This window comes from Allobosea sp. TAB14, assembly GCF_052113865.1.
In the GTDB taxonomy this organism is placed as follows: domain Bacteria; phylum Pseudomonadota; class Alphaproteobacteria; order Rhizobiales; family Beijerinckiaceae; genus Allobosea; species Allobosea spartocytisi.
Genome location: NZ_JBFRDQ010000006.1, coordinates 1 through 53,883, shown reverse-complemented (window position 1 = coordinate 53,883; position 53,883 = coordinate 1). Strand labels below are relative to the sequence as shown.

Genomic DNA, 53,883 nt, shown 5'->3' with positions numbered 1-53,883 from the left:
GCATTGGGGACGATGCTGGGCGCTCTCGCCCTCCTCCATCAGGAAGACGGGTAAATCTTACTGTGCCTATGGTTAATTTTGCGTTTCACGGATGGGTCAAGGCGTGACGAGCGTGGCACGATTTGCTGCGGCGACGGCGCTTGCCTCCAGCCTCGCCTTCCTGCTGGCCGGCCCGGGCTTCGCCCAGGGCAAGCCCTCGGCAGGCGGCAAGCCGGCGGCGGGAGCCGCAGCGCCTGCCAAGCCGCAGGACCGCATGGTCGTCGATGCGCGTGAACTCGTCTACGACAACGACAAGAAGACCGTCGCTGCCGTTGGCGACGTGCAGATCCTTTATCAGGGCCGCACGATCGAAGCCGACAAGGTCATCTACGACCAGGCGAACAAGCGCGTCACGGCGATCGGCAATGCGCGCATCACCGAATCGAACGGTAGCGTCATCACCGGCGACCGCTTCAACCTGACCGACGATTTCCGTGACGGCTTCATCGATTCGCTCAGGGTGGTGAACCCCGACAAGACCCGCTTCTCGGCGCCCCGCGCCGAGCGGACGGACGGCGAGACCTTCGTCTTCGACAAGGGCATCTACACGGCCTGCGAGCCCTGCAAGGACAACCCGGAGCGGCCGCCGCTCTGGCAGGTCCGTGCGGCGCGCATCATCCACAAGAAGTCCGAGCAGACCATCTATTACGAGGATGCCCGCGTCGAATTCGCCGGCATCCCGATGGCCTATATCCCCTACATGTCGGGGCCGGATTCGACGGTGAAGCGCAAGACCGGCTTCCTGGCGCCAAAATTCATCAATACCGGGGCTCTCGGCTTCGGCGTCGGGCTGCCCTATTTCCTCAATCTCGCGCCGAATTACGACCTCACGCTGACGCCGACCTTCCTCACGCGCCAGGGCGTGCTGGGACAGGTCGAGTGGCGCCACCGGCTGCTGAACGGCTCCTACACGATCCGCGCCTCCGGCATCTTCCAACAGGACAAGGGAGCCTTCGTCGCAGGCCCGCTCGGTCCCGGCGACGACAGCTTCCGCGGCTCGGTCGAGACGACCGGCAAGTTCTACATCAACCCGCGCTGGACCGTCGGCTGGAACGCCGCCATGTCGACGGATCGCTGGTTCTACAAGAACTACCGCATCCTGAACGAGAGCTTCAGCAACACCACCTATCTGCAGGAATCGATCTCGACGGCCTATCTGAACGGCCAGAGCCCGACCGCCTGGTTCGACCTGCGCGGCTACTATTTCCAGCCGCTCAACTATCAGGACTGGCAGAAGCAGCAGCCCGTGGTGCTGCCGGTGCTTGACTACGACAAGCGCATCCACAAGCCGTCCTTCCTGGGCGGCGAGCTGGAGTTCAACGTCAACGTCACCAGCCTGACCCGCGATACGGCCGCCTTCACCCAGCTGCCCGCACAGAAGAACTATCTGATCACCACACCGGGCTATTCGCTCTATGACGGGTGCGCGGTCTACGACAAGAACAACTGCCTCGTGCGCGGGCTGGCGGGCAACGTGTCCCGCGCAACCGCGCAGGTTTCGTGGCGGCGCAACATCATCGATCCGATCGGGCAGATCTGGACGCCCTATGCCTCGCTGCGGGCCGACGTCTTCGCGATCAACCCGGATACCAGCGGCATCATCAATTCGCGCGTCTCGACGATCGCCGACAGCTCGGACGAGGTCTTCGGCCGGGTGATGCCGGCGATCGGCCTGATGTACCGCTACCCCTTCGTCGCCAAGACCGACTGGGGCACGCATATCATCGAGCCGGTGGCGCAGATCGTCGCCCGCCCGAACGAGACGAACAGCCTGCGGATCGCCAACGAGGATTCGCAGAGCCTCGTCTTCGACGCCAACAACCTGTTCGAATGGCAGGGCAAGTTCTCCGGCTACGATCGCGTCGAGGGCGGCACGCGCGCCAATGTCGGCGCGCTCTATACCGGCCGCTTCGGCAAGGAAGCCTATTCCAACTTCCTGGTCGGCCAGTCGTTCCAGCTCGGCGGTCGCAATTCCTACGCGACCGGCGACCTGCTCAATACCGGCCTCGATTCCGGCCTCCAGACGGCGAGCTCCGACATCGTCGCCCGGGCGCAGATCTCTCCGATGAAGGGCTTCTTCCTGACCGGTGCCACGCGCCTGAACTCGACGACCTTCGAGGCGCAGCGCATCGATGCGGCGGCGACCTATTCGACCGGCGTCGTCACAGCCTCGGTCGGCTATGCCCGCTACGAGCCGCAGCCTGATCTCGGCATCCCTCGCCGCCGCGAAGGCCTTTCGCTGAACGGCTCCCTGCTCGTCACTCCGAACTGGCGCGTCAGGGCCGGCGTACTGTTCGACCTCGACAAGTACAAATACGACCGCGAGCTCTGGCGGAACGCCTATGCCGCCGCCCTGGCGGCGTCGACGGCCATCCCGGCCTATCCGACAACCGGGCCGTTCCAGACCGCCTCGACCTCGCTCGGCATCAACTACACCGACGAATGCACGGTCTTCGACATCAGCTACTCGCAAAGCTATGCCGACCGGCAGGCCGGCGCGACGAAGGATACGCGCACCGTCATGTTCCGGCTCGAGCTGCGGACTCTGGGCGAGATCAGCTATTCCCAGAACCTCGGCGGAACCTCGACCGGCGACGGCGTGGGCGGCTCGAACTAGAACGCGTGATCCCATCGATATCTGAGAGGCGGATGCACCGATCGGGTTGTTTCGACCTGATCGGATCCGGCTCAAGCAAAGCGACGCGGGCAGCCCTATGGCCCGCGCTTCCGCGACATCGGAGCGTCCCTTGCCGACCCTGCCGCTAGCGCTGACCCAGGGCGACCCCGCCGGCATCGGGCCGGAACTCAGCCTGCGTGCCTGGCAAGAACGCGCAGAGCGGGCGCTGCCGGCCTTCGCCTGCATCGCGAATGCGGAGCAGCTCGCGCGAACCGCCGAGCGGCTGGGATGGCCGATCCCGATCCGGGAATGCTCCTGGGAGGAGGCCCCCGCGGTTTTCCAAGAGGCGCTGCCGGTGATCCCGCTCGCACAGGCGGTCGACGTCCTGCCCGGCAAGCCCGATGCCGTTTCGGCTGCGGCTACGATCACCTCGATCGACCGGGCCGTGGCGGCGGTCCGGGCCGGACAGGCTGGCGCAGTCGTAACCAATCCAATCGCGAAATCAGTGCTTTACGCGGCCGGCTTCAAGCATCCCGGACATACGGAATATCTCGCTCATCTCGCGGCCGAGGGCGGGGTCGAGCCTCTGCCGGTGATGATGCTGTGGTGCGAGGAGCTCGCCGTCATCCCGGTCACGATCCATGTGCCGCTGCAACGGGTGCCGGAGCTGCTGACGACGAAGCTCATCGTCGACACAGCCCGGATCGTCGCGGCGGGTCTGCGTCAACAATTCGGTATCGCCAGCCCCCGGCTCGCCCTCAGCGGATTGAACCCGCATGCCGGCGAGAACGGGACGATGGGACGCGAGGACGAGGACATCGTGAAGCCGGCCATCGCGCAGCTTCAGGCCGAGGGTATCGATGCGCGCGGGCCCTATCCAGCCGATACGATGTTCCATGCGCGGGCGCGGGCGGGCTACGACGCGGCGCTGGCGATGTATCACGACCAGGCGCTGATCCCGATCAAGACCATCGCCTTCGACGAGGGCGTCAACGTCACGCTCGGCCTGCCCTTCATCCGGACCTCTCCCGATCACGGCACGGCCTTCGACATCGCCGGGCGCGGCATTGCGAGGCCTGACAGCCTCTGCGCCGCTCTGCGGCTTGCCGCGCGCATGGCCGGACGGCGGGACGCGGCCCATGAGGTGACGGGCCAGCCATGAGCCAGATCGACGATCTGCCGCCGCTGCGCGAGGTGGTGGAGCGCCACGGGCTGATGGCCCAGAAAGCGCTCGGCCAGAACTTCCTGTTCGATCTCAACCTGACGAGCCGGATCGCCCGCTCCGCCGGCCCGCTCGACGGCGAGACGATCGTCGAGATCGGCCCCGGCCCCGGTGGCCTGACCCGCGCCTTGCTCGCCAACGGGGCGGGCCGGGTCATCGCCATCGAGCGCGACCGGCGCTGCCTGCCGGCGCTGGCCGAGATCGCGGCGCGCTATCCGGGGCGGCTGGAGGTCGTCGATGGCGATGCGCTTGCCGTCGATCTCTCGTCCCATCTGAAGGGCGAACGCGCCCGCATCGTCGCAAACCTGCCCTATAATATCGGCACGCCGCTGCTGGTGGGTTGGCTCAGTCTCGAGCCCTGGCCGTCCTGGTGGAGCTCGCTCACGCTGATGTTCCAGCGCGAGGTCGCCGAGCGCATCGTCGCCTCGCCGGAAGAGCGGGCGGATTACGGCCGGCTCGCCGTGCTGGCGAACTGGCGCTGCCGGACGAAGATCCTGTTCGACGTGCCGCGCGATGCCTTCGTGCCGCCGCCGAAGATCACCTCTTCCGTGGTCCAGCTCCTGCCGCGCGAGGAGCCGGAGCCTTGCGACCGGCGCCTGCTGGAGCGGGTGACGCTCGCCGCGTTCGGCCAGCGCCGCAAGATGCTGCGGCAGAGCCTGAAGGCCGTGCTGCCGGACCCGGCGCCCATCCTCGCGGCGGCCGGCCTCGCCGAGACGGCGCGGGCGGAGGAAGTGCCGGTTTCCGGCTTCGTGCGACTCGCGAACGCGCTCGCCGCAGAGCTTCAGGGCAGCTCTTCGGCCAGAAGCTGATCGACGAAGGCACCGAGCCCCACCGCGCGGCTGCGCTTGAGGCGCTCTGCCGTCAGGATCGCCTTGATCGACTCGTAGGCTGCGTCGAGATCGTCATTGACGATGACGTAGTCGTACTGGCTCCAGCGCGCGATCTCGTCGCGGGCATTGGCCAGCCGCTTGGCGATGACCTCCGGCGCATCCTCGGCCCGGCGCACGAGGCGCGAGCGCAGCTCCGCCATCGACGGCGGCAGGATGAAGATCGTCACCACGTCGGCGCGCGCCTTCTTGACGATCTGCTGCGTGCCTTGCCAATCGATGTCGAAGAGCACGTCGCGCCCGGCCGCCAGCGAAGCCTCGACCTCCTTGCGCGGCGTGCCGTAGCCGTTGCCGTGGACCTCGGCCCATTCCAGCAGGTCGTTATGCTGGCGCATGGCGTCGAAGGCGTTGCGGTCGATGAAGCGGTAATGCACGCCGTCGATCTCGGACGGGCGCCGCGGCCGCGTCGTCACGGAGATCGAGAGGTCGAGATTGTTCTCGCTCTTGAGATTACGGGTGAGCGTCGTCTTGCCGGCGCCCGAGGGCGAGGACAGGATCAGCATGAGGCCGCGGCGGGCCGGGCGATGGCTCTCGGCCGTCATCTCTCACTCCACATTCTGAACCTGCTCGCGCATCTGGTCGACGACCGTGCGCAAGTCGAGGCCGATCCGCGAGAGGCCGGGGTCGTTCGCCTTGGCGCAGAGCGTCGAGGCCTCACGGCCGAATTCCTGGGAGAGGAAATCGAGCTTGCGGCCGATGGGACCACCCTTCGCCAGGAGCTCCCGCAACGCCCCGACATGGGCGTGGAGGCGGTCGATCTCCTCGCGGATATCGGAGCGAACCGCGACGAGCGCAGCCTCCTGATGCAGGCGTTGCGGATCGAGCCCGTTGGCCGCGCCCAGCAGGGCTTCGACCTGGGTGGCAATCCGGGCACGGATGGCCTCCGGGCTGCGGGCAGGATGCCGCTCGGCTTCCGTCGTCAGGCGCGAGATCGTCTCGACCTGGCCGAGCACGATCGCCTCCAGCGCCCGTCCCTCGGCGGAACGGGCCTCCTTCAGCGCCTCGGCAATCGATTCGAGGCCGGCGAGTGCCGGCTTCTCGATGGCGCCGAGCGCATCCTGAGCCTCATCGGCGTATTCGACCACGCCGCGGATGCCGAGCAGCCCGTCGAAGGTCGGCGGATTGATGCCAGCAGCCGGCGGCAGCTTCTCAATGGCCTCCAGCAGGGCCGCGAGCACCGTCTCGTTGACGCGGGGGCGCGGCGGCCCTGCATCGCTGGTCACGGAGAGATTGACGTGGAGCGTGCCGCGCGAGAAGGCGCTCGTCAGGCGCTTGCGGGCCGCCTCGGCCAGCACCTCGAAACCGGGCGGAACCCGCACGCGCAGATCGAGTCCCCGGCCGTTGACGCTGCGGATTTCCCAGGCCCAGGCGTGAACGCCGGCTGTCCCCGCCGCGCGGGCAAAGCCCGTCATGCTCTCGATGCCCATTCAATCCCCGCTTTGCGATCCGCTTGCCGCCACCCTGCCAGGCGCGATGCGGCGGGACCGTAGTGGCGCGACGCAGCCATCGCAAGCACAGCGGCGCGGAAGATGGGGACGGCGAGCCGTGCCGGGAATGTCTCAGGGCATCTTGAGCTGCGGCAACTGCTTGGGCGAGTTGAGATCGAAGGTCTTGTTCAGCAGCGGATCCCGCGGAGTGCCTTCCGAGGCGTCGAAAGCCCGGGCACGGGTGCCCGCCACGCCGCCGGCCGGCAGGGCGACAGGAGCCGAGCCGTCGCCCGCGGCGACTGGCTGGGCGCTCGCCGGCGCCTCGGTGCGGTTGTCGGGGCCCGCAGGCGGCTCGACCTTGTCGACGCTGTCCGCCGGGGGCTTGCCGGTCTGCTGCTGGCGCGTCGTTTCGATCTGGCGCCAGCGGCCGACATTGCGGTTATGCTGGTCGAGCGTCTCGGCGAAGACATGGCCGCCCGTGCCGTCGGCGACGAAGAAGAGCTCCTTCGTGCGCGAATGATTGACCACCGCCTCCATCGCGGCGCGGCCAGGATTGGCGATCGGCCCCGGCGGCAGGCCGGGGATGACATAGGTGTTGTAAGGCGTCGCCTGTGTGATCTCGTTGCGCTGGATCGGGCGGCCGAGCGTGCCCTTGCCGCCGACGAGGCCGTAGACGATCGTCGGGTCGGACTGCAGCCGCATCTTCTGGTTCAGGCGGTTGATGAAGACCCCGGCGACGCGCGGACGCTCATCGGCGCGGCCGGTCTCCTTCTCCACGATCGAAGCCAGTATGACGAGATCCTGCGGTGTCTTGATCGGCAGGTCGGCGGGGCGACGCTCCCAGATCCGGCTGAGGATCACACGCTGATCGCGCGCCATGCGGTCGAGGATGGCCTGCCGCGAAAAGCCGCGCGGGAAACGATAGGTGTCGGGCAGGATCGAGCCTTCCTTCGGCACCTGGGTGATGTCGCCGGTCAGGAGATCGTTCTCGCGCAGGCGCTCGACGATCTGCTCGCTGGTCAGCCCCTCGGGAATGGTGACCGAATGCTCGACCACCTTGCCGCTCGAAATGATGCCGAGGATCTCCTGCGGGCTGACGCGCGCCTTGAACAGGTATTCGCCGGCCTGGAGCTTGTGCCAGTCACCGCCGATGATGGCGGCGATGCGGAAGGTGAGCGGATGCTCGATCAGCCCTTCGCGCTGCAGCAGCTCGGCGATCTCGGTGAGCCCACTCTCCTTCGGGATGATCAGCGCGCGGTCGCTTGCCAGCGGACCCGGCGACTTGCTCTGGTTGGAGACGATGGCGATGCCGGCCCCGACCACGCCGGCGCCGACGAGGGCGAGCGTGAACAAGCCGCTCAGCATGGAGAGGAACGGGCTGCGTCGCCGGTGGCGCACCTTCGGCGGCGGCGCCGGAGGCGCTACGGGCTTGAGGGCCTCGCTCGGGCTTTTAGGGGCGACGCGGGGCGTATCGTTCACAGTTTCAGCGCTCGCAGCACGGGATAGACGACCTCGGCACGATGCGTTCGTCCGCATCGGCCAGATGAAGAACCGGGCATATCGGCTCCGGGGCCGCATTAGAGCCGGTTTCGTCGCCGCTGTGAACGCGGAATCACGCCTTCAGCAGCATCAGCCGCGAACTCTACCCAAGATTATGGCGAAACCGCGCTGTCGGGACGGGGCAAGGCCGCGGGCAGCGCATCGCGGCGCCCGAGAATCTCCGGCCGAAAAGGGCGCCTCTAGGCCGCAAGATGCTCGGGGTGAGCCCGAGCACGGCGCCTCCCGGTCGCGATGGAGCCGGTCGGCGAGAGCTTCAGCCGTCGGCCCGATAGCGCTGCAGCACCAGCGAGGCGTTGGTGCCGCCGAAGCCGAAGGAGTTCGACAAAGCGTACTCGATCTCGCGCTTGCGGGCGACATGCGGCACCAGGTCGATGTCGGTCTCGACCGAGGGATTGTCGAGATTGATCGTCGGCGGCGCGACCTGGTCGCGAATGGCGAGCACGGTGAAGATCGCCTCGATGGCACCCGCCGCACCCAGCAGATGGCCGGTCGCCGATTTCGTCGAGGACATCGACGGGCGCTTCGGCGCGTTCGCCAGCAGCCGCTCGACGGCGCGCAGCTCGATCTCGTCGCCGAGCGGCGTCGAGGTGCCGTGGGCATTGACGTAATCGAGGTCGGACGCCGCGATGCCGGCGCGGTCCAGCGCCATGCTCATGCAGCGATAGGCGCCGTCGCCGTCCTCGGCCGGCGAGGTGATATGGTAGGCGTCACCCGACATGCCGTAACCGATGACCTCGGCATAGATGCGCGCGCCGCGGGCCAGGGCATGCTCCAGCTCCTCGAGCACGACGACGCCGGCCCCCTCGCCCATGACGAAGCCGTCACGGTCCTTGTCGTAGGGGCGCGAGGCCTTTTCGGGCGTGTCGTTGAAGCTGGTGGAGAGCGCCCGGCAGGCGCAGAACCCGGCGATGCCGATGCGGTTGATGGCCGATTCGGCGCCGCCAGCCACCATGACGTCGGCATCTCCGAGCGCGATCATGCGCGCGGCGTCGCCGATCGCATGCGCGCCGGTCGAGCAGGCGGTCACGGCCGAATGGTTCGGCCCCTTCAACCCGTGCTCGATCGAGACATAGCCCGCAGCGAGGTTGATGAGGCGGCCGGGAATGAAGAAGGGAGAAAGGCGGCGCGGGCCACGCTCCTTGAGCAGGAGCGAGGCCTCATAGATGCCGCCGAGGCCGCCGATGCCGGAGCCGATGGCGACGCCGGTGCGGGTCTGGTCCTCGTAGCTTTCCGGTTTCCAGCCCGCATCCGCCAGCGCCTGCGTGGCGGCAGCCATGCCGAAGACGATGAAGTCGTCGACCTTGCGCTGCTCCTTCGGCTCCATCCAGTCGTCGGGATTGAAGGTCCCGTCGCTGCCGTCACCCCGCGGGATGTTGCACGCGATCTGCGCCGGCAGGTCGCTGGCGTCGAAGCTGGTAATGGGGCCGGCGCCGCTGGCGCCGGCAAGGATCCGCGTCCAGGTCGGTTCGACGCCGCAACCGAGCGGCGTCACCATGCCGAGCCCGGTCACGACGACGCGCCGCATCGAAACACTACGAGGAGCCATGAGACTTTCTGTATGAAACGACCCTTGGGTCGATCAGCGCCCGATCAGGCGCCTAATCAGGCACTCTTGGCCGAGAGGAACTTGACCGCGTCGCCGACCGTCACGATCGTCTCGGCAGCATCGTCCGGAATCTCGACGCCGAACTCTTCCTCGAAGGCCATGACCAGCTCGACGGTGTCGAGGCTGTCCGCACCCAAATCCTCGATGAAGTTGGCGCTATCGACGACCTTCTCGGGCTCGACGCCGAGGTGCTCGACCACGATCTTCTTCACGCGCTCGGCGACATCGCTCATGGGTCTCTTCCTTAGAAACTGAAAACGCACCGCAGAGCTGCGACGCGCATATGGATCTTCATTCCGACCCGCCGCGCCATCGTGATGATGCACGCGATCCGGAAAGCTTGAAGCCTGCACAAACGCAACAACCGGGTTTTCGTCAAGTCCCCAGGAGCCGGAAAGGCAGCGCGACGGCGCTAGTTAACACACCCTGTCCACAGTGGCGAGAGCGTCGAACGGCTTCTGGAACGCTTCCAGAATGCGCCACAACCCGTTCAGATCATGGCCATTCCGCCGTTGACGTGAAGCGTCTGTCCGGTCACGTAGCCGGCTTCCGTGCTGGCGAGATAGGCGACCGCCGCCGCCACATCGGCGCCCGCGCCGAGCCGCCCCATCGGCACGTCCGAGAGAATGCCTTCGCGCTGCTTCTCGTTCAGGGCCTGCGTCATCGGTGACTCGATGAAGCCCGGGGCGACCACATTGACGGTGATGTTGCGACTCGCCACCTCCGCCGCCAGCGCCTTGGACATGCCGATGAGACCGGCCTTGGCGGCGGCGTAGTTGCCCTGCCCGGGATTGCCCATCGTGCCGACGACGGAGCCGATCGAGACGATTCGGCCGTAGCGCCTGCGCATCATCGACTTCACCGCCGCGCGCGACAGCCGGAAGGCGGCCGTCAGGTTGATCGCGATGACCGCGTCCCAATCCTCGTCCTTGAGGCGCAGGAACAGGTTGTCCTTCGTGATGCCGGCATTGTTGACGAGAATGTCGAGCCCGCCGAGCTTCTCCTCGGCGCTCGGCAGCAGCGCCTCGACCGAATCCTTGTCCGCGAGGTTGCAGGGCGCGATCACGACCCGCTCGCCGAGCTCGGCCGCCAGGGCCTCCAGCGCTTCGGCCCGGGTGCCGGAGATGGCGATGGTCGCGCCCTGGGCGTGAAGGGTTCTCGCAATGGCTCCGCCGAGGCCACCGGTCGCGCCGGTGACCAGGGCCTTGCGGCCGGTCAGATCAAACATGTCCACTCCCCGTTTCCGGCGTTCTGCCGTCTTAGCGTCCGGATTTCCTCCGGACCTTTCCGATCAGCCCTTGCGAGCCTTATAGGCGGCGATGTCCTCGGCCGTGCCGACCGAGGCCGTGGCGGTCCCGGCGGCGATGCGCTTCACCAGGCCGGCGAGAACCTTGCCGCTGCCCAGCTCGACGAAATCGTCCACGCCAGCCGCCGCCATCGCCTGCACGCATTCGCGCCAGCGCACGGTTCCCGTCACCTGCGCCACCAGCGAGGCGCGAATCGCCTCCGCGTCGCACAGCGGCGCGGCGCCGACATTGGCCATCACCGGCACGACCGGCGCCTGCATCGCAACCTTCGCCAAAGCCTCCTGCATCGCCTCGGCAGCCGGCTGCATCAGCGCGCAATGGAAGGGCGCGGAAACCGGCAGCAGCATGGCGCGCTTGACGCCCCGCTCGGTGGCGAGCGCGATGGCGCGATCGATCGCCGCCTTCGCGCCGGAGAGCACGACCTGCCCGCCGCCATTATCATTGGCCGCCTCGCAGACTTCGCCCTGCGCCGCCGCGGCGGCGATCTCGCGGGCGAGGTCGAGCTCGGCGCCGAGCAGCGCCGCCATGGCACCCTGCCCCGCCGGCACGGCCTTCTGCATGGCATCGCCGCGGATGCGCAGCAGGCGGGCCGCGTCGCTGACCGAGAAGGTCCCGGCCGCAGCCAGCGCGGAATACTCGCCGAGCGAGTGCCCGGCGACGAAGGCGGCATCGCGCCCGAGATCGAGCCCGGCCTCGGCCTCGAGCACCCGGACCACCGCGAGGCTGACCGCCATCAGCGCCGGCTGGGCGTTGGCCGTCAGCGTCAGCTCCTCGGCGGGGCCTTCCCACATCAAGGTAGAGAGCTTCTGCGACAGGGCCGCGTCGACCTCGTCGAACACCGCCTTCGCGACCGGGAAGGCGTCGGCCAGGCTCCTGCCCATGCCGACGGCCTGGGAGCCCTGGCCGGGAAAGATCAACGCTGTCGTCATGTCGGGAACGCCTCGTCCTGCAAAACTTTTGTATTATGACGCGGCTGTCACAACGGTTTCGCCGCCAAGTCAAGCACGGAGCCCAGCTTTTCCGCTCCGTGGGCGGGTTTTACCGTCAGATTCCGGTTGCCATGGCGGCTCGGACACTGTAACGACCGCCTCCTGCTTGTTCGGCCGGAGGCTGAACGGATGGCGCGTGCCTTTTTGAAGGCCGCGCAGACTTCGATGGAGTCGTCATCCTGTGTCTCCGCCTTCGATGAAATCCTGTCGGGCCTTATCCAGGGCTCGGAGGGCTCCGCGCCGGGCGAAGCAGGGTGAAACAGAAAGGCCAAATCTAGATGGCATTGTACGAGCATGTGCTGCTCGCGCGGCAAGACGTCAGCGCGCAGCAGGTCGAAGCTCTTGTCGAGCAGTTCAAGGGCGTGATCGAAGCGAATGGCGGCGCCATCCGCAAGGTCGAGTACTGGGGCGTCAAGTCCCTCGGCTACCGCATCAAGAAGAACCGCAAGGCGCACTACACGCTGCTGAACATCGAGGGCCCCTCCGCCGCCGTGCTGGAGATGGAGCGCCAGATGCGCATCAACGAAGACATCCTGCGCTTCATGACCATCAAGGTCGAAGAGCTGGAGGAAGGTCCGTCGGCCATGCTCCAGAAGCGTGATCGCGACGACCGTCCCGAGCGTGGCGGCGACCGTTTCGAGCGCGGCCCGCGCCGTGACCGTCCGCGTCGTGACGACGAAGTGACCGAAACCGCCGAAGTGGGGGCCTGATCCATGTCGACCGCATCTGCCGGCGCCCGCCGCCCCTTCTTCCGCCGCCGCAAGTCCTGCCCGTTCTCGGGCGAGGGCGCGCCGAAGATCGACTACAAGGACGTCCGTCTGCTCTCGCGCTACATCTCCGAGCGCGGCAAGATCGTGCCGTCCCGCATCACGGCGGTTTCCGCCAAGAAGCAGCGCGAGCTCGCCCAGGCGATCAAGCGCGCCCGCTTCCTCGGCCTGCTGCCCTACGTCATCCGTTGATCCGCTAGGCGGATTTCGGAATTTCCGGAGGCGCCCCGGCGCCTCCGGCTTTCACGTTCAAGATCAACCAGTCGCCCGGCGGTGAGACTCCCCCGGGTTCGTTGAGGCGAGAAGCCTCTCACCCTGCCGGGCCAGAACGGCCAGCGAGCAGCGGGACAGCAGGACGGACCATGATTCCGATTGTCGGCATCGGCGCGGGCCTCGTTGCGGCCCTGCTCTTCTCAGTGGTGATCACCGGATCGCCGCTGTCTGCACTGCTGTACTCGGCCGCTCCTCTCCCGATCTTCATCGCCTCGCTGGGCTGGAACCACCGCTCCGGGCTGTTCGCCACGGCCGCGGGCGCGCTCGCCGTCGCGGTGGCGCTGGCGCCGACGGGCGGCGTCGCCTTCGCCCTGATCATCGGCCTGCCGGCCTGGTGGATCGGCTATCTCGCCTTGCTTGCACGCGGCGATGCGCAGGGCACGACGGAATGGTACCCGCTCGGCAATCTCATGGTCTGGATCGCCGCCACCGCCGCGCTCGCCACGGTCGGCAGCGCGCTGGTGATGACCACCGACTACGAGACCTATCGTTCGGTGATCGCGCGGATGATCGAGAACCTGCTGAACGAGATGGTACGCGGCCGTCTGATCGCCCTGCCGGCCGGCATCGAGGTCGGCGAGCTGGCGCAGAGCCTCGCGCCCGCCGTGCCGCTCGGCATCGGCGCTTCCTTCGTCACCACGATCACGGCCAATCTCTGGCTCGCCGCCCGCGCGGTGAAGGTCTCCGGCCGGCTACCGCGGCCCTGGCCCTTCATTCCGGCCACGACGCTGCCGCGCCCCGCGCTGCTGCTCCTGCTCGCCTCTGCCTTCCTCGCCACGCTCGGCAGTTTCGTCGGCGTCGCGGCGATGGCCCTCACGGGCGCCCTGCTCGCCGCCTTCATGTTCTGCGGCTTGAGCCTGCTCCACGACATCTCGCGCGGCCGCCCCTGGCGGGCGCCGATGCTGATCTCGGTCTATGTCGCGCTCGTCGTGATGCAGGCCCTGCTAACGCCGCTGCTCGCGCTCATCGGGCTCGCCGACACGCTGTTCGGCCTGCGCAAGCGTTCAGCGTCGCCGCCTCCGCCTACCCAATCCTGAAAACCAGACCAGACCTGTAAGGAGAAGACAAATGGAAGTGATCCTGCTCGAACGCGTCGCCAAGCTCGGCCAGATGGGCGACGTCGTGCGCGTCCGCGACGGCTTCGGCCGCAACTACCTGCTCGCCCGCGGCAAGGCGCTGCGCGCCACCGAGGACAACAAGAAGCGCTTCGAGAGCCAGAAGCTCGAGCTCGAGACCCGCAACCTCGAGCTGAAGTCGGAAGCCGATGCCGTCGCCGCCCGCCTGAACGGCCAGAGCGTCACCATCCTGCGCCAGTCCGGCGAGTCCGGCGTGCTCTACGGCTCGGTCTCGACCCGCGACATCGCCGAGGCCCTGACCAAGGACGGCTTCAACGTCGCCCGCAGCCAGGTGACGCTGAACACCCCGATCAAGACGCTCGGCCTGCACACCGTCCCGGTCGTGCTGCACCCGGAAGTCGCCGTCACGGTCACCGTCAACGTCGCCCGCTCGGCCGAAGAGGCTCATCGCCAGGCCGCCGGCGAGGACGTCACCGCCCGCGAGGAGTTCGACCTCGACGATCTCGGCCTCGAGGTCGGCGCGGCGCTGGCCGAGGCCGGCGACGACGATCGCTGAGCCGAACCGCTCGGACGACGAGTCAAGGGCGCCGTGGCAACACGGCGCCTTTTTCGTTCCGTGGCCTGTGCAAAGGAGTGGATCACGCATCACGCTGCTGGCAGGAGATGGCGGGGTGGTAATCTAAGAGTCTTCCGAATCAGCCGCCGCGCGTTTCGTATCCAGCGGCCGAATGTCGGCTTGAAGTATCAATCAGCATCGATTTATCGGGACGGCCATGGCCACCGCTACAGCCCTCGTCGCTCGCCTCGACAACCGCGAGGCGGAATACCGCGTCCAGCCTCACAACATCGAGGCCGAGCAGGCGCTGCTGGGCGCGATCCTGGTCAATAACGACGCCTTCTATCGCGTCTCCGACTTCCTGCTGCCGGACCATTTCTTCGAGCCGATCCACCAGCGCGTCTTCGAGCTGAGCTCCAGCCTGATTCGCTCCGGCAAGCTTGCGACGCCGATCACACTCAAGACCTTCGTCAACGACCTCGATCTCGGCGACATCACGCCGAGCCAGTATCTCGCCCGACTGGCCGCCGAGGCGACGACCGTCATCAACGCCGGGGATTACGGCCGTACGATCTACGAACTCGCCGTGCGCCGCCTGCTCATCGGCGTCGGCGAAGACCTCGTCAACGTCGCCTATGACGCCCCCGTCGAGATGGCGCCGCGCGAGCAGATCGAGGAAGCCGAGCGCAAGCTCTACGAACTCGCCGAAAAGGGCCGCTACGAGGGCGGCTTCCAGAAATTCGACGGGGCGCTGCGTCTCGCCATCGACATGGCGGCGAGCGCCTATCAGCGCGCCGGCGGCCTGTCGGGCATCTCGTCGGGCCTGCGCGATCTCGACCAGCGCATGGGCGGCCTGCAGCCCTCCGACCTCATCGTGCTCGCCGGCCGCCCGGCCATGGGCAAGACCTCGCTGGCGACCAACATCGCCTTCAACATCGCCAAGGCCTGGCGCGGCGAGCGGCAGGCGGACGGGACGATCAAGACGGTCGATGGCGGCGTCGTGGCCTTCTTCTCGCTCGAAATGTCGTCCGACCAGCTCGCGACCCGTATCGTCGCCGAGCAGTCCGGCATTTCCTCCTACAAGATCAGGCAGGGCCGCATCACCGAGGCCGATTTCGCCCGGCTGACCGATGTCGCCGCGCAGATCGAGCGAATCCCGCTCTATATCGACCAGACCGGCGGCATCTCGATCGCGCAGCTCGTCGCTCGCGCCCGGCGGCTCAAGCGGCAGAAGGGGCTGGACGTCCTGTTCATCGACTACCTCCAGCTTCTGTCCGGCTCCTCCAAGAACAGCCAGAACCGCGTGCAGGAGCTGACCGAGATCACGACCAGCCTGAAGGCGCTGGCGAAGGAGCTCTCGGTTCCGATCATCGCGCTGTCCCAGCTCTCGCGCCAAGTCGAGAGCCGCGACGACAAGCGCCCGCAGCTCTCGGACCTGCGCGAATCCGGCTCGATCGAGCAGGACGCCGACGTGGTCATGTTCGTCTATCGCGACGAATACTACCTCAAGGGCAAGGAGCCGCGCCCCGGCACCGAAGAACACAACAAATGGCAGATCGAGATGGAGGCGGCGCATGGCGTCGCCGAGCTGATCATCGGCAAGCAGCGCCATGGCCCGACCGGGACGATCGCCCTCCAGTTCGACGCCGATGTGACGCGCTTCTCCGACCGCGCCGACGACCTTCGCCTCCCGGACCGTGAATGATGTCTGTCGAATCGCCTGAATCCGGCGCCTATGGCGCGACGCTGACCATCGACCTCGATGCGCTGGTCTCGAACTGGCGGCTTCTCGGCAAGCGCGCCGGCACGGAGGCGGGCGCCGTCGTCAAGGCGGACGCCTACGGCATCGGCATCGAGCCGGCCGTGACGGCTCTGAGCCGGGCGGGCTGCCGGAATTTCTTCGTCGCCCATCTCTCCGAAGGCATCCGCGCCCGCAAGGTCGCACCCGGGGCGACGGTCTACATCCTGAACGGCCTGCTGCCCGGAAGCGGCGGGATCTATGCCGAGCATGAATTGTCGCCCGTGCTCGGCTCGCATGAGGAATTGCTGGAATGGGCCTCGTTCCGGCAGACCGGCGCGAAAGTCCGGCCGGCAGCGCTGCATGTCGACACGGCGATGAACCGGCTCGGACTCTGGCCCGGCGAAGGGCTGAACCTCGCCCGCGAGAAATCGGGCACCCTCGCCGCGGCCGATATCGGGCTGGTGATGAGCCATTTCGCCTCTTCCGAGGACGAAGCCGACCCGGCCAATGCCCGCCAGATCGCCGCCTTCGCCGAGATCGCCGCCGTCTTCCCGGAGCTGCCGGCCTCGCTGCTCAACTCGTCCGGACATTTCCTGAAGGACTGCCCGTCCTACCAGCTCACCCGGCCGGGCTACGCGCTCTATGGCGGCAATCCGACGCCGGGCCGGCCGAACCCGATGCAGCCCGTCATCGGGCTCGAAGCAACGATCATCCAGACCCGCGAGGTCGAGGATGGTACCCAGGTCGGCTATAACGGCCGCTGGACCGCCAAGGGCAAGCGCAAGCTGGCCACGATCTGCCTCGGCTATGCCGACGGCTATCCGCGCAACGGCAGCTGGACCGACACGATCACCGGCGGCTCGGCCCTCGTCGCCGGCGTGGCCTGCCCCTTCGTCGGCTCGGTCTCGATGGACCTGATCATCATCGACGTCACCGATGCGCCCGCGGACGCCGCCCAGCGCGGCGCGAGCGTCACGCTGATCGGCGGGCCGCTCGATCTGGAGTCCGTCGGCGCCGGCGCCAAGACGATCGGCTACGAGATCCTGACCAGCCTCGGCCGTCGCTATGAGCGGCGGTATTTGGGCGGCTGATGGCCAAGCGCGGCCCGACCTATCATTGTCAGGCCTGCGGGGCCGTCTATCACCGCTGGCAGGGCAAGTGCGACGCCTGCGGGACATGGTCCTCGCTCGTCGAGGAAGCGCAAGCGGCGCCGGTTCCGGGCGGCGGGCGCCCCTCGTCCGGCGGGAGGGCGCGGGGCCGCGTCTTCGCGCTGGAGACGCTCAAGGGCGAGACGCAGGACGCGCCGCGCATCGTCTCAGGCATAGGCGAACTGGATCGCGTCACGGGCGGGGGCTTCGTGCCGGGCTCGGTGCTGTTGATCGGCGGCGACCCCGGCATCGGCAAATCGACGCTCCTGATGCAGGCCTGCGCCGCGCTCGCGCTGGGCGGACGGCGGGTCGTCTATGTCTCGGGCGAGGAATCGACCGGGCAGGTCAGGTTGCGTGCCGAGCGCATGGGGCTGGCCGAGGCGCCGGTCGATCTGGCGGCGGAAACCAATGTCGAGGATATCATCGCGACGCTCGGCCAGGGTGAGCGCCCTGCCCTCGTCGTGATCGATTCGATCCAGACCATGTGGTCCGGCGAGGTCGAAAGTGCGCCCGGCACGGTGACGCAGGTGCGCGGCTCGGCCCAGGCGCTGATCCGCTACGCCAAGACCAGCGGCGTCTGCCTGATCCTGGTCGGCCATGTCACCAAGGACGGGCAGATCGCCGGCCCGCGCGTGGTCGAGCATATGGTCGATGCCGTTCTGTCGTTCGAAGGAGAAGGAGCGCACTCGTTCCGCATCCTGCGCGGCCAGAAGAACCGCTTCGGCGCTACCGACGAGATCGGCGTCTTCGAGATGACCGGCAAGGGACTGTCGGAGGTCCCCAACCCCTCCGCCCTGTTCCTCGCGGGCAGAGACCAGCCGGCGCCGGGCGCGGCCGTCTTCGCCGGCATCGAGGGCACACGGCCGGTGCTGGTCGAGATCCAGGCGCTGGTGGCGCCGACCGCGCTTGGCACGCCGCGGCGCGCCGTGGTGGGCTGGGAGAACAGCCGGCTCGCCATGGTGCTCGCAGTGCTCGAAACCCATGGCGGCCTCAGACTCGGTCAGCACGACGTCTATCTGAATGTCGCGGGTGGCTTGCGCGTCAACGAGCCGGCGGCGGATGTCGCGGTGGCGGCGGCGCTGGTCTCCTCGTTGACGGGCGCGATCCTGCCGCAGGAGGCGGTCTATTTCGGCGAGATCGCGCTGTCGGGCGCGGTCAGGCCGGTCTCGGTCGCGGCGGCGCGACTCAGGGAGGCGGCGAAGCTCGGATTCGAGGCGGCGCTCATGCCGGCGGGCGGTGCCGACCATGGCGACGGCAATGGCCTGTCGCTGCGCCGTTTCGGCCATGTGACGGAACTCGTTGCCGATATCGCCGCCCGCGCGCCGCGCAAGAGTGTGAAATGACATCGCCGGCAGGGTGACGCAGGGGCGAGGAACGCGTATAGCAAAACCGAAACGGTGGTCCGTCGGCGGGCCGGCCGTCGTGAGTCATCAGCAAAGCGGCCTTCCCAATGCCTGTCACCATTCTCGATCTCGTCGTCATCGGCGTGGTTCTGATCTCGGCTTTGCTGGCCGCGGTCCGCGGCTTTACCCGCGAAGTGCTCGCCATCGTCTCATGGATCGCCGCGGCGGCCGTCGCCTGGGTGTTCCATCCGCAGCTCGTGCCCTTCATCCAGCAATACATTCCGGCAAGCTCGGCGCAGGGCACGATCGCGCTGGTCGCCTCGATCGCGTTGTTGTTCCTCGGCACGCTGATCGTCGTCTCGCTGCTGACGGCGCGCATCTCCGACTTCGTGCTCGACTCGCGCATCGGCGCGCTCGACCGCACCTTGGGCTTCGTCTTCGGCGCGGCGCGCGGGCTGCTGCTGGCGGTGATCGGCTATGTCTTCTTCGCGGCGCTGGTCGGCAACGAGAAGATGCCGGTCTGGGCCAAGGAGGCCAAAGCCAAGCCGATGCTGGAGGAAACCGGACGCTCGCTGATCGCGATGCTGCCGCAGGACGTGAACGCCGACTTCATCAAGAACCTGCTGAAGAAGCCCGGCACCGAGGCTGCGCCCGAAGCGCCCGCAGAGGAGCCCCGCGCTCCGGGCACGCCGGCGCCCGTTGCGCCTGCCCCAACCCGTCCCTAATTAGCGCGTAGAAAGTTCGCCTCTAAACCCCGTGTGGAGCTCGCCATGATCTCGCCGACCGAGACGGAGACCGCCTTCGATCCCAACGCCGACCGGCTGCGGGAGGAATGCGGCGTCTTCGGGATCTACGGCCATGCCGATGCCGCGGCGCTGACGGCGCTGGGCCTGCATGCGCTCCAGCATCGCGGGCAGGAGGCGGCGGGCATCGTCTCCTTCGACGGCAGCCGCTTCCATTCGGAGCGGCGCCTCGGCCTCGTCGGCGATGCCTTCTCGGAAGCGAGCGTCATCGACAAGCTCAAGGGCAAGCAGGCGATCGGCCATGTCCGCTATTCGACGACGGGCGAGACCATCCTGCGCAACGTCCAGCCGCTCTTCGCCGAGCTGCATGGCGGCGGGTTCGCCCTGGCGCATAACGGCAACCTCACCAACGGGCTGACGCTGCGCCGCAACCTCGTGCGCGACGGCGCGATCTACCAGTCGACCTCCGACACCGAGGTGCTGCTGCATCTGGTGGCGCGCAGCCGCAAGCAGAATTTCGTCGACCGTTTCGTCGAGGGCATCCGCCAGATCGAGGGCGCCTATGCCTTCGTCGGCATGACCAACAAGAAGCTGATCGGCGCGCGCGATCCGCTCGGCATCCGCCCGCTGGTGCTGGGCGAGCTCGACGGCTGTCCGATCCTGACCTCCGAGACCTGCGCGCTCGACATCATCGGCGCCAAGTTCATCCGCGAGGTCGAGAACGGCGAGGTGCTCATCGTCTCCGAGAGCGGCATCGAAAGCCACAAGCCCTTCCCGCCGATCGCGGAACGGCCCTGCATCTTCGAATACATCTATTTCGCCCGGCCCGATTCCATCGTGAAGGGCCGCAGCATCTATGAGCGCCGCAAGGCGATGGGCGCCGTGCTGGCGCAGGAATCCCCCGCCAATGCCGATGTGGTCGTGCCGGTGCCGGATTCGGGCGTACCGGCGGCGCTGGGCTATGCCCAGGCCAGCGGCATCCCCTTCGAGCTCGGCATCATCCGCAACCACTATGTCGGCCGCACCTTCATCGAGCCGACGCAGAAGGTCCGCGAACTCGGCGTCAAGCTGAAGCATTCGGCCAACCGCTCGGTGGTCGAAGGCAAGAGCATCGTGCTGGTCGACGATTCGATCGTGCGCGGCACGACCTCCTTCAAGATCGTCAAAATGATGCGCGAGGCCGGCGCCCGCGAGGTGCATTTCCGCATCTCCTCGCCGCCGATCACCCATCCCGACTATTACGGCATCGACACGCCCGACCGCGAGAAGCTGCTCGCTGCGACGCACTCCCTCGAGGAGATGCGGCAGTTCGTCGGCGCCGACTCGCTCGCCTTCATCTCGGTCGACGGGCTCTATCGCGCCATGGGCCATGAGCGGCGCGATCCGCTGAAGCCGCAATTCACCGACCACTGCTTCACCGGCGATTACCCGACCTCGCTGACCGACGTGATCGGCGAGAGCGCCAAGCAGCAGATCTCCCTGCTGGCCGAAGCCGGCTGAACCGGCGGCGTCTGATGTCCAAGCCTTTGCAGGGGCGCATCGCGCTCGTCACCGGCGCCTCGCGCGGCATCGGTCGCGCGGCGGCGCTGGCTTTCGCCGCAGCCGGAGCCCATATCGTGGCGCTCGCCCGCACCACCGGCGCGCTCGAGGAACTGGACGACGAGATCAACGCGCTCGGCGGCAGCGCCACGCTGGTGCCGCTCGACCTCGCCGATGCGGGCGGGCTCGAGAAGCTCGGTCCTGCCCTGCTGGAGCGCTGGGGCAAGCTCGACATCCTGCTCGCCAATGCCGGCGTCCTCGGTTCCCTCTCCCCGCTCGGCCACGTGACCGAGAAGGACTGGGCCAAGGTGCTCGACATCAACGTCACGGCCAACTGGCGATTGATCAGGTCGCTCGATCCGGCGCTGCGCGCTTCCGACGCTGGACGCGTCATCCTGCTCTCCTCGGGCGCGGCGCATAAATGCCTGGCCTATTGGGGGCCGTACTCGATCTCCAAGGCGGCTGTGGAGGCTCTGGGGCGCACCTATGCGGCTGAGACGGCGACGACCCCGGTCAAGGTCATGCTGGTCAATCCCGGCCCGCTGCGCACCAAGATGCGTGCCGAGGCGATGCCGGGCGAAGACCCGGCGACGCTGAAGACGCCGGAGGACCTCGCGCCGCATCTCGTCACGCTGGCCTCGCCGGACTGGGCCGAGAGCGGCAAGATCTTCGACTTCCCGCAAGGCAAGGTTCTGGCGCCGCAAATGCCGGCCTGAGAGCGTCTCACCGCTCCCGACCATCGGAGGCAGAATGCTCGCAGGTTTCGTCTGGCGTCCGCTTTCCCTCCCGGCCCTCGGCGCGGCTATGGTCCTGACCACCGGGCATGCTCTTGCCGATGACGGGGCGGCATCTCCTCGCCCGGCCATTTCGGACTTGCGCCAAACCTGTCGCTCCGGCCTCACGGAAGCGGCCCTCGATCCGCTGGAGAGCATCGCCCGCCATGACCGGGCTCTGGCGGCCTGCAATGCCTTGATCGACAAGGGCGGTCTCGCAGGTGACGCGCTCGCCGCGGCCCTGCTCGATCGCGCTGACCTGCTGGCGCCGGGAACGGGCGCCATCTATACGCGAGCGCTCGCCGATTACGCCCGCGCCATCGCGCTTGCGCCGACGCTCGCGGTCGCCTTCTGGAAGCGCGGAAAGGCCCATCTATTCTACATGCGGGATCTTCCGCGGGCCTTGAGCGATCTCGACACCGCCATCCGTCTCGACCCTGCGCAAGCAGAGTTCCTCGTAACGCGCGCCTCGATCCAGACCTCGCTCGGTGAATCCGACAAGGCGCTCGCCGATCTCGATCGCGCTGTCGCCCTCGCCCCGGGATTGGAAAAGGCGCGCACCGTCCGCGGCCTGACCTATTTCAACAGGGGTGATACGGCTCGTGCCATCGTCGACTTCAGCGAGGCGATCCGCCTCGCGCCCGAATCGGACGCGAATTACCGGTTCCGCGCCGCGGCCCGGCATGCGGCAAAAGACGAGGACGGGGCTCGGGCAGACGAGGCGAAGGCCAAGGAACTGTCGGCGCGCGACACGGGCAGACCGGCCGGCGTCACTCGGCCCTGAGCCAGCGCAGCAGCCCGGCCTGATCGCCGCTCTCGACCGCCGCAGCGACCCGCCTGCCGACGGCGGCGCCGAATTTGTAGCCGTGGCCCGAACAGGCCGAGACGACCGTGACCCGGCCGATCTGCCGCGAGAGGAACTTCTTGTCGGCGGTGAAGGTGTAGGCGGACGCGGTGCTGGTCGCCGGAAGCGGCGTAGGGGTTGGGGATCTGCGGTGCCTGCTCGAACAGCGTCACCGCATGCCCGCGCCGGTTCAACGACCAGGCGGTCGAAAGACCGGCGATGCCGGCGCCCACGACCGCGACACGCATCAGCCCTTGCGTTCCTTGTCGTAAGGATTGTGGCCGCCGCGCGTATGCAGCCGGATCGGCGTGCCCGGCAGCTCGAAGGCCTCGCGCAGATTGTTGACGAGGTAGCGGGTGTAGGACACCGGCAGGTGGTCGAGCTGATTGCCGAACAGAGCGAAGGTCGGCGGCCGGGCCTTGGCCTGCGTCATGTAGCGGATCTTGATGCGGCGCCCGGCCACCGCCGGCGGCGGATGGGCCGAGAGAACACCTTCGAGCCAGCGGTTGATGCGCGCGGTCGAGACGCGGCGGTTCCACACCTCATAGGCCGAGAACACGCCCTGCATCAGCCGGTCGATACCCTCGCCGGCGAGGCCCGAGAGCGGGATGATCGGCACGCCGCGCACCTGCGCCAGCAGATGGTTGGCCTTCTCCTTGAGCTCGGCGAGCAGGCCCTGCTTGTCGGCGACGAGGTCCCATTTGTTGAGGCCGATGACGACGGCCCTGCCCTCGCGCTCGGTCAGGTCGACCAGCGTCAGGTCCTGCTTCTCGAAAGGAATGGTCGCATCGAGCAGCACGACCACGACCTCGGCGAAGCGGATGGCGCGCAGCGAATCCGCGACGGAGAGCTTCTCCAGCTTCTCCTCGATGCGGGCGCGCTTGCGCATGCCGGCCGTGTCGAAGAGCTTGACCTTGCGGCCGCGCCATTCCCAGTCGACCGAGATGGTGTCGCGGGTGATGCCGGCCTCCGGGCCGGTGAGCAGCCGCTCCTCGCCGATCATGCGGTTGACCAGCGTCGACTTGCCGGCGTTGGGCCGGCCGATGATGGTGACGCGCAGCGGCCGGTCCGGATCGATATCCTCTTCGGTCCCCTCGCCGGCGACGTTCTCCCAGGAGGCCTCGCTCTCTTCCCCATCCTCATCGGGCTCGTCGTCGATGAAAGGGGCGAGCGCTTCCAGCAGATCCGAAGTGCCCTCGCCATGCTCGGCCGAGAACGGCACGGGATCGCCGAGCCCGAGCGAATAGGCGTCGATGATGCCGTCCGCGCCCTTTTTGCCCTCTGCCTTGTTGGCCAGCAGGATCACCGGCTTGCCGGAGCGGCGCACCAATTCGGCGAAGGGCTGGTCCATCGGCGTCAGGCCCAGCCGGGCGTCGATCATGAAGACGACGACATCGGCCTGGGCGATCGCCGTCTCGGTCTGGGCGCGCATGCGGCCCAAAAGTGAATCCTTGTCGGCCTCTTCCAGACCGGCGGTGTCGATGACCTTGAAGCGCAGATGGCCGAGCGAGGCGTCGCCCTCGCGGCGGTCGCGCGTCACGCCCGGGCGGTCATCGACCAGCGCGAGCTTCTTGCCGACGAGCCGGTTGAACAGGGTCGACTTGCCGACATTGGGGCGCCCGATGAGGGCAACGATGGCTGTCATTCGCTTCACATCTTCCGTCGTCATCCCAGCCACGCAAAGCGCAGAGCCGAGATCCATTGCCTGAACCTTAGCTGGAAACGCTCAGGCATGGATCCCGGGTCTCCCTGCGGTCGCCGGGATGACGCGCGCGATGATAAGGTTTTTTTCTAGTTCTGCACCGTCACCGGCCCGCCACGGACCAGCGCGAGGTAGAGGTCGGCCCGCTGACGCTCGGCCTGCGGTGTCGCCGGATCGGTGACGATGGCGTCGAACCAGCGCCCGGCATCCTCGAAGAGGTTGTTCTTCAGGGCCGAGACGCCGAGGAATTCGCGCGCGGAATGGCGCCAGATGCCCTGCGGCGTCGCCAGCGGCTCCAGCGCCTGCTTGATCTCGGCATAGGGAACGAGATCGACGCGCAGGATGCCGGCGCGCAGCCGGGCCAGGTCGCGATAGCTCTGGTCGAGCGAGCCGTCATTGGCGAGCGCGTCGAAGGCGGTGGCGCCGGCGGCGGGATCGTTCTTGGCCGTCTCGGCGGCGAGACGGAAGCGGGCGATCTCGCGATAGCCGGCCGGTGCACCCGCGGCGAGCTCCTTCAGGATCGACTCAGCCTGGGTGCTATCGCCGTCGCGCGAGGATTTCAGCGCCGCCTCGAAGCGAGCGCCGACGGCCGCCGCCGCCTGATTCTGCTGGTGCTGCCAGAACTGCCAGCCGGCTACGCCGATGACGGCAAGCACGGCCAGCGCCACTGCGGCCCAGCCGTATTTCTTCCAGAACTGCGCCGCCTTGTCCCGGCGGACTTCCTCATCGATCTCGCGAAAAATATCGGCCATTTGACTGTCAAAATCCCTGTTGGGAGCCCGGTAGCATTTTCACGGCCGGAATGCGAGCCGGTTCAACGACCGTGGCGTCACAGATTGCAGCATCGACATGGACGGCCCGGCCGCCGCCATGGCAGAACACGGCACGAGGCTTGCTGTGACTCGCTGGAAAGCGGGCAGATCGCCGCTGCGGAGGCCGACATGGCTCAGAACATCATTTCGCGTTACGGCATCGCTGCTCTCGCCCTTGCCACCCTTGCCCTTGGCACCGTCACCTTGCCGGCGAGAGCCGCCTCGGAGCCGATCAAGGTCAAGGTCTTCGTCGCGGCGATGTTCGAGATCGGCGAGAATACGGGCGATCGCGCCGGCGAATTCCAGCACTGGTACGAGCGCTACTGGATGAAAAGCCCGCCCCATGCCGTCAAAGGCGCGCTGAAGCCGGTCTATTGCAACGATGACGGCGTCTGCGGGGCCGTGCTCGGCATGGGCAAGGTCAACTCCTCCTCCTCGATGCAGGCGATCCTGCTCGATCCGGCCTATGACTTCTCGCAGGCCTATTTCATCCTGAGCGGCGTCGCCGGCACGCCGCCCTCGCGCGGCACCATCGGCGACGTCTCCTGGGCGAGCTGGCTCGTCGATTACGATCTCGGCCATCGCTGGGCGCCGGAGGAAGGCAAGCCGGGCGAACCGGTCTTCATGCCGCGCAAGGGCTATGAGAGCTATCGCGTCTTCCAGCTCAACCCGGCGCTGGTCGGCTGGGCCGTCAAGCTGAGCCAGGGCACCAACCTGCAGGATTCCGATGCAGCGCGGCAATACCGCATGCGTTATCCGGAGAAGCGGGCGCAGTCTGCGCCGGCCGTGACCACGGGCACGCATATGACCGGCGACACCTTCTTCCACGGCCCCGGCCTGTCGAAGGAGGCCCAGTACATCGCCAAGCTCTACGGCGCCGACGACTATGTCATCACCGAGATGGAGGCGGCAGCGATCACGCTGGTGATCAAGCGCCAATTCGGCACCGACCGTGTCCTGAGCCTGCGCGGCGCGGTCAATTTCGACCAGGGCAACCCGAACGAGACGACGTTGCAGCATCTCGACCCGGCGCCGGGCCAGACCGCCGGCGGCTTCGCCGAAACCGTCGCCAATATCGAGGCGGCGGGCTCGCGCGTCGTCGATCACATCGTGACGGACTGGCCGGAATGGCAGAAGGGCGTGCCGCCGCTGCCGGGGAAGTAAGAGACTGGGAGCGTCATTCTCGGGCGAAGCGAAGCGCAGACCCGAGAATCTCAGGACGAGAAAGCACTGGTTTCAGAGATGCTCGGGTCAAGCCCGAGCATGACGGCTGCGGTCAGCCCGCCCTGAACAGCAGGCTACCGTCGCCATAGCTGTAGAAGCGGTATTGCTCAGCGATCGCATGGGCATAGGCACGTTTCATCACGTCGAGTCCGCAGAAGGCGGAGACGAGCATGAACAGCGTCGAGCGCGGCAGATGGAAATTGGTCATCAGCACGTCGACCGCGCGGAAGCGATAGCCCGGCGTGATGAAGATCGCCGTGTCGCCGGAGAAGGGCCGGATCGCCCCGTCCTCGCCGGTCGCGCTTTCGAGGAGGCGCAGCGAGGTCGTGCCGGCGGCGACGATGCGCCCGCCCCTCGCCTTCACCGCGTTGAGCGCGGCCGCCGTCTCGGCCGAGACCGTGCCCCATTCGGCATGCATGCGGTGTTCGTCGGTGTCCTCGGCCTTGACCGGCAGAAAGGTGCCGGCGCCGACATGCAGCGTCACGAAATGGCGGGAGATGCCGCGCGCCTCCAGGCCTGCGAACAGCTCCGGCGTGAAATGTAAGCCAGCCGTCGGCGCCGCGACGGCGCCCTCGTGGCGGGCGTAGGCCGTCTGGTAATCGCGGGCATCGGCGGGGTCGGCGGGCCGCTTGCCGGCGATATAGGGCGGCAGCGGCAATTCGCCGAGCCGCGCGATCGCCTCGTCGAGATAGGCGCCGGTCAGGCTGAAGCGCAACTCGACCTCGCCGCCCTCGCCCTTCTCCAGGACTTCCGCCTGAAGGCGGCCGAGCTCGCAGGCGTTGCTGGCGCCATCCGCGTCGAACATGACGGTCTCGCCCAATGCCAGCTTCTTGGCCGGACGGGCGAAGGCGCGCCAGCGATCCTCGCTCTCGCGCTTGTGCAGCATGATCTCGACGCGTGCCGAATCCTCGCCGCGATGGCGCCGGCCGCGCAGGCGCGAGGGAATCACGCGGGTATCGTTGAGAACGAGCGCGTCGCCCGGCTGCAGCAGGGACGGCAGGTCACGGATGCCGAGATCGGCGAAGGGCTGGGCTGCGTCAGGACGCACCACGAGCAGACGCGCCGCATCGCGCGGGCTTGCCGGCCTCAGCGCGATACGGTCCTCGGGCAGATCGAAATCGAAGAGGCCGACATCCATCGGTCTACGTCTCTCTTCAAACGCAAAGAGCCCTCATTCCGGGCGTCGAGCGCGGCTGGCGCCGCATCTCCCGGAACGAGGGCTCGGGTTGAGCGAAGCGATCAGGCCGCGTCGGCCATCACCTTCATCGAGACGATGGAGTCGGGATCGCGCACGGGCTCGCCGCGCTTGATCTTGTCGACATTCTCCATCCCTTCGACGACCTGGCCCCAGACCGTGTACTGCTTGTCGAGGAAGCGGGCATCGTCGAAGACGATGAAGAACTGGCTGTTGGCCGAGTTCGGGTTCTGGGAGCGGGCCATCGAGCAGATGCCGCGGACATGCGGCTCGGCGTTGAATTCCTGCTTCAGGTCAGGATAGTCCGAGCCGCCGGTGCCCGTGCCATGGGGGCAGCCGACCTGCGCCATGAAGCCGTCGATGACGCGGTGGAAGACGATGCCGTCATAGAAGCCCTCGCGAGCGAGCGTCTTGATGCGCTCGACATGGCCCGGAGCGAGGTCGGGGCGCAGCTTGATGACCACCTTGCCCTTGGTCGTCTCCATGACGATGGTGTTTTCTGGATCGAGCGACATCAGCTCTGCCTTTCGTTAAGCGGCACGTGGCCGTGGAAGCGTATGATGAAGGGTCGCCCCGCGATACTCGCTCCGAGGCCCTTCGACAACCTCATCGGCGTGCAGGCATGCACGGCGGCAACGGCGGACTCGCTGAAGCGTCTCTGGAACGCGGGATCGCCCCGCCGGGTTTCCCAGGTCACGCGCGGCTGGCCGAACAGCGTGCCGTCACGCCGCAGGCTAAAGCGGAGCGAGACCATCGCGCCGGTCAGGTCGCCCGGCAGCGGCGGCGGCTGCCAGCAGCGGCGCAGGGCCGGCGCGATATCGGTGAGCTTGTCGACGGCCTCGCCCGGCTCGTTCGGCGTCTGGGGCGAGACGTCGCCGATCAGACCGATCTCGCCCGCGCCGCCCCTGAGGCGAGACGGGCCGATCCGGCGCTGATCGATGCCGGGGATGTCGTTGCCGCTGAACGGCCCACCGACGCCCGGAGCGTAGCGCTGGCCGCTCTGCGGCGGCAGGATCGGGTTCTGCGAGCCGGAAGGCGGCGGCAGAACCGGATTCTGCGAGCCCGAGGGCGGTGGCCGGCCGAGATCGAGCGTTTCCTGCGCGGCGGCCGGCGCGAGCGCCGCGCCGAGGAGAAAGGCAGTCAAGACGAGAGGGCGCATGGCCTGCTCCTTTGCACGAGCCTGCCCCATCCGCCGGAGACGCTCACGCCCGACTTGGCCGGCTTACTCGGTCCGCTTACTTGGCGTCGGCCTGCATCCGCATGGAGACGATCTTGTCCGGGTTCGTGACCTGACCGCTACCGGGCGCGCCCTTCTTGATCTTGCGCACGGCATCCATGCCGGAGACGACTTCGCCGAAGAGCGTGTAGCTGCCGGTCAGAGAGCCGCAGCCCTCATAGCAGATGAAGAACTGCGAATTGGCGGAATTCGGCGATTGCGAGCGCGCCATGCCGACGGAACCGACCTTGTAGGGCGTCTGGCTGAATTCGGCCGGGATGTTCGGCAGGTCGGAGCCGCCGGTGCCGGTGCCGGTCGGATCGCCGGTCTGGGCCATGAAGCCGTCGATGACGCGGTGGAAGACGACGCCGTCATAGAAGCCACGCTTCACCAGCGCCTTGATCTGCGCGACATGCTTCGGCGCCAGATCGGGCCGCAGGCGGATCGTCACCGGGCCATCCTTGGTGGTCAGCACCACGGTGTTGTCGGGATCGGGCTTCGGCGCGGCAGTCTGGGCCTGGGCAAAGCCGAGCGAGGCGACAAGGGCAAAAGCGGCGAGCGAGCTGCGCAGCATGAAGATCTCCATGGCCGCAAAGGAAGGCGGCGACCTTTCGGTCAGTAGCGATATCCTTTGACCGGAACAAGGCATGCGGCGGCCGCGAATCCAGCCTTGTTGCACTGCACAAGTGCAGCCGAGAATGAATTTGCAAAAAGTTGAGGCTGGAGGTGCCTAAACTGATGACAACTCCGTCACAATCGGCTAATCCTTCTTGCGCTGGGCACGCTTTGTTAAGGCAAGGCGCCGCGGACCAGGTCTCGGGAGGAACGAACGCCCGCTAGTATGCAAGTCGTACGCACATAGACGTACGCCGATACTGCGGAAAAAGGCGGACTCACCAAGGCAAGGCTGCGGCCTTGCCTTTTTTCTTTTGGGGCTCCCGTTGAGGCGCCGCATGAGCGACGCCCCAGCCTGAATCGATATGGCGACTGCGAATGGCGGGCTCGAACCGCCCCCTTTTTCGCTGCCGCTTCGTCGCCCGAGCCGTTCTTTCGATCATGGCGAAGCCGTGGAAGGCATGGGGGCTCGAAAACCGGCCCCCGCGCCAAGAACTAAAGCACGGCTCCCGTTGCCCGAGATCTCCAGAGCCGTTCTTGATCGGGCTCCGGCGACAGATCAAAAATTGCCACGGTCCCGGTTCGGACATGCCGTCGCAGAGCATCGCTGCGCTCCGCATCGATCCGCAGTCTGCCCTCGTCACAGAGCCGCTGAAGCCGTGTGCGCGAAAGCGCCAGCTCGGATGCCAGCAGACGATCGAGGCGCGTGCCGACGTGAAGCGGCACCGCCAACTCGATCTCCAACTCCGTCCAACGAGGAGCTTCGCCTATGACAGCCTTCGAGATGTCGTACTCGGGGAACTCGTCGATGCGTTGCGACTTGTGCCTCAATGCATCGAGGTTGAACGCTTCTGCCCGGATCCATTGCGGATCGTTGGACTGAAGCGCCTCCAGAACCGAGGGGTCGATATCGCGAACATTGCGTCGCTCGAAGAGCGGACGATTCCACGTCTTCTCGCAATCCACGCATTTGTAGATGAGCCAGGCGTCGAGCTTGCGGCCATTGGCGTTGAGCCGGATCTTCCCACTGGATTGGAAGGCTTTCAGCCCGCCGCAACCGCTACAAGCAATCCAAGGTCGGGGGGCGGTTTTGGGCGTGATGGTCCAACGGACCCGAAGTGCTCTGCACATAGTTGTCTTGGTCTTCCGTTCGGAAGTTCACCAAGATGGCGCGTGAGAGACCCTTGCCGGGCGCGGTATGGCGGTGTCGTGATGGTCGAAGAGCAGAGACAGCGGGAGCTGTGCTGGCGCATTTGAACAGTGCCAAACCGGTCTCTCGCCACCACCCGACGAACGCATTCATACGCCGACGGCGTTCCGCCACCGGCTGTACGGGTGAACTGGATTGAGACCGGACTTACTTAGGCAAAGTCTACCTCGAGGCGCCGAAGCTCTTCGACGCCAGCGATAGCAGGTAATCGGCGTCAGCGGGAGCCCCGCGTAGCGTCCGACGAGAAGAGCCGCCGGATGAGATAATTCTGCAACGGCGCCCGATGACGACGACCGAGCTGAAAAGCGCGCTTGAGAACGCAGCGGCCGCATCAGAAGTCGTAATTCGCCCAGACATACCAGACGAAGACAAAGATGACGGCCGCGATGACCGAGGTGATCGCCGCCTTCCTCAGCAGCCCGGGCAGGACCGGCGCGCCGGGCTCGGTGCCGTCGACGACCTCTCCACTTTCCTGCTGGCTGCGGATGCCGAAGGGCAGCACCGCGAACAGCACCGTCCACCAGATGATGAAATAGACCGCAAGCGCGCTGGCGATGGTCATGGCGTGGTCCCTGTCAGCGCGATGCAGGAAAAGGCGACGCGCGCCTCGGTCGGAACACCGAAACGGGCCGTGTGGCGCGCCGGCAGGCCGTTCGGGAAATGCTTCACATATTCGGCGTTGCAGGCGGCGTAGTCGGCCGGATCGGTGATCAGCATCGTCATCTGGACGACGCGATCGAGAGCGCTGCCTGCCTCGCCCAAGATCTCGGCGACCCGGCCCAGCGCGTTGCGCACCTCCTCGGCCGGCGTCGCGCCGCGATGGATGCCGCGCGCCGGATCATGCGGCGCGGAATGCCCGGAAACGAAGACGAGGCCGCCGGCGACCGTCGCGGCGCTGAAGGGGCGCGGCGAGCCGGGCTCAGGCTGGCCGAGAAAGCTGATGTCGGACATGGCTCAGGCCTGCTCCAGCTCGACCAGCGTGCCGAGGAAATCCTTGGGGTGCAGGAACAGCACCGGCTTGCCATGGGCGCCGATGCGCGGTTCGCCGGAACCGAGCACCCGGGCGCCCTGCTCCTTCAGCCGGTCGCGGGCGGCGAGGATGTCGTCGACCTCGTAGCAGATGTGATGGATGCCGCCGTCCGGGTTGCGCTCGAGGAACTTCGCGATCGGGGAATCGGCGCCGAGCGGCTCGAGCAGCTCGACCTTGGTATTGGGCAGTTCGACGAAGACGACGGTGACGCCGTGCTCCGGCTCGGGCTGCGGCTGCGAGACGCGCGCGCCGAGCGTGTCGCGATAGAGCGCCGTCGAGGCCGCGAGATCCTTCACGGCAATGGCGACGTGGTTGAGGCGTCCGATCATGTCTCTCTTCCCGCTCACACCCATCCTCGGAAACGCCACGTCATCCCGGACAAGCGGCGCAGCCGCGCCGATCCGGGATCCATCGAAGGGCGATGTCCCTCCTTATGATGGATTCCGGATCTCCGCTTCGCTGCGTCCGGAATGACGGCGCGTGACCGTACGAGATCGTACTCTAGACCTCGATCACCAGCGCATGCACCTGGGGCTTCTTGCCCCATTCCTCGTTGACGGCGCTGCGGACTCCGCGCTCCAGCGCGTTACGCAGAGCCTCGGGGTCGCGGCGGCGGGCCTTGGGAATGCCGTCGAGCAGTTCGGCGACGGTGTCGGCGACGTATTCCTCGAAATCCGTGCCGTCCTGCGTGCGTGGCGGCAGGCCGAGGATGGCGATCTCCGGCTCGCCGGCGATGCCACCCTTCTCATCGACCGCGACCGCGACCGAGACCATGCCGGCGAAGGAGAGCCGACGGCGCTCGGCAATCGTCTTCTCCAGCGAATTCACCAGCAGGCTGCCATCCTGATAGAGCCGGCCATGCGGCGCCTCGTCGATCTTCCGCGCCCCCTCGGCCGAGATCGCGACGACATCGCCATTGACGGTGCGCAGCACATGCCTGACGCCGAGGCTGCGGGCGAAGCTCTCATGCTCGGCGAGGTGCAGATCCTCGCCATGGGCGGGGATCGCGATCTGCGGCTTCAGCCAGCCATAGAGCCTGGCCATCTCCTCACGGCGCGGATGGCCGGACACGTGCACGAGATGGGTGCGGTCAGTGATGATCTCGATGTTGTCGCGCGCCAGGGCGTTCAGGATGTTGCCGACCGATTTCTCGTTGCCGGGGATGGTGCGCGAGGAAAAGATCACGCGATCGCCGGCCGAAAGCGCGATCTCGGGATGGTCGTCGGCGGCGATGCGCGAGAGCGCGGCGCGCGGCTCGCCCTGGCTGCCGGTGACCAGCGCCACGACCTTGTCGCGCGGCAGGTAGCCATAGGCATCGACCGGGCGGAAGGACGGGATGCCGTCGAGATAGCCGCATTCGCGCGCGACATCGATGACGCGGTCCATGGCGCGTCCGACGACGACAACCTCGCGATCATTCGCCATCGCCGCTTCGGCGACGGCGCGCAGCCTTGCGACATTGGAAGCGAAGGTGGTGACGGCGACACGGCCCGGCGCGGAAGCGACCAGCTCCTTCAGCTTGGCGGCGACATCGGCCTCGCTCGGGCTGGTGCCGTCGCGCATCACGTTGGTCGAGTCGCAGATCAGGGCGAGCACGCCCTCCTCGCCGAGCTCGCGCAGGCGCTTCTCATCGGTCGGCAGGCCGACGCGCGGGGTCGGGTCGATCTTCCAGTCGCCGGTATGGACGACGAGGCCGGCCGGGGTGCGGATGGCGAGCGCGTTCGACTCGGGGATGGAGTGCGCGACGGGCACGAACTCGATGTCGAAGGGGCCGAGCGTGATGCGCCCGCCCTGCGGCACGACATTGATCTCGACCTTGGGCGCGCCGGGCTCCGAGAGGCGGCGCGTGCCGAGCAGGCCGGCGGCGAATCGCGTGCAGTAGACCGGGGCGCGCAGGCTCGGCCAGAGCGCCGCGAGCGCGCCGATATGATCCTCATGGGCGTGGGTGATGACGATGCCGATGAGGTTCGCCCGTTCCTCGATAATATAGCGCAGGTCGGGCAGGACGATGTCGACGCCCGGCGCCTCCGGTCCGGCGAAGGACAGGCCGCAATCGACCAGGATCCATTTTCGCCGCCCTTCCGGCCCGAAGCCGTAGAGGGCAGCGTTCATGCCGATCTCGCCGAGGCCGCCAAGGGGAACGAAAACAAGCTGGTCGCTGGAACGGGTCACGGATGATCCTGCAGGCACGGAGAGCCGCCAGCGGCATGCCTCATCGCACGCCGGTCGCGGCTTCCTGGAAGATGTTTCGGAAAACGCAGGTCATCCCGGACGAAGCGAAGCGGAGATCCGGGATCCATGCCGGACCCTTTCCGGTCGGCGTTCCGGCATGGATCCCGGGTCGTCCCTTGGCCGTCCGGGATGACCGCGTTGAACCGGAAATGTCCTTTAGCACGGTCGTGTCGCGGCAGGCCAGCATTGCCGCCCGCCACCTCAGGGCGCCCCGAAGAACAGATCGCCCGCATCGATCAGGCGTTGGCCGGTTTCGGTTTCGAGCTCGAGGCGGCCGGTCGGATCGAGGCCGTTGAAACGGCCCGCAAGCGGCCCTTCCGGCAAACGGATCGTGATGGTTTCGCCGAGAAAGGCGGCACGTTCGAGCCAGGCGGCGCGGATCGGGCCGAAGCCGCCGGGTTGCGACCAGACGGCGTGGCGCTTCGCCCAGGCGTCGCTGAGCGCGAGCAGCATCGCCTCGACATTCGCGCGGGGCGCGGCGGTCTTCAGGTAAGTCGCCGGATAGGGCGTGTCCGCCGGGCAGGAGGCGATGTTGACGCCGCAGCCGAGGATCACGTTGAGCCGCCCTGCCCGGCTTTCGCCTTCGAGCAGCAGGCCCGACGTCTTGGCGCCGCCGAGCAGCAGGTCGTTCGGCCATTTCAGCTTGAGCCCGCCAGCGGCGGGGCCGAGCAGTTGCGAGGCGGCATCATGCAAGGCGAGCCCGGCGACGAAGCCGAGCTGCGGCGCCAGCGCCGGCTCGCACGGGTCGGTCAGCAGCAGGCTGGCGTAGAGATTGCCGGGCGGCGAGCCCCATTGCCGGCCGTGACGCCCGCGCCCGGCCTTCTGGCTCCGGGCGACGATCCAGAGCCTGCCCGGCTCACCCTGATGCAGGGCGCGGCGGGCCTCCTCCATGGTCGAGCCGACCTCGTCGCGGATGATCAGCCGGTAGCCGGCAGCGCGGGCGGCTTCACCGAGCATGGGGCACAACGCACGGAGACGACATGCCCCCGTCATTCTCGGGTGAAGCGAAGCGCAGACCCGAGAATCTCAGGCGGGAAAAGGCGCCTCTCCTTCGCGAGATGCTCGGGTCAAGCCCGAGCATGACGGCCCGCATCGCTCAAAACAGCGACTTCGCCGCAGCCGCAGCGGAGTCGAAGAGCGGTGCCGGCACGAGCGACAGCGCCAGCACGAAGACGGCCGAGACGAACAGCACCGTGCGCACGCCGAGATCCGAGCGCTCGAAGGCCGGCTTCGGATCGTCGAAATACATCACCTTGACGAGGCGCAGATAGTAATAGGCGCCGACGACGCTGGTCAGGACGCCCACCACGGCGAGCGTGTAAAGCTTGGCGTCGATCGCGGCGAGGAAGACGTAGAACTTCGCCCAGAAACCGGCCAGCGGCGGAATGCCGGCGAGCGAGAACATCATCATCGAGAGCGCGAAGGCCATCCAGGGGTTCGTCCGGGAGAGGCCGGCAAGCTCGTTGATGTCCTCGACCAGCTTGCCGTCGCGGCGCATCATCAGCACGCAGGCGAAGGCGCCGAGCGTGGTGGCGAGGTAGATCGCCATATAGGTCATCACGCCCTGCACGCCGCCGGCCGTGCCCGCGGCGAGGCCGACCAGCGCGAAGCCCATATTCGCGATCGAGGAATAGGCGAGCAGGCGCTTGATGTTGCGCTGGCCGATCGCGGCGAAGGCGCCGAGCGCCATCGAGGCGATCGAGATGAAGATGATGATCTGCTGCCAGTCATGGATCGCGGCGGGGAAGGCGCCGATGAAGACGCGGATCACCATCGCCATCGCCGCCATCTTGGGCGCCGAGGCGAAGAAGGCGGCGACCGGGGTCGGCGAGCCTTCATAGACATCCGGCGTCCACATATGGAACGGCACGGCCGAGATTTTGAAGGCGACGCCGGCGGCGATGAAGACGATGCCGAAGACGAGCCCGAGGCCGGCATGGCCGCCCTGCGTCGCCGCGGCGATGCCGGAGAAGGTCACCGTTCCGGTGAAGCCATAGGTCAGCGAGGCGCCATAGAGCAGCATGCCGGAAGAGAGCGCGCCGAGCACGAAGTACTTGAGGCCGGCTTCCGTGGAGCGGGCATTGTCGCGGTCAAAGGCGGCGACGACGTAAAGCGCCAGCGACTGCAATTCGAGGCCGACATAGAGGCTGATGAGATCGTTGGCCGAGATCATCATCATCATGCCGATGGTCGAGAGCACGATCAGGATCGGGAACTCGAAGCGCATCACGCCCTGACGGCGCAGCGTCTCCGAGGCCAGCAGGATGGTCGCGCCGGCCCCCAGCAGCGTCAGCACCTTCATGAAGCGGGCGAAGCCGTCGGCGACGAAGCCGTCATTGAAGGTCAGGAGCCTGCCCTCGCCCGAGACGACCACCACGAGCGCCACGGCGAGCAGGACAAGCGCCAGGCCTTCCAGCAGGCGGCCGGCACGCTCGCCGCGGACGGCGCCGATCAGCACCATGGCGATGGCGCCGAGCGCCAGGATGATTTCCGGCAGGGCCGGGCCGAGAGCGGGCAGAGCCATGTCCGAGACCTTACTGCGCGGCGAGCATGGCCGTCTTCGCGACGGTCAGCGCGGCCTGATAGTTCTTGATGAGCATTTCCGTCGGCGCCGCGAAGGCGTCGAGGATGGTGTGGGGCTGGATGCCGTACCAGATCGTCAGCAGGACCAGCGGAGCAAGGATCGCGATCTCGCGGCCGTTCAAATCCTTGATGTCCTTGAGCTCGGGCTTCACCAGTTCACCGAAGACGACGCGGCGATAGAGCCAGAGCGCATAGCCCGCCGAGAGGATGACGCCGGACGTCGCGAAGAAGGCGACCCAGGGATTGGCGCGGAAGGCGCCGAGCAGCGTCAGGAACTCGCCGACGAAACCGGCCGTGCCGGGCAGCCCGACATTGGCCATGGTGAAGACCATGAAGACCACGGCGTAGAGCGGCATCCGGTTCACCAGCCCACCATAGGCGGCGATCTCGCGGGTGTGCATCCGGTCGTAGATCACGCCGACGCAGAGGAAGAGCGCGCCCGAGACGAGGCCGTGGCTCATCATCTGGAACATGGCGCCCTGGATGCCCTGCGGGGTCAGGGTGAACAGCCCCATGGTGACGAAGCCCATATGCGCCACCGAGGAGTAGGCGATCAGCTTCTTGATGTCCTCCTGCATCAGCGCCACCAGCGAGGTGTAGACGATGGCGATGACGGAGAGCGCGAAGACCAGCGGCGCGAAATCATGCGACGCCTCCGGGAACATCGGGATCGAGAAGCGGATGAAGCCGTAGCCGCCCATCTTCAGGAGGATCGCCGCCAGGATGACGGAGCCTGCGGTGGGCGCCTCGACGTGGGCGTCAGGCAGCCAGGTATGAACCGGCCACATCGGCATCTTCACCGCGAAGGAGGCGAAGAAGGCGAGCCAGAGCCATTTCTGCATGCCGGCCGGGAACTGGTGGGCGAGCAGCGCCGGAATGTCGGTGGTGCCGGCGTTCCAGTACATCGCCATCACGGCCAGCAGCATCAGCACCGAGCCGAGCAGCGTGTAGAGGAAGAACTTGTAGGAGGCGTAGACGCGCCGCTTGCCGCCCCAGATGCCGATGATCAGGAACATCGGGATCAGGCCGGCCTCGAAGAACAGGTAGAACAGCACGAGGTCGAGCGCCGCGAAGACGCCGATCATCAGCGTCTCCAGCACCAGGAAGGCGACCATGTACTCCGCCACCCGCTTCTCGACCGAGGTCCAGGAAGCGAGGATGCAGAACGGCATCAGGAACGCCGTCAGCACGATGAAGGGGAAGGAGAAGCCGTCGACGCCGAGCTTGAAGCGGATCGACTCCGAGATCCAGCCATGGCTCTCGACGAGCTGGAAGCCGGGATCGGCCGGGTTGAAGCGGCTCCAGGCGACGCAGGCGAGCACGAAGGTCAGCACCGTCGTGACCAGCGCCGCCCAGCGGGCGTTGGAAGCGACCGAAGCCTCGTCGCCGCGCTGCGCCAGGATGAAGGCAGCGCCGACCAGCGGCAGGATCAGGAGACCGGTGAGAATACCGAAACCGAACATCATCTCACCCGCGGGTCACGAGATACCAGGTCACCAGCCCGGCGACGCCGATCAGCATGGCGAAGGCATAGTGGTAGAGATAGCCGGTCTGCAGGCGCACGACGCGGTTGGTGACGTCGACGACGCGGGCCGAGACGCCGTCCGGACCGAATCCGTCGATGACGAAGCCGTCACCCTTCTTCCAGAGGAAGCGGCCGAGCCACTTCGCCGGACGCACGAACAGGAAGTCGTAGATCTCGTCGAAGTACCATTTGTTGAGCAGGAACCGGTACAGAACCGGGTTCGCTGCCGCGAGCCTGCCCGGGATGTCCGGCCGGCGGACATACATCCAGTAGGCCAGGACGAAGCCGATCGCCATCGCCACGAAGGGCGACCAGACCACCCAGCCAGGCACTTCATGCATGGTGTGCAGGATGTGGTTGTCCTTGCCCATGAACAGCGCCGACTTCCAGAAATGCTCGAAGTCGTGGCCGATGAAGTACTCCTTGAAGACGTAGCCGGCAGCGACCGCGCCCAGCGAAAGCAGGGCGAGCGGCAGCAGCATCACCCAGGGGCTCTCATGCGGAGTGTGATCATGGCCGTGGCCGTGCTCGTCATGCGCATGGTCATCGTGGCCGTGAGCGGCGTGCGCGTGATCGTCGTGACCATGTGAACCATGGCCATGGCCATGGCCCCAGCGCGGCGCGCCCTCGAAGGTCATGAAATAGAGCCGCCAGGAGTAGAAGGAGGTCATGCAGGCCGCGACGACCAGCAGGACGAAGGCGTAGGACGAGGCGAAGCCGCCATGCGCCACCGAGGCATAGGCGCTCTCGATGATGGCGTCCTTGGAGAAGTAGCCGGCGAAGCCAGGGAAGCCGGTCAGTGCCAGCGTGCCGATGGTCATGGCGGCGGCGGTGAAGGGGATATGCTTCCGCAGGCCGCCCATATGGCGCATGTCCTGCTCGTGGTGCATCGCGTGGATGACCGAACCTGCGCCCAAGAAGAGCAGCGCCTTGAAGAAGGCGTGCGTGAACAGGTGGAAGATGCCGGCGCCGTAATTGCCGACGCCGAGCGCGACGAACATGTAGCCGAGCTGCGAGCAGGTCGAATAGGCGATGACGCGCTTGATGTCGTTCTGCACGAGGCCGACCGTCGCGGCGAAGAAGGCCGTGGTGGCGCCGATGACGACGACGACGGTGAGCGCGACCGGAGCGTATTCGAAGATCGGCGAGAGGCGCGCGACCATGAAGACGCCGGCCGTGACCATCGTCGCGGACTCATAGCCGAGGAACCGGAAGGTCTGGCCGGTCAGTTCGCCCGCCTTCGGGAAGATGCTGTCGAAGTTGACCGAGCCGAACAGCACGAAGACCAGGGCGAGGCCGAGGAGGAAACCGAAATCGCCGACGCGGTTGACGATGAAGGCCTTCATCGCAGCCGCATTGGCCGAAGGCTTCTGGTACCAGAAGCCGATCAGCAGGTAGGAGGCGAGACCGACGCCTTCCCAGCCGAAGAACATCTGGACGAGGTTGTCCGCCGTCACCAGCATCAGCATGGCGAAGGTGAACAGCGAGAGATAGGCGAAGAAGCGCGGCCGGTGCGGATCCTCGTGCATGTAGCCGATGGAATAGAGGTGCACGAGCGAGGAGACCGTGTTGACGACGACCAGCATCACCGCCGTCAGCGTGTCGATGCGGAAGGCCCAGTCGACCTGCAGGGCACCGGAAGAGATCCAGTTCGCGACCTGGATGCGCGTCGTGCCCGAACCCAAGCCGACCTGGAAGAAGGCGACCCAGGACAGCACCGCCGAGACGATGAGCAGCGAGGTCGTGACGATCTCGGAGCCGCGCGCGCCGATCAGCCGGCCGAAGAGCCCGGCGATCAGGAAGCCGATGAGGGGGAGGAAGACGATCAGGTGATACATGTCCGTGAGGTCCAGGCGCCTTGCGACGCTCAGCCTTTCATCATGTTGATGTCTTCCACCGCGATCGAGCCGCGGTTGCGGAAGTAGACGACGAGAATGGCGAGACCGATCGCGGCCTCCGCCGCCGCCACCGTAAGCACGAGCAGCGCGAAGACCTGGCCGACGATGTCGCCCAGGAAGCTCGAGAAGGCGACGAAGTTGATGTTGACCGAGAGCAGGATGAGCTCGACCGACATCAGGATGACGATGATGTTCTTGCGGTTGACGAAGATGCCGAGCACGCCGAGCGTGAACAGGATCGCGCTGACGGCGAGATAGTGGCCCAGTCCGATCATCATGCCATCTCCTCGGGAACACCGGCGCGCGAGGGCACCTGCTTGACCTCCATCGCCGCGGCCTTGGTACGGGCGTTCTGGGTCGGGACGTGCTGGCGCTTGATGCCGTGGCGCTCGCGCAGCGTCAGCACGATCGCGCCGATCATGGCGACGAGCAGCACGAGGCCGGCCGCCTGGAAGTAGTAGATGTACTGCGTGTAGAGCACGCGGCCGAGCGCCTCGGTATTCGTGATCCCGCTGGGAATCGCGGCGACCGGCGCCTTGACGAGCTGCGGATTGATGACCCAGGCGCCGACGACCATCAGGAGCTCGACGGCGAAGATGAAGCCGATCAGCGCGCCGATCGGCAGGTAGTTCAGGAAGCCCTGGCGGAACTCGGCGAAATCGACGTCGAGCATCATCACCACGAAGAGGAAGAGCACCGCGACCGCGCCGACATAGACGACGACCAGCAGCATCGCGAGGAACTCGGCGCCGAGCAGCATGAACAGCCCGGCCGCGTTGACGAAGGCCAGGATCAGATAGAGCACCGAGTGCACGGGATTGCGCGAGGTCACCACCATGAAGGCGGATGCCACGGTGATGCCTGCGAAGAGATAGAAGAAAGCCGCTGCGGCATTCATCTCGGCCAGCCCTTCCCGCCCCTTTTCGGCGCGGTCCTCGTTTGGTTCGTGCTCCGGGACTCAAAAGACCCCGAGCAATTTGGAGCGTCTATAATCAGGCCCGCCGGGCGGGACAACCGCACGGCGGGTCTGTGAACTCAATCGCACCCTGCAACGCCATCCCGGGCAAGCGAAGCGCAGACCCGGGATCCATCGTAAAGCGCAGTTCCCTCCGGTGGATCCCGGATCGACGCCGCTTCGCGGCTTGTCCGGGATGACGCCGGAGGGGCAAATCATCTCATCGATAGGGCGCGTCCATCGCGATGTTGCGCGCGATCTCGCGTTCCCAGCGCGCGCCGTTCGCGAGCAGCTTGTCCTTGTCGTAGAACAGCTCCTCGCGGGTCTCGGTCGCGAACTCGAAATTCGGCCCCTCGACGATGGCATCGACCGGGCAGGCTTCCTGGCAGAAGCCGCAATAGATGCACTTCGTCATGTCGATGTCGTAACGGGTGGTGCGGCGCGTGCCGTCGTTGCGGCGCGGGCCGGCCTCGATGGTGATGGCCTGCGCCGGGCAGATCGCCTCGCAGAGCTTGCAGGCGATGCAGCGCTCCTCGCCGTTCGGATAGCGGCGCAGCGCGTGCTCGCCACGGAAGCGCGGCGAGAGCTGGCCCTTCTCGAACGGGTAGTTCAGCGTCGCCTTCGGCTTGAAGAAATAGCGCATCGAGAGCCCGATCGCCCCGACGAACTCCTTCAGCAGCAGGCCCCTTGCGGCTTGCGCGAGTGACATCGCCTTCGTCCTTCCATCCTCAGCCGAACAGCGTCCGGCCGATCACGAAACCCAGGATCGGCGTGACGCCGATCGTCATCACAACCAGCACCACCCGCAAGATGCGGATACGGCGCTCGTAATCATCCTTCTCGGCCTGCGTCTCCGAGCGATCCGTGCGCCTGAGCGCGCCGATCACAACGGCCGAGATCAGCCGGTATTCCAGCAGGCCGAGCCCGAAGCCGATCAGGGCGCCGAACCAACCCGCCATGTTCATGTCGCCAGCAGCCCAAGCCAGACGACGCTCTTGTATCCGAGGAACCCACCGACGAAAGCCGCGACCGCGAGTCCGACGATGAAAGCCTCAATATCCTTTGCGGCAGTCCCGCGGAGAACCCGCAGGACACAAGCCACGTAACATACTCCGCCGACGACCATGCCCGCAGCCGGGCCCACGATCGCCGGGTTGATCATCCGCCGACCGGGCCCCAGCCCGTCAGTTGCAGCACCAGCGCCACGATCACCACGCTCGCGATCGACAACGGCAGGAAGACCTTCCAGCCCAGGCGCATCAACTGGTCGTAGCGGTAGCGCGGCACGAAGGCCTTCACCAGCGCGAACATGAAGAACACGAGGCAGACCTTGAGCGCGAACCAGAACACGCCGGGCAGCCAGGTGAAGGGCGGCAGCGCGACCGGGGGAGCCCAGCCGCCGAGGAAGAGGATCGTGGTCAGCGAGCACATGGTCATGATCGCCACGTATTCGCCGAGCATGAACAGCAGGTACGGCGTCGAGGAATACTCGACCATGAAGCCCGCCACGAGCTCGGATTCCGCCTCGGCCAGATCGAAGGGCGGCCGGTTCGTCTCGGCCAGCGCCGAAACGAAGAAGACCACGAACATCGGGAAGAGCGGGATGAAGTACCAGTTCAGGATCGAGAGCCACGGCACGCCCAGCGCATGGGCGAGGCCCCGGTTCTGCTGCGCCTCGACCACGGCCGAGAGATTGAGCGAGCCGACGCAGAGCAGCACGGTGATGATGACGAAGCCGATCGAGACCTCGTAGGACACCATCTGCGCCGCCGAGCGCAGCGCGCTCATGAACGGGTATTTCGAGTTCGAAGCCCAGCCGGCCATGATGATGCCGTAGACGCCGAGCGAGGAGATCGCGAGGATGTAGAGCACGCCGACATTGATGTCGGCGATCGCCCAGCCTTCCGCCACCGGGATCACCGCCCAGGCGCCGAGCGCCAAGAGGCAGGAGATGAAGGGCGCCAGCAGGAAGATGCCCTTGTTGGCGCCGGACGGGATGATCGGCTCCTTGAGCGCGAACTTGATCAGGTCGGCGAAGCTCTGGAACAGGCCCCAGGGGCCGACCACGTTCGGGCCGCGGCGCAGCTGCACGGCCGCCCAAACCTTGCGGTCGGCGAGCAGGATGTAGGCGATGAAGACCAGCAGGCAGACCAGCAGCAGCAGGCTCTTGCCGAGAACGATCGCGATATCGAGGACGAGGTCCCAGTTCATGGCCGGTTACTCCGCCGCCTGCTGGTGCCGGCCCGAGGCCAGCGCCGAGCATTCCGCCATGATGGCGGAGGCACGCGCGATCGGGTTGGTCTGATAGAAATCGGCGACGGGCGAGACGAAGCCCGCCTTGTCGGTCTTGCCGCCCAGGCCGGCGAGCTTGCCGATCTCCGAAGCGTCATTGGCCGGCAGGGCGTCGAGCGCCGCGAAATGCGGATGTGCCTCATAGAGCGCCTTGCGCAGGCCGGACAGCGAGTCGAAGGGCAGCGTCTTGCCCAGCGTCGCCGAGAGCGCGCGCAGGATCGCCCAATCCTCGCGGGCATCACCCGGCGGGAAGGTGGCGCGGTCGCCCATCTGCACACGGCCTTCCGTGTTCACATAGGTGCCGGACTTCTCGGTATAGGCCGCGCCCGGCAAGATGACGTCGGCGCGATGGGCGCCCTTATCGCCATGCGTGCCCTGGTAGACGACGAAAGCGCCTTCCGGCACCTCGATCTCGTCGGCTCCGAGCAGGAAGAGCACATCGAGCGCCCCCGGCTTGACCATCGCGGCAGCGTCCAAACCGCCCTCGCCCGGCACGAAGCCGAGATCGAGCGCACCGACGCGCGACGCCGCGGTGTGGATGACGCCAAAACCGTTCCAGCCTTCGCGGACAGCGCCGAGCGCTTGCGCCGCCTTGGCGGCGAGCGAGAGCACAGCCTCACCGTCAGTGCGGGTCAGAGCGCCCTGCCCGACCAGCACCATCGCCTTGCCCTCGCCGGCCTGGGCCGATTTCACGATATCGGCCAGCGTCTCCGGACCAGCGCCGAGATAATCATAGGCATAGGTCAGATCGGCCTTCTCGCCGATGAGGCTGACCTTGAAGTTGCCGCGCAGCCAGCGCTTGCGGATGCGGGCATTCAGGATCGGCGCCTCGCGGCGCGGGTTCGAGCCGATGATGAGCAGCGAATCCGCCTGCTCGATGCCGGCGATGCCGGCGTTGAGCACGTAGGAGGCGCGGCCGAATTTCGGATGCAGCCTGGTGCCGTCCTGGCGTGCGTCGAGATTGGCGGAGCCGAGCGAGGCGATCAGCGCCTTCAGCGCGAACATCTCCTCGACCGCGGCGAGATCGCCAGCGATGGCGCCGATCTTCTCTGGGCTCGCGGCCTTCACCTTGTTGGCGACGGCAGCGAAGGCCTCCGTCCAGCTCGCGGGGCGCAAGCGCCCGTTCTCGCGGATATAGGGCCGGTCGAGGCGCTGGGTCTTGAGACCGTCGGCGATATGGCGGGTCTTGTCGGAGATCCACTCCTCGTTCACCGCCTCGTTGAGGCGGGGCAGGATGCGCATCACTTCCTTGCCGCGCGAGTCGACGCGGATGGCCGAGCCGACCGCATCCATCACGTCGATGCTCTCGGTCTTGGAGAGCTCCCAGGGACGGGCCTTGTTCTGGTAGGGCTTGGAGGTCAGCGCGCCGACGGGGCAGAGATCGACGACATTGCTCTGGAGCTCCGACGACATCGCCTGCTCGAGATAGGTCGTGATCTCCATATCCTCGCCGCGGCCGATGGCGCCGAGATCGGAGGCGCCGGCAACCTCGGTGGTGAAGCGGACGCAGCGCGTGCACTGGATGCAGCGCGTCATCGTCGTCTTGACCAGCGGGCCGATATACTTGTCCTCGACCGCGCGCTTGTTCTCGGCGAAGCGGGAGGTTTCCGCGCCGAAGGCCATGGCCTGGTCCTGCAGGTCGCATTCGCCGCCCTGATCGCAGATCGGGCAATCGAGCGGGTGGTTGATGAGGAGGAACTCCATCACCCCCTCGCGCGCCTTCTTGACCATCGGCGACTTGGTCGAGACGACCGGCGGCTCGCCGTTCGGGCCAGGGCGCAAATCGCGCACGCCGATGGCGCAAGAGGCCTGCGGCTTCGGCGGGCCGCCCTTCACCTCGACGAGGCACATGCGGCAATTGCCGGCGATGGACAGCCGCTCGTGGAAGCAGAAGCGCGGCACCTCGGCGCCAGCCGCCTCGCAGGCCTGGAGAACCGTGTAATCGGCCGGGACGTCAACCTCGATGCCGTCGATGACGAGTTTGGTCATGGTCTCACTCCGCCGCCATCAGGCGCACAGGCTCGCTGTGCGGGTTGGCGGCATAGTCGTCGATGCGCTGCTCGATCTCATGCCGGAAATGCGCGATCAGGCCCTGGATCGGCCAGGCCGCGGCGTCGCCGAGCGCGCAGATGGTGTGGCCCTCGATCTGCTTGGTGACGTCGAGCAGCATGTCGATCTCGCGCTTCTGGGCGCGGCCCTCGGCCATGCGCTCCATGACGCGCCACATCCAGCCCGTGCCCTCGCGGCAGGGCGTGCACTGGCCGCAGCTCTCATGCTTGTAGAAATGGCTGATGCGGGCGATGGCGCGGACGATGTCGGTCGACTTGTCCATCACGATCACCGCCGCCGTGCCGAGGCCCGAGCGCAGCTTCGAAAGCGAGTCGAAATCCATCGGCGTGTCGATGATCTGCTCGGCCGGGACCATGCGCACCGACGAGCCGCCGGGGATGACCGCCTTGAGATTGTCCCAGCCGCCGCGGATGCCGCCGCAATGCTTGTCGATCAGCTCGCGGAACGGGATGCCCATCGCCTCCTCGACGTTGCAGGGCTTGTTCACATGGCCGGAGACGCAGAACAGCTTGGTGCCGACATTGTTCGGCGTGCCGATCGAGGAGAACCAGGCGGCGCCGCGGCGCAGGATGGTCGGGGCGACCGCGATCGACTCGACGTTGTTCACCGTGGTCGGGCAGCCATAGAGGCCCATATTGGCGGGGAAAGGCGGCTTCAGCCGCGGCATGCCCTTCTTGCCTTCGAGGCTCTCCAGCAGCGCCGTCTCTTCGCCGCAGATATAGGCGCCGGCGCCGTGATGCACATAGAGATCAAAGGGATAGCCGTGGACGTTGTCCTTGCCGATGAGCTTGGCCGCATAGGCCTCGTCGACGGCGCGCTGCAGCGCTTCGCGCTCGCGGATATATTCGCCGCGGATGTAGATATAGGCCGCATGCGCGCCCATGGCGAAGGACGCGATCAGGCAGCCCTCGACCAGCGTATGCGGGTCGTTGCGCATGATCTCGCGGTCCTTGCAGGTGCCCGGCTCCGACTCGTCGGCATTGACGACGAGGTAGTGCGGGCGCCCGTCACTCTGCTTGGGCATGAATGACCATTTCAGCCCGGTCGGGAAGCCGGCGCCGCCACGACCGCGCAGGCCGGACTTCTTCATCTCGTCGATGATCCAGTCCCGGCCCTGCTCCAGGATGAACTTGGTACCATCCCAGCCGCCGCGCTGGATCGCGCCCTTCAGGGAGCGGTCATGCAGGCCGTAGAGATTGGTGAAGATGCGGTCGCGATCTGCGAGCATGTCCTAGTGCCTCACTCTGCCGGCTTGTCGCCAAGCTTCGACTCCGGGCGCCAGCCCGTCGCGAGCTTCTTCGACTGAGCAATCCAGTCGTCACGCAGCGCCCGGCCCTTGAAGCCGGTCAGCCGTGCATCGACCCAGGCGAGCTCCGCCGGTGTCCATTTGGCGATCTGGTCGTAATGCCAGACGCCCATCTCGTTGAGCATCCTGCCGAGCTTCGGCCCGACGCCCCAGATCAGTTCGAGATCGTCGCCCTTGCCGTCGCGCGCGGCGGTCAGCAGCTCGGGCTTGCTCTCGGCAGCGGCAGCCAGTGCCGGCGCAGTCTGCGCCGCTGCGGGCTTGTTGTCCGCTGCCGCGGGCTTGGCAGCCTCGGCGACGTCCTTCTTCTCGACCTTGCCCTTGGCAGCCGGTGTGTCGTTCGCGGCGCTGGAGGGCTGGGCCGGCGACGAGGGCTGCGGACGTGCGGCAGCGGCCGTCTCTGTCGCGGGCTTCTCGGCAACGGCGGCCGGGGTCGCCTCGGCCTTTTTGGCCTCGGCTTCGGCGGCCTTCTTGGCTTCTGCCTCGGCGGCGGCCTTGGCGGCTGCGGCTTCGGCCGCGGCCTTACGCTGCTCGGCGATGCGCTTCTGCCAGTCGCCCGCGCCGATCATCGAGCCGTCATAGAGGGCCTTGTCGGTCAGGGTCTGCGGACCACCTTCCGGCTCGGAGCCGGTGCGGCCGTTCTGCGGGCCGGGCTTGGTGGCGCGGCCGTTGCGGAGATCGTCGAGGAGCTGGCGGAAATTCGCCGGCGTCAGGTCCTCGTAGTAGTCGACATTGATCTGCGCCATCGGGGCATTGCAGCAGGCGCCCAGGCACTCGACTTCGAGCCAGGAGAGCTTGCCGTCGGCGGTGACCGTCGATTGCGGGCCAATGACGTCCTCGCAGACCTTCTTCAGCGCTTCGGCGCCGCGCAGCGCGCAGGGCGTCGTGCCGCAGAGCTGGACGAAATACTCGCCGACCGGCTGCAGGTTGAACATCGTGTAGAAGGTCGCGACCTCCAGCACGCGCATCGGCGCCATGCCCAAGCGCTTGGCGACGGTCTCGATCACGGCGCGCGAGACCCAGCCCTCCTGCTCCTGCGCCTTCCACAGAAGCGGGATGACGGCGGAAGCCTGGCGGCCTTCGGGGTACTTGGCGATCTGCTGGTCGATCCAGTTCTCGTTCGCCGCAGTGAAGGCGAAGGAGGCCGGTTGGATAGGATCAGGTGCGAGACGACGGACGGACATTCGGCTTTCTCAACCCTGGCAATAGCTTCGATATTGGGCGGCGGCACGCGGCAGAGCCGGCACACAACGCCCATAATTCGGATCCTGGCCGCCGCAGCTGCAGCTGAAGACCGGATCCGTACAACGGCGGACATAAATCCAGGAGCACCAGCTCACATAGCCGGGCTGATCCTTGGCAACATAGCGAAATCCGGCCTTCTCAAGCTGCTGATAGGTCGGACGGCCCTGCGCCGACGCGCCACTCGCGGCGATCGCGCACCCAACCAGACCCATCAAGGCAGCAGCCAATCTCACCGATCGACCTCCCCGAACACGATGTCCAGCGAGCCGAGGATCGCAGAGACGTCGGCGAGCATGTGCTTGCGGCACATGAAATCCATGGCCTGGAGATGGGCGAAGCCCGGGGCCTTGATCTTGCAGCGATAGGGCTTGTTGGTGCCGTCGGAGACCAGATAGACGCCGAACTCGCCCTTCGGGGCCTCGACGGCCGCATAGACCTCGCCGGCCGGCACCCTGTAGCCCTCGGTGTAGAGCTTGAAATGGTGGATGAGCGACTCCATCGAGCGCTTCATCTCGCCGCGCTTGGGCGGCACGACCTTGCCGTCGAGCGAGGAGACCGGGCCGCCGCCATCGGGCGCCAGCAGCTTCTCGCAGCACTGCTTCATGATGCGCACCGACTGGCGCATCTCTTCCATGCGGATGTGATAGCGGTCGAAGCAGTCGCCGTTCTTGCCGACGGGGATGTCGAATTCCATCTCCTCGTAGCATTCGTAGGGCTGCGACTTGCGCAGATCCCAGGGCGCGCCGGAACCGCGCACCATCACGCCCGAAAAGCCCCATTTCCAGCAGGTCTCGAGATCGACCACGCCGATATCGACGTTGCGCTGCTTGAAGATGCGGTTGTCGGAGAGCAGCCCTTCGAGGTCGTCGCAGACCTTGAGGAAGGGGTCGCACCATTCGGCGATGTCGTGGATCAGCGAAACCGGCAGGTCCTGATGGACGCCACCCGGCCGGACATAGGCCGCATGCATGCGCGCGCCGCAGGCGCGCTCGTAGAAGACCATCAGCTTCTCGCGCTCCTCGAAGCCCCAGAGCGGGGGCGTGAGCGCGCCGACGTCCATCGCCTGCGTGGTCACGTTGAGGATGTGCGAGAGGATGCGGCCGATCTCGGAATAGAGCACGCGGATGAGCTGGCCACGGCGCGGCACCGTGATGCCGAGCAGGCGCTCGACCGCGAGCGCGAAGGCATGCTCCTGATTCATCGGCGCGACATAGTCGAGCCGGTCGAAATAAGGCACGGCCTGAAGATAGGTCTTGGCCTCGATCAGCTTCTCGGTGCCGCGATGCAGCAGGCCGATATGCGGATCGACGCGCTCGACCACCTCGCCGTCGAGCTCCAGCACCAGGCGCAGCACGCCGTGCGCAGCCGGATGCTGGGGGCCGAAATTGATCGAGAAATTGCGGATGTTGTGCTCGGTCATGCCGTGCCGCCCTGCTTTGCCGCGACGCGGGCCAGGAACTCGTCCCCGGTCAGTCGTGGCCGCTCGCCGGCAAACGCATAGAGCGCCGGCTTGTCATCAATGAAGATCTCCGCGACGAAGTCGAAGGACGATTGGTCGTCGAAGGCCTGGAAGGCCACCGCGACATGGCCGTCCGCACCTTCGCGCAGGCGCCAGAACAGGCTCGACCCGCAGGTCCTGCAGAAGACCCGCTCACCCCAGTCGGACGACGGATAGACCTCGAGCGCCTGCTCATCCGCCACGGACACGCCGGAGCACGGCACCGCCATGAAGACGCCGCCGCTCCATTTCCGGCACATGCCGCAATGGCAGACATCCATCTCCTGCTTCTCGGGCGTCGCGGTGAAGCGCACCGCGCCGCAGAGACAGCCGCCGGACAGGGTTTGGTGGCCTGACGCCATCACGCCCCCTTCGCCTTCTCGTCGCCCGGCAGCACGTAATCCGTGCCTTCCCAGGGCGAGAGGAAATCGAAGTTACGGAATTCCTGGTTCAGCTTCACCGGCTCGTAGACGACGCGCTTCTGCTCGTCATCGTAGCGAACTTCGACGAAGCCGGTCAGCGGGAAGTCCTTGCGCAGCGGATAGCCCTCGAAGCCGTAATCGGTGAGGATGCGGCGCAAATCCGGATGGCCGGTGAACAGGATGCCGTAGAAATCATAGGCCTCGCGCTCGAACCAGTTGGCCGCCGGGAAGACGTCGACGACGGAGGGAACCGGCGTCGCCTCGTCGGTCTGGACCTTGACGCGGATGCGCCGGTTATGGTGCGGCGCGAGCAGGTGATAGACGACGTCGAAGCGCTTCTCGCGGCCGGGATAGTCGGCCCCGGCGATGTCGGTGAAGTTCACGAAGCGGAAGCGCGGGTCGCTGTAGAGCGTGCGCAGGACCTCGACGATCGAAGCCGCCTCGGCATGGATCGTCAGCTCCTCGAAAGCGACGACCGCCTCCGTGACCGCGCCGGGCAGCGCAGCCATGATCTCTTCACCGAGCTTTTCGAGCGCTTCGCTCATCGTCTCACCTTCATCGCCTGCCGCATCGACCTATGGAGCGCTCAGCGCTCGATCGTGCCGGTGCGCCGGATCTTCTTCTGCAGCAGCAGCACGCCGTAGAGCAGCGCCTCGGCCGTCGGCGGGCAGCCCGGAACGTAGATGTCGATCGGGACGATGCGGTCGCAGCCGCGGACCACCGAATAGCTGTAGTGGTAGTAGCCGCCGCCATTGGCGCAGGAGCCCATCGAGATGACGTAGCGCGGCTCCGGCATCTGGTCGTAGACCTTGCGCAGGGCCGGAGCCATCTTGTTGGTCAGCGTGCCCGCCACGATCATCACGTCGGACTGGCGCGGTGAGGCGCGCGGCGCGAAGCCGAAGCGCTCGACATCGTAGCGCGGCATCGAGAGCTGCATCATCTCGACGGCGCAGCAGGCCAGGCCGAAGGTCATCCACATCAGCGAGCCGGTGCGGGCCCAGTTGATCAGATCGTCCGTCGCGGTGACGAGGAAGCCCTTGTCGGCCAGCTCGTTGTTGATCTCGACGAAGAAGGGATCACGCGCCCCGATGGGCTTGCCGTCCGGACCGAGCAAACCCCTCGGCGCCTGCGCGACGAGCGGATCACCACGATCGATCGCTGTGACTGCCATGTCCTAATCCTCGTGAACGTCTAGTCTGCCTGACAGAAAACGGAAAACCGCCTCACGATCAGGTCAGTCCCACTCCAGCGCGCCCTTGCGCCACTCGTAGATGAAACCCACGGTGAGCACGCCGAGAAAGATCATCATCGACCAGAAACCATACCAGCCGAGCCCGCCGAAGGCGACGGCCCAGGGGAACAGGAACGCGACCTCGAGATCGAAGATGATGAAGAGAATCGCGACCAGGTAGAACCGCACGTCGAACTTCATGCGCGCATCGTCGAAAGCGTTGAAGCCGCATTCGTAAGCCGAGAGCTTTTCGGCGTCAGGCTTCGAATAGGCGATCGCGAAGGGGGCGATCAGCAGCGCCAGCCCGATCACCGCCGAGACGCCGATGAACAGCACCAGCGGCAGGTAGTCGGTCAGAAGGGAATGCACCGGAAGAGCTTGCATCGTCGAACTCGCTTCGCGCGGCCGCACAACGGCTCACCGCCCCGTTCGCTTAGACCCTCGATTAGAATGAAGCAAGACTCCGCCGCGCCGCACAATTGCGTGGGCGGGTTGTATGCGGCGCAGGATGCGGCAAAATCGCACCGCCTCCGCACCCCCTCCCACGGCCATGAGGCAAAATTCGGCCGGAAGCGCGTGTTTTTCGCGTTGGGAACCCACAGCAATTCGTTCACCCTGCCCGAATCGCCCGCGGGCGGACGCTTTTTTTGAAAGGCCCTCCATGCGCTCCCCCTCCCGGCCATCCTGCGGCGCAACACCGCGCGGAGCCCGGCCGGCGTGAAGCCGCTCGCCTGCCTGCCGGCGAGCCTGGCGTTCGCCGTCGCCCTGCTCCTTGCCGCCGAAGCCCGCGCCCAGGACGGTCAAAGCGTGCGTGCGCCCCAGCCGCCGCAACGTCCCTTCGATCTCGATCTGGCAGGCACGCCGAAACTGCCGCCGATCGTCGTGCCACCCGCGCCGCGCCCGGCGCAGGAGACGCCGGCAAGCCCCGCCGTCGCAGAGACGCCGCCGGCCGCGCCATCGACGGAAACGCCCGCAGCCGGCGGAACGCCCGCATCGGAAACACCGCCCGCAGAGGGCACCGCGCCCATGGCCGACGGGCCGGACGAGGATGAGGGGCCGGAATGGCCGAAGCTCACCCCCGGGCAGAAGGCCGGCGCGGAGCCGGCATTCGACCCGAACGAGAAGCCCGACAGGCCCGGCATCTCCACCGATCCGGGCACGTCGACCGCCTGCCTGCCGCAGCGGCTGAAGCTGATTCTCGGCAAGATCGTCGACAGGTACGGCGCAGTGAAGGTGACCTCGACCTGGCGGCCGCCCTGGCGGGCCCGGCGCGGCTCCTATCACAAGCGCTGCGAGGCGATGGATTTCCGCGTGCCCGGCGTGAAGCCGCGCGTCGTGCTGGAATGGGCGCGGTCACTGCCGGAGGTCGGCGGCAACCAAGTCTACTGGAACGGGCTGATCCATATCGACACCGGGCCGCGCCGGCCCTGGTGAGTCGGCGCGGCAATGGCCGGGGCCAGCCTGTCGGTCAGGCCCCGGACCTGGTCGCGAGGATGAACAGGCGGGGGAAGCGCAGCAGCACCTTGCCGTCCGGCTCGACCGGATAGGCGGGCGCGATCCGCTCCTTGTAGCGTGCAAGGAAGCCCTCGCGCTCATCCGCAGGCAGCGGGTCGAGATAGGGCTTCAGAGCGGTGCTCTTGAACCATTCGACGATCGCGTCATGGCCAGCCAGCGCGTGGACATAGGTGGTCTGCCAGAGATCGACGGTGCAGCCGGCCGCCGCGAGCCAGCGGCGATAATCAGAGAAACTGCCCATCGGCGCCCGCGCTGCGGCGGCCTCGACGAGACGCCCCGCCCAGGGCCCTTCCGCCGCGGTCTCGGCCATGGCGACGTGAGAGGGCTCGGCGAGATTGTTCGGCATCTGCACGGCGAGCTGGCCGCCGGGCTTCAGCGCACCCGCGAGCCGGGGAAACAGGCTCGCATGGTCCGGCAGCCATTGCAGCACCGCATTGGCGAAGATCAAATCGTAGTCAGGGCCGGCCGACCAATCGTCGAGATTCGCCAGCACGAAGGAGAGCTGCGGCAAGCGCTTGCGCGCCTTTTCGATCATGTCGGGCGAGGAATCGAGCCCCGTCACCTCGGCATCGGGAAAGCGGGCCGCGACGAGCTCCGTGCTGTTGCCGGGGCCGCAGCCGAGATCGATGCACCGCGTCGGCGCCCGAAGCCCGACGCGCTGGATCAGATCGAGCGGCGGGCGCGTCCGCTCGTCCTCGAAGCGCAGATACTGATTGGCATCCCAGTCGGCTTTGGCAGACATGTCGCATTCCATTCCCTGGTGCGCCGCCATGGGACGGCGGCGCACTCTACAATAGCGGGCCGCATGCCGTGTCCAGCCCGATATCGCAGCGCCGTGTTCTTCGGGCGCGGTTCGCCGCTCAGTGGCTCTCGCCGTGCTTCAGGATCTGGCCGAGGAATTTGCGGGTGCGCTCGTTCTGCGGCGCCGAGAAGAACGATTCGGGCGGCGCGACCTCGACGATCTCGCCAGCGTCCATGAAGATCACCCGGTCGGCGACCTTGCGGGCAAAGCCCATCTCATGGGTGACGCAGAGCATGGTCATGCCGCTCTCGGCGAGCTCGACCATGACGTCGAGCACCTCGCTGACCATTTCGGGGTCGAGCGCCGAAGTCGGCTCGTCGAACAGCATGATCTTGGGGTTCATGCAGAGCGAGCGGGCAATGGCGACGCGCTGTTGCTGGCCGCCGGAGAGCTGGACCGGATATTTGTTGGCCTGCTCCGGGATATGGACGCGCTCCAGGATCCTGCGGGCGTTCGCCTCGGCCTCAGCCTTCGCAATGCCGCGCACCTTCATCGGCGCCAGCGTGCAATTCTCCAGCGCGGTCAGATGCGGGAACAGGTTGAAGCTCTGGAAGACCATGCCGATCTCGCGGCGGATGTCCTCGATGCCCTTCAGCCCGGCATGGACCGTCGTGCCGTCGATGACGATATCGCCCTTCTGATGCTCTTCGAGCTGGTTCAGGCAGCGGATCAGGGTCGACTTGCCGGAGCCGGAGGGCCCGCAGATGACGATGCGCTCGCCGCGCGAGACGGTGAGGTCGATATCGCGCAGCACATGGAAGTCGCCATAGAATTTGTCGACATGACGCATCTCGATGATCACGTCGCCGATCTCATGGTCGCCGGCGGAGGGAGCGGTCGCGGACATCTGC

Annotated in this window: 54 protein-coding genes and 1 pseudogene; 17 read left to right on the top strand and 38 right to left on the bottom strand. The window is 66.8% G+C overall.

The window, feature by feature from the left end:
• The first annotated feature begins 103 nt into the window (after nt 1-103).
• From AB4Y99_RS02015 to rsmA, 3 genes are all read left to right on the top strand, one after another.
• A complete protein-coding gene (locus tag AB4Y99_RS02015; RefSeq protein WP_441522181.1) occupies nt 104-2,656 on the top strand; it encodes an LPS-assembly protein LptD in 2,553 nt (850 codons plus the stop codon).
• Between the two features lie 130 nt (nt 2,657-2,786).
• A complete protein-coding gene (gene pdxA / locus AB4Y99_RS02010) occupies nt 2,787-3,818 on the top strand; it encodes a 4-hydroxythreonine-4-phosphate dehydrogenase PdxA (RefSeq protein ID WP_441522180.1) in 1,032 nt (343 codons plus the stop codon).
• Nucleotides 3,815-4,687, top strand: a complete 873-nt coding sequence (gene rsmA / locus AB4Y99_RS02005; protein ID WP_038367624.1) for a 16S rRNA (adenine(1518)-N(6)/adenine(1519)-N(6))-dimethyltransferase RsmA — start codon at nt 3,815-3,817, stop codon at nt 4,685-4,687. The genes pdxA and rsmA overlap by 4 nt, the downstream gene beginning before the upstream one ends.
• Here the strand turns inward: rsmA and gmk are convergent.
• From gmk to fabD, 7 genes are all read right to left on the bottom strand, one after another.
• Nucleotides 4,660-5,307 carry a guanylate kinase gene (gene gmk / locus AB4Y99_RS02000; protein ID WP_038367626.1) on the bottom strand — a complete coding sequence of 216 codons (648 nt, stop codon included), beginning with the start codon at nt 5,305-5,307 and terminating at the stop codon, nt 4,660-4,662. The two genes, rsmA and gmk, sit on opposite strands and share 28 nt — an antisense overlap.
• Before the next feature lie 3 nt (nt 5,308-5,310).
• On the bottom strand, nt 5,311-6,192 hold the full coding sequence (locus tag AB4Y99_RS01995) for a YicC/YloC family endoribonuclease (protein ID WP_133564130.1): 882 nt from the start codon (nt 6,190-6,192) through the stop codon (nt 5,311-5,313).
• 132 nt (nt 6,193-6,324) lie between these two features.
• Nucleotides 6,325-7,671 carry an endolytic transglycosylase MltG gene (gene mltG / locus AB4Y99_RS01990; protein WP_260368330.1) on the bottom strand — a complete coding sequence of 449 codons (1,347 nt, stop codon included), beginning with the start codon at nt 7,669-7,671 and terminating at the stop codon, nt 6,325-6,327.
• A 334-nt stretch (nt 7,672-8,005) separates the two neighbouring features.
• Nucleotides 8,006-9,277 carry a beta-ketoacyl-ACP synthase II gene (fabF, locus tag AB4Y99_RS01985; RefSeq protein ID WP_038367631.1) on the bottom strand — a complete coding sequence of 424 codons (1,272 nt, stop codon included), beginning with the start codon at nt 9,275-9,277 and terminating at the stop codon, nt 8,006-8,008.
• Nucleotides 9,278-9,354: 77 nt separating this feature from the next.
• Nucleotides 9,355-9,591, bottom strand: coding sequence for an acyl carrier protein (locus AB4Y99_RS01980; RefSeq protein WP_038367632.1), 237 nt, complete (start codon nt 9,589-9,591; stop codon nt 9,355-9,357).
• Between the two features lie 257 nt (nt 9,592-9,848).
• On the bottom strand, nt 9,849-10,586 hold the full coding sequence (gene fabG, locus AB4Y99_RS01975) for a 3-oxoacyl-[acyl-carrier-protein] reductase (RefSeq protein ID WP_112762124.1): 738 nt from the start codon (nt 10,584-10,586) through the stop codon (nt 9,849-9,851).
• 63 nt (nt 10,587-10,649) lie between these two features.
• On the bottom strand, nt 10,650-11,594 hold the full coding sequence (gene fabD / locus AB4Y99_RS01970; RefSeq protein ID WP_441522179.1) for an ACP S-malonyltransferase: 945 nt from the start codon (nt 11,592-11,594) through the stop codon (nt 10,650-10,652).
• Between the two features lie 338 nt (nt 11,595-11,932).
• Between fabD and rpsF the strand changes: the two genes are divergently transcribed.
• The 11 genes from rpsF to AB4Y99_RS01915 all read left to right on the top strand — a co-directional run bounded on the left by rpsF (nt 11,933) and on the right by AB4Y99_RS01915 (nt 22,397).
• The gene (gene rpsF, locus AB4Y99_RS01965; RefSeq protein ID WP_038367640.1) at nt 11,933-12,364 is read left to right on the top strand and encodes a 30S ribosomal protein S6; all 432 of its coding nucleotides are present in this window, start codon (nt 11,933-11,935) and stop codon (nt 12,362-12,364) included.
• A 3-nt stretch (nt 12,365-12,367) separates the two neighbouring features.
• Nucleotides 12,368-12,613 (top strand): 30S ribosomal protein S18, encoded by a 246-nt coding sequence (rpsR, locus tag AB4Y99_RS01960; RefSeq protein ID WP_038367644.1) that lies wholly within the window; start codon nt 12,368-12,370, stop codon nt 12,611-12,613.
• A 170-nt stretch (nt 12,614-12,783) separates the two neighbouring features.
• The gene (locus AB4Y99_RS01955; RefSeq protein ID WP_112762123.1) at nt 12,784-13,731 is read left to right on the top strand and encodes a DUF2232 domain-containing protein; all 948 of its coding nucleotides are present in this window, start codon (nt 12,784-12,786) and stop codon (nt 13,729-13,731) included.
• A gap of 31 nt (nt 13,732-13,762) precedes the next feature.
• A complete protein-coding gene (gene rplI, locus AB4Y99_RS01950) occupies nt 13,763-14,326 on the top strand; it encodes a 50S ribosomal protein L9 (RefSeq protein ID WP_038367650.1) in 564 nt (187 codons plus the stop codon).
• Between the two features lie 217 nt (nt 14,327-14,543).
• A complete protein-coding gene (locus tag AB4Y99_RS01945; protein WP_038367653.1) occupies nt 14,544-16,031 on the top strand; it encodes a replicative DNA helicase in 1,488 nt (495 codons plus the stop codon).
• Nucleotides 16,031-17,158: an alanine racemase gene (gene alr, locus AB4Y99_RS01940; RefSeq protein WP_441522182.1), complete on the top strand. Its 1,128-nt coding sequence runs from the start codon at nt 16,031-16,033 to the stop codon at nt 17,156-17,158. Before AB4Y99_RS01945 ends, alr begins: the two co-directional genes overlap by 1 nt.
• The gene (gene radA, locus AB4Y99_RS01935) at nt 17,158-18,558 is read left to right on the top strand and encodes a DNA repair protein RadA (protein WP_441522178.1); all 1,401 of its coding nucleotides are present in this window, start codon (nt 17,158-17,160) and stop codon (nt 18,556-18,558) included. The genes alr and radA overlap by 1 nt, the downstream gene beginning before the upstream one ends.
• Nucleotides 18,559-18,665: 107 nt before the next feature.
• The gene (locus AB4Y99_RS01930; RefSeq protein ID WP_038367659.1) at nt 18,666-19,283 is read left to right on the top strand and encodes a CvpA family protein; all 618 of its coding nucleotides are present in this window, start codon (nt 18,666-18,668) and stop codon (nt 19,281-19,283) included.
• Between the two features lie 45 nt (nt 19,284-19,328).
• Complete coding sequence (gene purF, locus AB4Y99_RS01925) at nt 19,329-20,801, top strand: amidophosphoribosyltransferase (RefSeq protein ID WP_441522177.1); 1,473 nt, start codon at nt 19,329-19,331, stop codon at nt 20,799-20,801.
• A 14-nt stretch (nt 20,802-20,815) separates the two neighbouring features.
• Entirely contained in the window at nt 20,816-21,556 is a 741-nt protein-coding gene (locus AB4Y99_RS01920) for an SDR family NAD(P)-dependent oxidoreductase (RefSeq protein ID WP_441522176.1), read from the top strand.
• Between the two features lie 34 nt (nt 21,557-21,590).
• Nucleotides 21,591-22,397 carry a tetratricopeptide repeat protein gene (locus AB4Y99_RS01915; RefSeq protein WP_441522175.1) on the top strand — a complete coding sequence of 269 codons (807 nt, stop codon included), beginning with the start codon at nt 21,591-21,593 and terminating at the stop codon, nt 22,395-22,397.
• A gap of 188 nt (nt 22,398-22,585) precedes the next feature.
• Here AB4Y99_RS01915 and AB4Y99_RS01910 read toward each other — a convergent pair.
• From AB4Y99_RS01910 to AB4Y99_RS01900, 3 genes and pseudogenes are all read right to left on the bottom strand, one after another.
• Nucleotides 22,586-22,705: pseudogene (locus tag AB4Y99_RS01910) on the bottom strand (FAD-dependent oxidoreductase); the annotation flags it as partial.
• Entirely contained in the window at nt 22,705-24,102 is a 1,398-nt protein-coding gene (der, locus tag AB4Y99_RS01905; RefSeq protein WP_113253098.1) for a ribosome biogenesis GTPase Der, read from the bottom strand. The pseudogene AB4Y99_RS01910 and the gene der, both read right to left, overlap by 1 nt.
• Before the next feature lie 146 nt (nt 24,103-24,248).
• Nucleotides 24,249-24,911 carry a tetratricopeptide repeat protein gene (locus AB4Y99_RS01900; RefSeq protein WP_038367668.1) on the bottom strand — a complete coding sequence of 221 codons (663 nt, stop codon included), beginning with the start codon at nt 24,909-24,911 and terminating at the stop codon, nt 24,249-24,251.
• Nucleotides 24,912-25,100: 189 nt separating this feature from the next.
• Between AB4Y99_RS01900 and AB4Y99_RS01895 the strand changes: the two genes are divergently transcribed.
• Nucleotides 25,101-26,135: a purine-nucleoside phosphorylase gene (locus AB4Y99_RS01895; protein WP_441522174.1), complete on the top strand. Its 1,035-nt coding sequence runs from the start codon at nt 25,101-25,103 to the stop codon at nt 26,133-26,135.
• A 112-nt stretch (nt 26,136-26,247) separates the two neighbouring features.
• Here the strand turns inward: AB4Y99_RS01895 and queA are convergent, their stop codons facing one another.
• The 26 genes from queA to AB4Y99_RS01765 all read right to left on the bottom strand — a co-directional run bounded on the left by queA (nt 26,248) and on the right by AB4Y99_RS01765 (nt 51,099).
• Nucleotides 26,248-27,333, bottom strand: a complete 1,086-nt coding sequence (gene queA / locus AB4Y99_RS01890) for a tRNA preQ1(34) S-adenosylmethionine ribosyltransferase-isomerase QueA (protein WP_441522173.1) — start codon at nt 27,331-27,333, stop codon at nt 26,248-26,250.
• A 101-nt stretch (nt 27,334-27,434) separates the two neighbouring features.
• Nucleotides 27,435-27,905, bottom strand: coding sequence for a peptidylprolyl isomerase (locus AB4Y99_RS01885; protein ID WP_038367672.1), 471 nt, complete (start codon nt 27,903-27,905; stop codon nt 27,435-27,437).
• Nucleotides 27,905-28,549, bottom strand: coding sequence for a hypothetical protein (locus AB4Y99_RS01880; protein WP_112762113.1), 645 nt, complete (start codon nt 28,547-28,549; stop codon nt 27,905-27,907). The genes AB4Y99_RS01885 and AB4Y99_RS01880 overlap by 1 nt, the downstream gene beginning before the upstream one ends.
• A 76-nt stretch (nt 28,550-28,625) precedes the next feature.
• Nucleotides 28,626-29,180, bottom strand: a complete 555-nt coding sequence (locus AB4Y99_RS01875) for a peptidylprolyl isomerase (protein WP_441522172.1) — start codon at nt 29,178-29,180, stop codon at nt 28,626-28,628.
• A 536-nt stretch (nt 29,181-29,716) separates the two neighbouring features.
• Nucleotides 29,717-30,352 (bottom strand): DUF1062 domain-containing protein, encoded by a 636-nt coding sequence (locus AB4Y99_RS01870; protein ID WP_441522171.1) that lies wholly within the window; start codon nt 30,350-30,352, stop codon nt 29,717-29,719.
• A 410-nt stretch (nt 30,353-30,762) separates the two neighbouring features.
• Complete coding sequence (locus AB4Y99_RS01865) at nt 30,763-30,993, bottom strand: DUF1467 family protein (RefSeq protein ID WP_441522170.1); 231 nt, start codon at nt 30,991-30,993, stop codon at nt 30,763-30,765.
• Complete coding sequence (locus tag AB4Y99_RS01860; RefSeq protein WP_441522169.1) at nt 30,990-31,382, bottom strand: RidA family protein; 393 nt, start codon at nt 31,380-31,382, stop codon at nt 30,990-30,992. The genes AB4Y99_RS01865 and AB4Y99_RS01860 overlap by 4 nt, the downstream gene beginning before the upstream one ends.
• Before the next feature lie 3 nt (nt 31,383-31,385).
• Nucleotides 31,386-31,790 (bottom strand): methylmalonyl-CoA epimerase, encoded by a 405-nt coding sequence (gene mce / locus AB4Y99_RS01855; RefSeq protein WP_038367679.1) that lies wholly within the window; start codon nt 31,788-31,790, stop codon nt 31,386-31,388.
• 172 nt (nt 31,791-31,962) lie between these two features.
• The gene (locus AB4Y99_RS01850; protein WP_133564104.1) at nt 31,963-33,633 is read right to left on the bottom strand and encodes a ribonuclease J; all 1,671 of its coding nucleotides are present in this window, start codon (nt 33,631-33,633) and stop codon (nt 31,963-31,965) included.
• A gap of 261 nt (nt 33,634-33,894) precedes the next feature.
• Nucleotides 33,895-34,650, bottom strand: coding sequence for a biotin--[acetyl-CoA-carboxylase] ligase (locus AB4Y99_RS01845; protein WP_441522168.1), 756 nt, complete (start codon nt 34,648-34,650; stop codon nt 33,895-33,897).
• 139 nt (nt 34,651-34,789) lie between these two features.
• Complete coding sequence (nuoN, locus tag AB4Y99_RS01840; protein WP_441522167.1) at nt 34,790-36,217, bottom strand: NADH-quinone oxidoreductase subunit NuoN; 1,428 nt, start codon at nt 36,215-36,217, stop codon at nt 34,790-34,792.
• Nucleotides 36,218-36,227: 10 nt separating this feature from the next.
• Complete coding sequence (locus AB4Y99_RS01835) at nt 36,228-37,739, bottom strand: NADH-quinone oxidoreductase subunit M (protein WP_038367688.1); 1,512 nt, start codon at nt 37,737-37,739, stop codon at nt 36,228-36,230.
• 4 nt (nt 37,740-37,743) lie between these two features.
• Entirely contained in the window at nt 37,744-39,639 is a 1,896-nt protein-coding gene (locus AB4Y99_RS01830) for an NADH-quinone oxidoreductase subunit L (RefSeq protein ID WP_441522166.1), read from the bottom strand.
• A 29-nt stretch (nt 39,640-39,668) separates the two neighbouring features.
• Nucleotides 39,669-39,977, bottom strand: coding sequence for an NADH-quinone oxidoreductase subunit NuoK (gene nuoK / locus AB4Y99_RS01825; RefSeq protein ID WP_038367693.1), 309 nt, complete (start codon nt 39,975-39,977; stop codon nt 39,669-39,671).
• Complete coding sequence (locus tag AB4Y99_RS01820; protein WP_112762106.1) at nt 39,974-40,597, bottom strand: NADH-quinone oxidoreductase subunit J; 624 nt, start codon at nt 40,595-40,597, stop codon at nt 39,974-39,976. The genes nuoK and AB4Y99_RS01820 overlap by 4 nt, the downstream gene beginning before the upstream one ends.
• Nucleotides 40,598-40,874: 277 nt before the next feature.
• The gene (gene nuoI, locus AB4Y99_RS01815; RefSeq protein WP_038367698.1) at nt 40,875-41,363 is read right to left on the bottom strand and encodes an NADH-quinone oxidoreductase subunit NuoI; all 489 of its coding nucleotides are present in this window, start codon (nt 41,361-41,363) and stop codon (nt 40,875-40,877) included.
• Between the two features lie 19 nt (nt 41,364-41,382).
• Nucleotides 41,383-41,613 carry a hypothetical protein gene (locus AB4Y99_RS01810; protein WP_441522165.1) on the bottom strand — a complete coding sequence of 77 codons (231 nt, stop codon included), beginning with the start codon at nt 41,611-41,613 and terminating at the stop codon, nt 41,383-41,385.
• 199 nt (nt 41,614-41,812) lie between these two features.
• On the bottom strand, nt 41,813-42,865 hold the full coding sequence (gene nuoH, locus AB4Y99_RS01805; protein ID WP_112762103.1) for an NADH-quinone oxidoreductase subunit NuoH: 1,053 nt from the start codon (nt 42,863-42,865) through the stop codon (nt 41,813-41,815).
• Nucleotides 42,866-42,871: 6 nt separating this feature from the next.
• A complete protein-coding gene (gene nuoG / locus AB4Y99_RS01800) occupies nt 42,872-44,935 on the bottom strand; it encodes an NADH-quinone oxidoreductase subunit NuoG (RefSeq protein ID WP_441522164.1) in 2,064 nt (687 codons plus the stop codon).
• A 4-nt stretch (nt 44,936-44,939) separates the two neighbouring features.
• Nucleotides 44,940-46,244: an NADH-quinone oxidoreductase subunit NuoF gene (gene nuoF, locus AB4Y99_RS01795; RefSeq protein ID WP_370954219.1), complete on the bottom strand. Its 1,305-nt coding sequence runs from the start codon at nt 46,242-46,244 to the stop codon at nt 44,940-44,942.
• 11 nt (nt 46,245-46,255) lie between these two features.
• A complete protein-coding gene (nuoE, locus tag AB4Y99_RS01790) occupies nt 46,256-47,503 on the bottom strand; it encodes an NADH-quinone oxidoreductase subunit NuoE (RefSeq protein ID WP_441522163.1) in 1,248 nt (415 codons plus the stop codon).
• A gap of 290 nt (nt 47,504-47,793) precedes the next feature.
• Complete coding sequence (locus tag AB4Y99_RS01785) at nt 47,794-48,984, bottom strand: NADH-quinone oxidoreductase subunit D (RefSeq protein ID WP_112762099.1); 1,191 nt, start codon at nt 48,982-48,984, stop codon at nt 47,794-47,796.
• Entirely contained in the window at nt 48,981-49,424 is a 444-nt protein-coding gene (locus AB4Y99_RS01780) for a GFA family protein (protein ID WP_142020823.1), read from the bottom strand. The genes AB4Y99_RS01785 and AB4Y99_RS01780 overlap by 4 nt, the downstream gene beginning before the upstream one ends.
• Nucleotides 49,424-50,029, bottom strand: a complete 606-nt coding sequence (locus AB4Y99_RS01775; RefSeq protein ID WP_112762097.1) for an NADH-quinone oxidoreductase subunit C — start codon at nt 50,027-50,029, stop codon at nt 49,424-49,426. The genes AB4Y99_RS01780 and AB4Y99_RS01775 overlap by 1 nt, the downstream gene beginning before the upstream one ends.
• Before the next feature lie 41 nt (nt 50,030-50,070).
• Entirely contained in the window at nt 50,071-50,655 is a 585-nt protein-coding gene (locus AB4Y99_RS01770; RefSeq protein WP_441522162.1) for a NuoB/complex I 20 kDa subunit family protein, read from the bottom strand.
• Nucleotides 50,656-50,718: 63 nt separating this feature from the next.
• Complete coding sequence (locus tag AB4Y99_RS01765; RefSeq protein ID WP_441522161.1) at nt 50,719-51,099, bottom strand: NADH-quinone oxidoreductase subunit A; 381 nt, start codon at nt 51,097-51,099, stop codon at nt 50,719-50,721.
• Nucleotides 51,100-51,165: 66 nt separating this feature from the next.
• On the opposite strand from AB4Y99_RS01765, the gene AB4Y99_RS01760 reads away from it, so the two are divergent.
• Nucleotides 51,166-51,366, top strand: coding sequence for a hypothetical protein (locus tag AB4Y99_RS01760; protein WP_441522160.1), 201 nt, complete (start codon nt 51,166-51,168; stop codon nt 51,364-51,366).
• Between the two features lie 66 nt (nt 51,367-51,432).
• Nucleotides 51,433-52,149 (top strand): YcbK family protein, encoded by a 717-nt coding sequence (locus tag AB4Y99_RS01755; RefSeq protein WP_441522159.1) that lies wholly within the window; start codon nt 51,433-51,435, stop codon nt 52,147-52,149.
• A 34-nt stretch (nt 52,150-52,183) separates the two neighbouring features.
• Here AB4Y99_RS01755 and tam read toward each other — a convergent pair whose 3' ends face one another.
• Both tam and AB4Y99_RS01745 read right to left on the bottom strand, forming a co-directional pair.
• Nucleotides 52,184-52,972 carry a trans-aconitate 2-methyltransferase gene (gene tam, locus AB4Y99_RS01750; protein ID WP_441522158.1) on the bottom strand — a complete coding sequence of 263 codons (789 nt, stop codon included), beginning with the start codon at nt 52,970-52,972 and terminating at the stop codon, nt 52,184-52,186.
• Nucleotides 52,973-53,090: 118 nt separating this feature from the next.
• Nucleotides 53,091-53,879 (bottom strand): amino acid ABC transporter ATP-binding protein, encoded by a 789-nt coding sequence (locus AB4Y99_RS01745; RefSeq protein ID WP_081925630.1) that lies wholly within the window; start codon nt 53,877-53,879, stop codon nt 53,091-53,093.
• Nucleotides 53,880-53,883 lie beyond the last annotated feature (4 nt).

What these genes read in the sequence shown, in the direction of transcription:
- AB4Y99_RS01900 (WP_038367668.1), bottom strand. Translation starts at nt 24,911, where the DNA reads ATGGCCGATATTTTTCGCGAGATCGATGAGGAAGTCCGCCGGGACAAG.
- AB4Y99_RS01995 (WP_133564130.1), bottom strand. Translation starts at nt 6,192, where the DNA reads ATGGGCATCGAGAGCATGACGGGCTTTGCCCGCGCGGCGGGGACAGCC.
- AB4Y99_RS01870 (WP_441522171.1), bottom strand. Translation starts at nt 30,352, where the DNA reads ATGTGCAGAGCACTTCGGGTCCGTTGGACCATCACGCCCAAAACCGCC.
- AB4Y99_RS01810 (WP_441522165.1), bottom strand. Translation starts at nt 41,613, where the DNA reads ATGGCGGGTTGGTTCGGCGCCCTGATCGGCTTCGGGCTCGGCCTGCTG.
- AB4Y99_RS01765 (WP_441522161.1), bottom strand. Translation starts at nt 51,099, where the DNA reads ATGCAAGCTCTTCCGGTGCATTCCCTTCTGACCGACTACCTGCCGCTG.
- AB4Y99_RS01980 (WP_038367632.1), bottom strand. Translation starts at nt 9,591, where the DNA reads ATGAGCGATGTCGCCGAGCGCGTGAAGAAGATCGTGGTCGAGCACCTC.
- rsmA (WP_038367624.1), top strand. Translation starts at nt 3,815, where the DNA reads ATGAGCCAGATCGACGATCTGCCGCCGCTGCGCGAGGTGGTGGAGCGC.
- nuoF (WP_370954219.1), bottom strand. Translation starts at nt 46,244, where the DNA reads ATGCTCGCAGATCGCGACCGCATCTTCACCAATCTCTACGGCCTGCAT.
- AB4Y99_RS01745 (WP_081925630.1), bottom strand. Translation starts at nt 53,879, where the DNA reads ATGTCCGCGACCGCTCCCTCCGCCGGCGACCATGAGATCGGCGACGTG.
- tam (WP_441522158.1), bottom strand. Translation starts at nt 52,972, where the DNA reads ATGTCTGCCAAAGCCGACTGGGATGCCAATCAGTATCTGCGCTTCGAG.
- queA (WP_441522173.1), bottom strand. Translation starts at nt 27,333, where the DNA reads ATGGATGTCGGCCTCTTCGATTTCGATCTGCCCGAGGACCGTATCGCG.
- AB4Y99_RS01875 (WP_441522172.1), bottom strand. Translation starts at nt 29,180, where the DNA reads ATGCTGCGCAGCTCGCTCGCCGCTTTTGCCCTTGTCGCCTCGCTCGGC.
- AB4Y99_RS01945 (WP_038367653.1), top strand. Translation starts at nt 14,544, where the DNA reads ATGGCCACCGCTACAGCCCTCGTCGCTCGCCTCGACAACCGCGAGGCG.
- AB4Y99_RS01865 (WP_441522170.1), bottom strand. Translation starts at nt 30,993, where the DNA reads ATGACCATCGCCAGCGCGCTTGCGGTCTATTTCATCATCTGGTGGACG.
- purF (WP_441522177.1), top strand. Translation starts at nt 19,329, where the DNA reads ATGATCTCGCCGACCGAGACGGAGACCGCCTTCGATCCCAACGCCGAC.
- AB4Y99_RS01760 (WP_441522160.1), top strand. Translation starts at nt 51,166, where the DNA reads ATGAAGCAAGACTCCGCCGCGCCGCACAATTGCGTGGGCGGGTTGTAT.
- nuoG (WP_441522164.1), bottom strand. Translation starts at nt 44,935, where the DNA reads ATGACCAAACTCGTCATCGACGGCATCGAGGTTGACGTCCCGGCCGAT.
- AB4Y99_RS01930 (WP_038367659.1), top strand. Translation starts at nt 18,666, where the DNA reads ATGCCTGTCACCATTCTCGATCTCGTCGTCATCGGCGTGGTTCTGATC.
- gmk (WP_038367626.1), bottom strand. Translation starts at nt 5,307, where the DNA reads ATGACGGCCGAGAGCCATCGCCCGGCCCGCCGCGGCCTCATGCTGATC.
- fabD (WP_441522179.1), bottom strand. Translation starts at nt 11,594, where the DNA reads ATGACGACAGCGTTGATCTTTCCCGGCCAGGGCTCCCAGGCCGTCGGC.
- der (WP_113253098.1), bottom strand. Translation starts at nt 24,102, where the DNA reads ATGACAGCCATCGTTGCCCTCATCGGGCGCCCCAATGTCGGCAAGTCG.
- rplI (WP_038367650.1), top strand. Translation starts at nt 13,763, where the DNA reads ATGGAAGTGATCCTGCTCGAACGCGTCGCCAAGCTCGGCCAGATGGGC.
- mce (WP_038367679.1), bottom strand. Translation starts at nt 31,790, where the DNA reads ATGATCGGACGCCTCAACCACGTCGCCATTGCCGTGAAGGATCTCGCG.
- AB4Y99_RS01860 (WP_441522169.1), bottom strand. Translation starts at nt 31,382, where the DNA reads ATGTCCGACATCAGCTTTCTCGGCCAGCCTGAGCCCGGCTCGCCGCGC.
- rpsR (WP_038367644.1), top strand. Translation starts at nt 12,368, where the DNA reads ATGTCGACCGCATCTGCCGGCGCCCGCCGCCCCTTCTTCCGCCGCCGC.
- AB4Y99_RS01915 (WP_441522175.1), top strand. Translation starts at nt 21,591, where the DNA reads ATGCTCGCAGGTTTCGTCTGGCGTCCGCTTTCCCTCCCGGCCCTCGGC.
- fabF (WP_038367631.1), bottom strand. Translation starts at nt 9,277, where the DNA reads ATGCGGCGCGTCGTCGTGACCGGGCTCGGCATGGTGACGCCGCTCGGT.
- nuoI (WP_038367698.1), bottom strand. Translation starts at nt 41,363, where the DNA reads ATGTCACTCGCGCAAGCCGCAAGGGGCCTGCTGCTGAAGGAGTTCGTC.
- alr (WP_441522182.1), top strand. Translation starts at nt 16,031, where the DNA reads ATGTCTGTCGAATCGCCTGAATCCGGCGCCTATGGCGCGACGCTGACC.
- AB4Y99_RS01785 (WP_112762099.1), bottom strand. Translation starts at nt 48,984, where the DNA reads ATGACCGAGCACAACATCCGCAATTTCTCGATCAATTTCGGCCCCCAG.
- AB4Y99_RS01885 (WP_038367672.1), bottom strand. Translation starts at nt 27,905, where the DNA reads ATGTCGCTCGATCCAGAAAACACCATCGTCATGGAGACGACCAAGGGC.
- AB4Y99_RS01955 (WP_112762123.1), top strand. Translation starts at nt 12,784, where the DNA reads ATGATTCCGATTGTCGGCATCGGCGCGGGCCTCGTTGCGGCCCTGCTC.
- AB4Y99_RS01830 (WP_441522166.1), bottom strand. Translation starts at nt 39,639, where the DNA reads ATGTATCACCTGATCGTCTTCCTCCCCCTCATCGGCTTCCTGATCGCC.
- AB4Y99_RS01780 (WP_142020823.1), bottom strand. Translation starts at nt 49,424, where the DNA reads ATGGCGTCAGGCCACCAAACCCTGTCCGGCGGCTGTCTCTGCGGCGCG.
- radA (WP_441522178.1), top strand. Translation starts at nt 17,158, where the DNA reads ATGGCCAAGCGCGGCCCGACCTATCATTGTCAGGCCTGCGGGGCCGTC.
- AB4Y99_RS01880 (WP_112762113.1), bottom strand. Translation starts at nt 28,549, where the DNA reads ATGCGCCCTCTCGTCTTGACTGCCTTTCTCCTCGGCGCGGCGCTCGCG.
- fabG (WP_112762124.1), bottom strand. Translation starts at nt 10,586, where the DNA reads ATGTTTGATCTGACCGGCCGCAAGGCCCTGGTCACCGGCGCGACCGGT.
- nuoE (WP_441522163.1), bottom strand. Translation starts at nt 47,503, where the DNA reads ATGTCCGTCCGTCGTCTCGCACCTGATCCTATCCAACCGGCCTCCTTC.
- nuoK (WP_038367693.1), bottom strand. Translation starts at nt 39,977, where the DNA reads ATGATGATCGGACTGGGCCACTATCTCGCCGTCAGCGCGATCCTGTTC.
- AB4Y99_RS01835 (WP_038367688.1), bottom strand. Translation starts at nt 37,739, where the DNA reads ATGTTCGGTTTCGGTATTCTCACCGGTCTCCTGATCCTGCCGCTGGTC.
- AB4Y99_RS01770 (WP_441522162.1), bottom strand. Translation starts at nt 50,655, where the DNA reads ATGGCAGTCACAGCGATCGATCGTGGTGATCCGCTCGTCGCGCAGGCG.
- AB4Y99_RS01920 (WP_441522176.1), top strand. Translation starts at nt 20,816, where the DNA reads ATGTCCAAGCCTTTGCAGGGGCGCATCGCGCTCGTCACCGGCGCCTCG.
- nuoH (WP_112762103.1), bottom strand. Translation starts at nt 42,865, where the DNA reads ATGAACTGGGACCTCGTCCTCGATATCGCGATCGTTCTCGGCAAGAGC.
- AB4Y99_RS01845 (WP_441522168.1), bottom strand. Translation starts at nt 34,650, where the DNA reads ATGCTCGGTGAAGCCGCCCGCGCTGCCGGCTACCGGCTGATCATCCGC.
- AB4Y99_RS01775 (WP_112762097.1), bottom strand. Translation starts at nt 50,029, where the DNA reads ATGAGCGAAGCGCTCGAAAAGCTCGGTGAAGAGATCATGGCTGCGCTG.
- AB4Y99_RS01820 (WP_112762106.1), bottom strand. Translation starts at nt 40,597, where the DNA reads ATGAATGCCGCAGCGGCTTTCTTCTATCTCTTCGCAGGCATCACCGTG.
- rpsF (WP_038367640.1), top strand. Translation starts at nt 11,933, where the DNA reads ATGGCATTGTACGAGCATGTGCTGCTCGCGCGGCAAGACGTCAGCGCG.
- AB4Y99_RS01895 (WP_441522174.1), top strand. Translation starts at nt 25,101, where the DNA reads ATGGCTCAGAACATCATTTCGCGTTACGGCATCGCTGCTCTCGCCCTT.
- nuoN (WP_441522167.1), bottom strand. Translation starts at nt 36,217, where the DNA reads ATGGCTCTGCCCGCTCTCGGCCCGGCCCTGCCGGAAATCATCCTGGCG.